The 57671-nt window shown below is 42.3% G+C and carries 50 protein-coding genes (1 of these 50 running past the window's edge); 22 read left to right on the top strand and 28 right to left on the bottom strand.

Annotated features, from left to right (window positions below):
- Positions 1-83 carry the end of a PAS-domain containing protein gene (locus tag NFU46_RS14690; protein ID WP_251602791.1) on the top strand. Its footprint begins 3367 nt before the window's first position, so the window shows 83 of its 3450 coding nt (coding positions 3368-3450); its start codon lies beyond the left edge, outside the window; it ends in the stop codon at positions 81-83.
- Here the strand turns inward: NFU46_RS14690 and NFU46_RS14685 are convergent.
- Complete coding sequence (locus tag NFU46_RS14685; RefSeq protein ID WP_251602789.1) at positions 80-3052, bottom strand: DUF3857 domain-containing transglutaminase family protein; 2973 nt, start codon at positions 3050-3052, stop codon at positions 80-82. The two genes, NFU46_RS14690 and NFU46_RS14685, sit on opposite strands and share 4 nt — an antisense overlap.
- Before the next feature lie 207 nt (positions 3053-3259).
- On the opposite strand from NFU46_RS14685, the gene NFU46_RS14680 reads away from it, so the two are divergent.
- On the top strand, positions 3260-3784 hold the full coding sequence (locus NFU46_RS14680) for a DUF2569 domain-containing protein (RefSeq protein ID WP_063529420.1): 525 nt from the start codon (positions 3260-3262) through the stop codon (positions 3782-3784).
- A 1-nt stretch (position 3785) separates the two neighbouring features.
- Here the strand turns inward: NFU46_RS14680 and NFU46_RS14675 are convergent, their stop codons facing one another.
- From NFU46_RS14675 to NFU46_RS14645, 7 genes are all read right to left on the bottom strand, one after another.
- The gene (locus NFU46_RS14675) at positions 3786-5066 is read right to left on the bottom strand and encodes a PAS domain-containing sensor histidine kinase (protein ID WP_251602787.1); all 1281 of its coding nucleotides are present in this window, start codon (positions 5064-5066) and stop codon (positions 3786-3788) included.
- On the bottom strand, positions 5067-6443 hold the full coding sequence (locus NFU46_RS14670) for a sigma-54 dependent transcriptional regulator (RefSeq protein ID WP_251602785.1): 1377 nt from the start codon (positions 6441-6443) through the stop codon (positions 5067-5069).
- A gap of 63 nt (positions 6444-6506) precedes the next feature.
- On the bottom strand, positions 6507-8957 hold the full coding sequence (locus NFU46_RS14665; protein WP_251602783.1) for an ABC transporter permease: 2451 nt from the start codon (positions 8955-8957) through the stop codon (positions 6507-6509).
- A complete protein-coding gene (locus tag NFU46_RS14660; RefSeq protein ID WP_130050224.1) occupies positions 8957-9709 on the bottom strand; it encodes an ABC transporter ATP-binding protein in 753 nt (250 codons plus the stop codon). The genes NFU46_RS14665 and NFU46_RS14660 overlap by 1 nt, the downstream gene beginning before the upstream one ends.
- Entirely contained in the window at positions 9706-10983 is a 1278-nt protein-coding gene (locus NFU46_RS14655; RefSeq protein ID WP_251602781.1) for an efflux RND transporter periplasmic adaptor subunit, read from the bottom strand. The genes NFU46_RS14660 and NFU46_RS14655 overlap by 4 nt, the downstream gene beginning before the upstream one ends.
- Positions 10984-11137: 154 nt before the next feature.
- Positions 11138-11800 carry a response regulator transcription factor gene (locus tag NFU46_RS14650; protein ID WP_054562939.1) on the bottom strand — a complete coding sequence of 221 codons (663 nt, stop codon included), beginning with the start codon at positions 11798-11800 and terminating at the stop codon, positions 11138-11140.
- 112 nt (positions 11801-11912) lie between these two features.
- On the bottom strand, positions 11913-14204 hold the full coding sequence (locus NFU46_RS14645; protein ID WP_251602779.1) for a TonB-dependent receptor: 2292 nt from the start codon (positions 14202-14204) through the stop codon (positions 11913-11915).
- Positions 14205-14499: 295 nt separating this feature from the next.
- Between NFU46_RS14645 and NFU46_RS14640 the strand changes: the two genes are divergently transcribed.
- The 13 genes from NFU46_RS14640 (at position 14500) to NFU46_RS14580 (ending at position 29149) form a co-directional block, all read left to right on the top strand.
- Positions 14500-15801 (top strand): GntP family permease, encoded by a 1302-nt coding sequence (locus tag NFU46_RS14640; protein WP_054562937.1) that lies wholly within the window; start codon positions 14500-14502, stop codon positions 15799-15801.
- A 9-nt stretch (positions 15802-15810) separates the two neighbouring features.
- Positions 15811-16998, top strand: a complete 1188-nt coding sequence (locus tag NFU46_RS14635) for a homoserine O-acetyltransferase (RefSeq protein ID WP_251602777.1) — start codon at positions 15811-15813, stop codon at positions 16996-16998.
- Positions 16999-17002: 4 nt separating this feature from the next.
- Positions 17003-17764 (top strand): 3-hydroxybutyrate dehydrogenase, encoded by a 762-nt coding sequence (locus NFU46_RS14630; protein ID WP_054552326.1) that lies wholly within the window; start codon positions 17003-17005, stop codon positions 17762-17764.
- A gap of 9 nt (positions 17765-17773) precedes the next feature.
- Positions 17774-18481, top strand: a complete 708-nt coding sequence (locus tag NFU46_RS14625; protein WP_063527828.1) for a CoA transferase subunit A — start codon at positions 17774-17776, stop codon at positions 18479-18481.
- Between the two features lie 11 nt (positions 18482-18492).
- Positions 18493-19152: a 3-oxoacid CoA-transferase subunit B gene (locus tag NFU46_RS14620; RefSeq protein ID WP_054562936.1), complete on the top strand. Its 660-nt coding sequence runs from the start codon at positions 18493-18495 to the stop codon at positions 19150-19152.
- 227 nt (positions 19153-19379) lie between these two features.
- Positions 19380-20621 (top strand): OprO/OprP family phosphate-selective porin, encoded by a 1242-nt coding sequence (locus NFU46_RS14615; RefSeq protein WP_175079423.1) that lies wholly within the window; start codon positions 19380-19382, stop codon positions 20619-20621.
- A gap of 12 nt (positions 20622-20633) precedes the next feature.
- Positions 20634-21599 carry a tripartite tricarboxylate transporter substrate binding protein gene (locus tag NFU46_RS14610; RefSeq protein ID WP_370316435.1) on the top strand — a complete coding sequence of 322 codons (966 nt, stop codon included), beginning with the start codon at positions 20634-20636 and terminating at the stop codon, positions 21597-21599.
- 9 nt (positions 21600-21608) lie between these two features.
- On the top strand, positions 21609-22073 hold the full coding sequence (locus tag NFU46_RS14605) for a tripartite tricarboxylate transporter TctB family protein (protein ID WP_054562934.1): 465 nt from the start codon (positions 21609-21611) through the stop codon (positions 22071-22073).
- 3 nt (positions 22074-22076) lie between these two features.
- Positions 22077-23615 (top strand): tripartite tricarboxylate transporter permease, encoded by a 1539-nt coding sequence (locus tag NFU46_RS14600; RefSeq protein WP_054552331.1) that lies wholly within the window; start codon positions 22077-22079, stop codon positions 23613-23615.
- A gap of 14 nt (positions 23616-23629) precedes the next feature.
- Positions 23630-25252 carry a sensor histidine kinase gene (locus tag NFU46_RS14595; protein WP_251602775.1) on the top strand — a complete coding sequence of 541 codons (1623 nt, stop codon included), beginning with the start codon at positions 23630-23632 and terminating at the stop codon, positions 25250-25252.
- 37 nt (positions 25253-25289) lie between these two features.
- Positions 25290-26018: a response regulator gene (locus tag NFU46_RS14590; RefSeq protein WP_166341214.1), complete on the top strand. Its 729-nt coding sequence runs from the start codon at positions 25290-25292 to the stop codon at positions 26016-26018.
- Positions 26019-26227: 209 nt separating this feature from the next.
- Positions 26228-28315, top strand: coding sequence for an elongation factor G (gene fusA, locus NFU46_RS14585; protein ID WP_251602773.1), 2088 nt, complete (start codon positions 26228-26230; stop codon positions 28313-28315).
- 432 nt (positions 28316-28747) lie between these two features.
- Positions 28748-29149: a hypothetical protein gene (locus NFU46_RS14580; protein ID WP_251602771.1), complete on the top strand. Its 402-nt coding sequence runs from the start codon at positions 28748-28750 to the stop codon at positions 29147-29149.
- Between the two features lie 259 nt (positions 29150-29408).
- On the opposite strand, the gene NFU46_RS20545 is transcribed toward NFU46_RS14580, so the two are convergent.
- A complete protein-coding gene (locus NFU46_RS20545; protein WP_405030679.1) occupies positions 29409-29510 on the bottom strand; it encodes a GlyGly-CTERM sorting domain-containing protein in 102 nt (33 codons plus the stop codon).
- Between the two features lie 341 nt (positions 29511-29851).
- On the opposite strand from NFU46_RS20545, the gene NFU46_RS14575 reads away from it, so the two are divergent.
- Positions 29852-30637, top strand: coding sequence for a hypothetical protein (locus NFU46_RS14575; RefSeq protein WP_251602769.1), 786 nt, complete (start codon positions 29852-29854; stop codon positions 30635-30637).
- A gap of 52 nt (positions 30638-30689) precedes the next feature.
- On the opposite strand, the gene NFU46_RS14570 is transcribed toward NFU46_RS14575, so the two are convergent.
- The 12 genes from NFU46_RS14570 to NFU46_RS14515 form a co-directional block, all read right to left on the bottom strand.
- Complete coding sequence (locus NFU46_RS14570) at positions 30690-33467, bottom strand: ExeM/NucH family extracellular endonuclease (RefSeq protein WP_251602767.1); 2778 nt, start codon at positions 33465-33467, stop codon at positions 30690-30692.
- Positions 33468-33599: 132 nt separating this feature from the next.
- A complete protein-coding gene (gene hemB / locus NFU46_RS14565; protein ID WP_062566302.1) occupies positions 33600-34610 on the bottom strand; it encodes a porphobilinogen synthase in 1011 nt (336 codons plus the stop codon).
- Positions 34611-34623: 13 nt separating this feature from the next.
- Positions 34624-36480, bottom strand: a complete 1857-nt coding sequence (locus NFU46_RS14560; RefSeq protein WP_251602764.1) for a diguanylate cyclase — start codon at positions 36478-36480, stop codon at positions 34624-34626.
- 1 nt (position 36481) lies between these two features.
- Positions 36482-37264: a TatD family hydrolase gene (locus NFU46_RS14555; RefSeq protein ID WP_251602762.1), complete on the bottom strand. Its 783-nt coding sequence runs from the start codon at positions 37262-37264 to the stop codon at positions 36482-36484.
- A complete protein-coding gene (locus tag NFU46_RS14550; RefSeq protein WP_251602760.1) occupies positions 37264-37800 on the bottom strand; it encodes a hypothetical protein in 537 nt (178 codons plus the stop codon). Before NFU46_RS14550 ends, NFU46_RS14555 begins: the two co-directional genes overlap by 1 nt.
- Positions 37801-38541: a twin-arginine translocase subunit TatC gene (gene tatC / locus NFU46_RS14545; RefSeq protein WP_251602758.1), complete on the bottom strand. Its 741-nt coding sequence runs from the start codon at positions 38539-38541 to the stop codon at positions 37801-37803.
- A 50-nt stretch (positions 38542-38591) separates the two neighbouring features.
- Positions 38592-38924 (bottom strand): Sec-independent protein translocase protein TatB, encoded by a 333-nt coding sequence (gene tatB, locus NFU46_RS14540; protein ID WP_054562925.1) that lies wholly within the window; start codon positions 38922-38924, stop codon positions 38592-38594.
- Positions 38925-38929: 5 nt separating this feature from the next.
- On the bottom strand, positions 38930-39169 hold the full coding sequence (gene tatA, locus NFU46_RS14535) for a Sec-independent protein translocase subunit TatA (protein ID WP_054562924.1): 240 nt from the start codon (positions 39167-39169) through the stop codon (positions 38930-38932).
- Between the two features lie 76 nt (positions 39170-39245).
- Positions 39246-40847: a ubiquinone biosynthesis regulatory protein kinase UbiB gene (ubiB, locus tag NFU46_RS14530; protein ID WP_251602756.1), complete on the bottom strand. Its 1602-nt coding sequence runs from the start codon at positions 40845-40847 to the stop codon at positions 39246-39248.
- Between the two features lie 17 nt (positions 40848-40864).
- Positions 40865-41470 carry an SCP2 domain-containing protein gene (locus NFU46_RS14525; protein ID WP_251602754.1) on the bottom strand — a complete coding sequence of 202 codons (606 nt, stop codon included), beginning with the start codon at positions 41468-41470 and terminating at the stop codon, positions 40865-40867.
- Between the two features lie 28 nt (positions 41471-41498).
- Positions 41499-42254, bottom strand: a complete 756-nt coding sequence (ubiE, locus tag NFU46_RS14520; RefSeq protein ID WP_055020565.1) for a bifunctional demethylmenaquinone methyltransferase/2-methoxy-6-polyprenyl-1,4-benzoquinol methylase UbiE — start codon at positions 42252-42254, stop codon at positions 41499-41501.
- Positions 42255-42375: 121 nt separating this feature from the next.
- Complete coding sequence (locus tag NFU46_RS14515) at positions 42376-43362, bottom strand: GGDEF domain-containing protein (protein WP_055020636.1); 987 nt, start codon at positions 43360-43362, stop codon at positions 42376-42378.
- Between the two features lie 359 nt (positions 43363-43721).
- Between NFU46_RS14515 and NFU46_RS14510 the strand changes: the two genes are divergently transcribed.
- Complete coding sequence (locus NFU46_RS14510; protein ID WP_251602752.1) at positions 43722-45500, top strand: DUF885 family protein; 1779 nt, start codon at positions 43722-43724, stop codon at positions 45498-45500.
- A gap of 112 nt (positions 45501-45612) precedes the next feature.
- A complete protein-coding gene (locus NFU46_RS14505) occupies positions 45613-47097 on the top strand; it encodes an FMN-binding glutamate synthase family protein (protein ID WP_055020563.1) in 1485 nt (494 codons plus the stop codon).
- A 51-nt stretch (positions 47098-47148) separates the two neighbouring features.
- Here NFU46_RS14505 and mtnK read toward each other — a convergent pair whose 3' ends face one another.
- Positions 47149-48366, bottom strand: coding sequence for an S-methyl-5-thioribose kinase (mtnK, locus tag NFU46_RS14500; protein WP_251602750.1), 1218 nt, complete (start codon positions 48364-48366; stop codon positions 47149-47151).
- Positions 48367-48511: 145 nt separating this feature from the next.
- On the opposite strand from mtnK, the gene mtnA reads away from it, so the two are divergent.
- Positions 48512-49540 (top strand): S-methyl-5-thioribose-1-phosphate isomerase, encoded by a 1029-nt coding sequence (gene mtnA, locus NFU46_RS14495; RefSeq protein ID WP_251602748.1) that lies wholly within the window; start codon positions 48512-48514, stop codon positions 49538-49540.
- A 1-nt stretch (position 49541) separates the two neighbouring features.
- Here the strand turns inward: mtnA and NFU46_RS14490 are convergent, their stop codons facing one another.
- The 5 genes from NFU46_RS14490 to NFU46_RS14470 all read right to left on the bottom strand — a co-directional run bounded on the left by NFU46_RS14490 (position 49542) and on the right by NFU46_RS14470 (position 53994).
- The gene (locus NFU46_RS14490; RefSeq protein WP_251602746.1) at positions 49542-51704 is read right to left on the bottom strand and encodes a winged helix-turn-helix domain-containing protein; all 2163 of its coding nucleotides are present in this window, start codon (positions 51702-51704) and stop codon (positions 49542-49544) included.
- A 95-nt stretch (positions 51705-51799) separates the two neighbouring features.
- Positions 51800-52141: a gamma-glutamylcyclotransferase family protein gene (locus tag NFU46_RS14485; RefSeq protein WP_055020559.1), complete on the bottom strand. Its 342-nt coding sequence runs from the start codon at positions 52139-52141 to the stop codon at positions 51800-51802.
- A gap of 1 nt (position 52142) precedes the next feature.
- Positions 52143-52685, bottom strand: coding sequence for an acireductone dioxygenase (locus NFU46_RS14480; protein WP_251602744.1), 543 nt, complete (start codon positions 52683-52685; stop codon positions 52143-52145).
- Complete coding sequence (gene mtnC, locus NFU46_RS14475; RefSeq protein ID WP_251602742.1) at positions 52682-53368, bottom strand: acireductone synthase; 687 nt, start codon at positions 53366-53368, stop codon at positions 52682-52684. Before mtnC ends, NFU46_RS14480 begins: the two co-directional genes overlap by 4 nt.
- Positions 53365-53994, bottom strand: coding sequence for a methylthioribulose 1-phosphate dehydratase (locus NFU46_RS14470; protein WP_251602740.1), 630 nt, complete (start codon positions 53992-53994; stop codon positions 53365-53367). The genes mtnC and NFU46_RS14470 overlap by 4 nt, the downstream gene beginning before the upstream one ends.
- Positions 53995-54093: 99 nt before the next feature.
- Here NFU46_RS14470 and NFU46_RS14465 point away from each other — a divergent pair, with 99 nt between their 5' ends.
- The 3 genes from NFU46_RS14465 (at position 54094) to NFU46_RS14455 (ending at position 57478) form a co-directional block, all read left to right on the top strand.
- Positions 54094-55236 (top strand): methionine aminotransferase, encoded by a 1143-nt coding sequence (locus NFU46_RS14465; RefSeq protein ID WP_285835544.1) that lies wholly within the window; start codon positions 54094-54096, stop codon positions 55234-55236.
- Positions 55224-55997, top strand: a complete 774-nt coding sequence (locus NFU46_RS14460) for an amidohydrolase (RefSeq protein WP_251602738.1) — start codon at positions 55224-55226, stop codon at positions 55995-55997. The genes NFU46_RS14465 and NFU46_RS14460 overlap by 13 nt, the downstream gene beginning before the upstream one ends.
- 65 nt (positions 55998-56062) lie before the next feature.
- Positions 56063-57478, top strand: coding sequence for a mannose-1-phosphate guanylyltransferase/mannose-6-phosphate isomerase (locus tag NFU46_RS14455; RefSeq protein WP_251602736.1), 1416 nt, complete (start codon positions 56063-56065; stop codon positions 57476-57478).
- 101 nt (positions 57479-57579) lie between these two features.
- On the opposite strand, the gene NFU46_RS20540 is transcribed toward NFU46_RS14455, so the two are convergent.
- Entirely contained in the window at positions 57580-57660 is an 81-nt protein-coding gene (locus tag NFU46_RS20540) for an IS3 family transposase (RefSeq protein ID WP_366035313.1), read from the bottom strand.
- Between the last annotated feature and the right edge of the window lie 11 nt (positions 57661-57671).

Raw genomic sequence — 57671 nt, 5'->3', positions numbered from 1 at the left:
TAGTGCTCGATGCGGGCTACCCATTACTTTATAAGCCTCTGAAAGCGCCTGCCTTAAAGCGCATGATTAAGCGACTGACTTAATCTGCGTTTTGCTCAGTTGTTGGGGTATTGGCTTTAATTAAGCGCTCTACCTCAGCGACAAACTTCTTATCTAAGTCATCTTCATGGCTCAAAAATAACAGCATTTCATCACCATTGTGGTCAATGACAGTTACCGTGGTGGTTAGTAGGGCGCTTTTAGCATAATCAACGTTGATCTCTTTAATGTCACTAAAGCGGCGTTGATCTTTTTCGAGCACACCTTGCTCATTTTCCCAGTAACTAAAAATGGTGTTTTCTGTGATGCCGTTTCCATCAGTTTTAAAATCGAAAAATGCGTCACTATAAAAATAGTGCACATTCTCGTTGGCAGGAATAATTTCTTTTCTTTTTAGAAAGTTAACTTGATATGACCAAAGCTTATCGCCGGTTACTATGGTTGAGCTTGGCAACAAATATAGCTCATAAATTAAGCCATAAAATAACCAAGGCAACATGAATATCGAAATGATAACCTGCCTCGCTCGCCACTGAGAGTGGTACTCAAGAGCCTGTTCTGGTTGCTTGAGGTTTTGAATGTAATTAACCAGTGGCAACCATAGAATAGGTATAACTAAAAACAGCCAACTACCATATTCCCAGTTATAGCTTACGACTTCAGAAATGATAATCGCCAGCCATAACACGAACCCAACCGCGACGGGCATGATCTTATTTTTGCCAAAGGTTTGTTCGCTGTGCTTGCAAAGTTCAAGTAACAACGGAATAAAAAACAGTGGTGCGAATATCCCTCGAGCAATCGGCATAATATGGCTTTGTTGCTGCTCTTTTATCGCTTTCCAGTTGCGATAGCTCCAGTAGTGAATGAATATTCCTAAGCTCAATAAGCTGTAAATAACAAACTTACTGTTACTGACAGGGTAGAACTGTTGCTCAGCAAAAACCGGGCGGTTACTTGCTTCTATACGCCAAGCCGCGATGAAAAAGATGATTGCCGCCAAGTAACTTAAAATAAAAACGCTATACCAGTTGGTTTCGTCATCCGCTGGTGTGGTTGTTGAGCTATTTGTGCCGTATTTAATGATGCCGAAATGGGTCGCGTTATTGAGTTTTTTACGCTCGCTTAGGTAAAGGTCTATTTGATCGGCTGGAATATGATCCTGCTTAGCACTGTAATCAAAGTATAAGGTCAACACCGAGTCTTTAAATGTCACGCGTTTCTCGAGATGAAAAAATGGGTTGTCGACTGTGACCTGCTCATCATCAAACTGCCAATTAGTATCCGTAAACGTAACCTTTATGGTTGTTTCGATATTATTTGGGTAACGAAACCACATTGGTGCATTGTTACGCTCTCGCTGTTCTGGCTTATAAACTGAATTTTGAATTTCACTGGCGTAAAAGTCGTTTTGAAAATCATTACCCTCAGGTCGCCAAAAGTCATCAATAATATAATACTCATTGGTAATTAGTTGACCGGTGTCCTTTGGAGATTCAACCAGCATAGGTTTGGCTGTTTGTAAGCCTTTGTAGGTATCTTGATAATATTCGCGGTAATCATCTTCTACGCTTTTTAAGCTGTTTTTAGCGATTGAACTGCGGCGGCTAATTGCTTCAAAGTCGCCGTATTTATATTGAGTTGAGAAATTAACTGGCTCATCAATACCTTCTGGGATCTGATAATTATCAAAAACCTGTATGCGTTTTAGGGCAGGCTCTGTGAACATATCTGTAAAGCCTGTTTCACCTTGCTTTATGATTAACGCTACATCGTAGTTCGGTTGAGCTAAATGTTCTAAATCGCCGCGCTGGTAAGAAATGGTCGGATCAAGCCAATAGCGCTTACCTTGGTGCTCTAAGGTGACAATCACATGGTCAAACAAGCTAGGAGAGACCGGTAAGCTGGCAGTACGTTTTCTGTCTTCAGTGTTAACTAAAGCTGGATGAGCCTCTACGCCGAGCGCTTTAAGTAAAGAAATGAGCAAGACGGTTTTGTCTTTACAGTCGCCATAGCGCAGTGCCAAGGTTTCTGATGCAGGAGTAGGCTGGTGCGAGTTGGTGCCCATTTCTAGGCCCAAATAACGTACTTCGTCTTGGCTAAAGCGCAGGGCAGCCACAATTTGAGACTCTAAATCGGCATGTTGAAACTTAATTTGACGAGCAATTGTGTCAATAGCTGGGCTCACTTCGATGGCTGATTGGTACAAAGGTAACGACCAATTGACTACCTCTTGCCAATTATTTACTTCAGAAAAATACACCTCTTTGTAAGGCGAATACCAATGCGGTACTTCGCTTGCAGAGCTAAGGGTCGGCTCATTGTGTTGGCTAATTTGGTAGTCAAAACCCGTATCGAGCTTGGTTTTAGTAACTGGCGACTCACCATTCATAAAGTTGATATATAAGGGCGAAGGCTTTTGCCACTTTACCCGCATAAATTGCTGCACTATCGGCACCGACCAGTTTAGTGTGCGCATGGTGCTGAAGTGTTGATAAACCGGATTACTCCCCGAAACCGTATAGCTGTAATCTAAAATATCCATGACCCGCATATCATCAATAATGACATTTAGGCTTAAGGTACCATTGTATATACGACTTGCTAAGTCGGTCTCGCGCTGTAACACCTGAAGCTCGGCACTATTTAGTTTATCTATATATTGGCCGTCACGAATAATGCCTAAACTATTGAGCGTAAGAGATTGATAATTTGGGTCAAAATCAATATTCAGCTGGCTTATATAATCAACCCCAGACTGATTGACCGCTTGCATTACGGTGCGATTAAAGCGTTGCTGTGGGGCTTGCTCAGATACCTGAAGCTGAGTGTCGAGCATCAGGTAGAAAGTCCCGTCTCGTATTTGGTCTCGAGGTATCTCAGGGGTAAGTAACTCATGGTGTTTTACCCAGTTAGCTGCGGGTGCAACCTGATACTCTTCAGCGGCTGCAAAAGAGCTCACAAAGAATAAAAAAACAGCCAGTAGCTTAAGTTGTAAGTGCATCCATTTCATTGTTATTTTCTAATTACGTTTAGTTTTATATGACAAATTACTGAATTTCACGGCTTGAGCCAAATAAAATTCACTATTTAGGGCTTTTTTAATTTGGTTCATATAAATGCCTAGAAAATGGCACTGAAGTTTTGTTTTTTATTTAGGTTTATCTGGAAGTGAAAAATAAGCGTATAGTAGAAGAAATAAAAATAATAAGGACAACTCATGGAAGAAGCAAAACAACAAAATCAAATCGAAACACCAGAAGCTAAAAGCCCCGAAAATGATGACTTAGTTGGCATAAAAGGTTGGCTTATTCTAGTGGCGATAGGTGTGGTACTCAGCCCTTTTAGAGTATTTATCGAATCAATTAATACCTTTAAACCCATTTTCACGACCGAGATGTGGCAACGCTTAACATCGCAATTTGGTGATATGTATCATCCGCTTTGGGAGCCTTTACTGATCATTGAAATGGTGTTTAATGCAGCACTATTTTTAGCTTCGCTTTATTTAATTGTGTTGTTTTTTAAGCATAAGAAAGCATTTGTAAGTTGGTACTTAGCGATATTATTTGGTGGATTAGCGTTTATTGCTCTCGATGCCTATGCGGTTAGTTTAATTGTGCCCGATGTCGACGTGTTCGACGATGAAGTTAGAACTATGATTATCAGAGGGCTTATTCAAGCTGTGATCTGGGGACCTTACATGCTGTTATCTAAGCGTGTGAAAGCCACATTTGTAAAATAAGCTATCTGGGCACCGTAATTGTAGCTTCTGTGCCTTGCTGGGGTTTTGAGTTTATTGATAATTCAAAGCCTTGGTTGCGCACAAGTTCTCGGGTGATCACAAGTCCTATACCTGTGCCATTTGCTTTGGTTGAGTAAAATGGCACGAACAAGTTATCGGGGTTTTGAATGCCACAACCTTGGTCGCTAATTGCAATATTTAAGCTATCACCCTGCCTTGACCAAGTGAGGTTAGGGGCAGAATTGCTGCCTGCTTCAAAGGCATTTTTTATCAGGTTGATCAACGCTTGTTCTAGCTGGCCTAAGTCGGCATTAACATGTAATTCTTCGCTGCTATTTATTACTAGTTCAGGAAAAATAGCACTTAAACGTGTGTTTAATTGCTCGCTACTGATTGCCTGCTTTTGTGCGGGTGGTAGCTTTGCAAACGCACTGTAACTGGCTACAAAATCAAGCAAGTGTTGAGCGCGCTTTTCTATAACTTGCAGCATATCTTGGGCGAGATCATCGTGACTGCTAATTTGCCCTTGGCGCTTAAGGGTTTGCAATGATTGACTCATTGAATAAATCGGCGTGAGTGAGTTACGTACTTCATGATTTAACACTCGAATTAACCGTTGCCAAACAAGTTGTTCATTATCGCGAAGCTGTTGCTCAATTGAAAAGAAGGTGAGTAATTCAAAGTTTCTGCCGGTCCGCCAAAAAGTCTGCGATGAGATTTGAAAGCGTTGTTTAAACAGTGAGTCACTGTTTTGTTGCCATTCGCCATCATGCAGAGCAATGCCTAAGTCGCTGGCCGACTTACCTTCAATTTGGCGATGACTAATACTGTTTATAAACGCCTTATTACTAAAGTAAATTAAGCCATGGGGGTCTAGTATAACGATGGGTAAGTCCAGCATGCTGGCAAACTCAAAAACAAACTCTTCTGTTTGCATATAATGGCGTTTGTTCTTGGCTATTTTATTGCTGAGCTTGGCAAAATCTTGCTTAAGCGCTGCGACTCGTCCACTTTGATAAGACGCTAAATGCCAACTATTACTTTCGTCATTTGCCAATGCATCTAGTTGCAGGCCAAAGCGTTCAACCACATCGGTGATCGCACGGTAGCTTTTAATTAAAGCAAAAGCGCTTATCCCGATAAACGGCAATAATAGGCTGATACTAGCAAACCAATCTAGTTTTAAGCTGAGCGAAAGGGCAATACCAAGCGTTAATAGCACCGCTATAAGCATATAAAAATAGCGTCGAATACGCTGCTCTAACGACAACTTGTTACTCATTTAGCGTTCTACTTCTTTTAAATCGAGCTGATGTTTATCAATGCGACGATAAATCGCCGATTTGCTTAACCCTAAAAATTCTCCTGCGGCGATAACATTGCCATTAAATTGCAGCAGTGCTTTTTGAATCATCTGTTTTTCAAGCTCTTCAAGGGGCAATAGTGGCAAAGCCTGTTCGGCATTGCTATTTGTTTGCTCGCAACTTGGTTGATCTAAAATGAGGTCATTGGCTTGAATATTGTTGTTATCGCTCATGATCACCGCGCGTTCAATACAATGGCTTAGCTCACGAATATTACCAGGCCAACTGTAATTTTTTAGCGCCCTTAGAGCGTCATCACTGAGCGCCATATTCGCGCGTTGATATTTTTTACCATGCACCAACAATAAGTGTTCTGCCAAGGGAGCGATGTCGTCTTTTCTGTCACGAAGCGGTGGAATGTGCAGTTCAATGGTATTGAGTCTAAATAATAAATCACGGCGGAACTCACCCTGCTCAATAGCTGTAGCTAATTCGCTATTGGTGGCAGAAATAATGCGAACATTGGCGGTTTTGGTTTGGCTTGAGCCTAGCACTTCAAATTCTTTGCTTTCTAGCACACGGAGCATTTTACTTTGTAGCTCAAGGCTTAAAGTCGCAATTTCATCTAAAAATAAGGTGCCGCCTTCGGCAATTTCAAAACGTCCTAGGCGGTCTTCTTTGGCATCAGTAAAAGAGCCTTTCTTATGGCCAAATAATTCACTTTCGAATAGCGTCGGGGCAATGGCGCCAACATTCACGCTTACATAGCGTTTATCAGCTCTGAGCGAGTGCTGGTGGATATAATGTGCCAATAAGCTTTTGCCAGTGCCATTTTCGCCGGTAATTAAAATGCTGGCATCGGTTTTAGCTGCGCGCTCAGCTTTGGCAAGCAACAGCTGCATGATTTCTGATTGAGCTATGTAATGTGCTTGTGTGTCACTGGTAAGCGCCTTTAAGCACGCGTTGTCGTGATTACTTTGCTTGAGCTTGAGTTGTTGTTGTACAACGGCGGTTAAGCGCAAGTTATTCCATGGCTTTTCAACAAAGTCGACTGCCCCTAATTGCATGGCTTTAACGGCAACATCAATGCTGGCCCATGCGGTCATCACAATGACAGGTATGGTCGAACCTAATTGATTTAGTTGCTTTAAAAAGCGTAACCCTTCTTCACCTGAGGTCGTGTCGAGCTTGTAGTTCATATCAAGCAAAATCAGGCTAATGTGCTCCGATTTTAATAATTCAAGGGCATGTTCAGGGCCTTCGGCCTCAAGGCAGTGTAAGCCTAATTGTTGTAATGCAACAGTAGCAGCCAGACGTACATCAGCTTGATCGTCTATGACTAATATTTTGTCCATGATGTTTTCTTATTATCCTGTTGAGGCAGCTTAAGCTAAAACTTAAGCCACCATTTTGTGCTGTTAATCGTTACGTAGTGCGGCCATAGGTTTTGCTTTAAGCAGTAAAACCAAAGGTCTAAAGCAAGCGAATAGCGCAATACATAAGGTAATACTCCAAGCGAGTAATTGCAGTCTTACATCAAGTATAAGCCAAGACATTAGCTGTCCTTGTAACATGTAAAAAACCACTATTACCGCGGCGAGAGCAACCGCAAAACCAATGAGCACAGGGATAATAGCTTCAACACTCATCAGCTTGAATAAGCGTGCTTTTTTCGCACCTAATGCCATACGAATACCAAACTCATAACGGCGCAGGCCCAGATTGTAGCTCAGTACCCCAAAAATACCGATTGCTGCTAATAATAGAGTAAATAGCGCTAAGGTACTACACAGAACCACGGTCAGTCGGCTCATATACAGTAAATTGTCGTACTCTTGTTGCAGGTCATTAAACTGCCACATGGTTAAGTCGCTGTTCTTTTCTTTTAGCGTATTAAGTATTTGTTTATTAGTCAGCTTAACGCCATCAGAAGCTTTGATAGTAAACATGTAGCTATACGGTGTTGCTGGCCACCAAATGTGACGACCAAACGACTCATCGTAGTATTTAGGGTGATTAAAGTCTTCGGTTACACCCACCACTTCATACATCTTTTCTTCTAAGCCTTGGTAGCTCTTGCCAATGATATTTCGATAGTCTTGGCCTGGTAATAAGTTCTCTGCCACGCTGACTGACACCAGTATCTCGTTGGTTTCACCACGTATAGCTTGTTCACTAAAAGTGCGGCCAGCGAGAATTTTGGTGTTAACTAAAGCAAAGTAATCAGGCCCTACCCACTGACTAGGGAAGAAAACTGAGCTTTTACCGTTTACATCAGTCAGGGTGTTGGCGTTTTGCCTTTGCGAAACAGGGCTGTGACCTAGGGCAACATCATCAATGCCTTGGCTATCAAGCAAAACCTGCTTGTATTGCAGCATATGTTCGTAGCGCTCCGCCAATGACATCTGATTATTTGGCTGGAACAGGTTGGCAAAATACAGGTTTTCGGTATCACTGCCGAGTGGGCGGTTAATCGTGCCCATGGCTTTACTCACTACCATCACCGAAAAACTCACAAGCAGTGCGGCAACAAACATTTGTGAGCCAATTAAAATGCGCACTGTACGGCCAGATACCTGCGAAACCCCGCCTTTTCCACTGTTCTGCATTTGCGTATTTAGGGTTTTGTAATTCACCAAACGCGCTGTAATTACAGAGAAAATATAAGCAAGAGCAATACACAGTATGATGGCAACAATGACCAACGTGCTATCAACCGCCAAGCTGTTAACCAGTGGTAATCGTCCTTCTGCCAATACTTTAAATAAACGTATGCCCCATACCGATAAAAACAGCGCAATGCTTACCGATAAGGTCATTAAAATTAGTGACTGTAAAAAGATACTTTTAAATAACGTGCTGCGTTTTGCACCTAATACCGCCTGTAAGGCGAGAGTTTTATGTTGAGCAAGAGCGCGTGAGAAAAACAAAGTGCTTACATTAAGTACCGCAATAATCAGTAGTCCTACTGCACCGGCTAACATCATTAAGCTTAAGTCATCGTTATTACCCAGCTCAACGTCACGATACGGGGTTACTTCAGGTTTTACATCGGTGATACCACCATTGTTTAGCCACTCTGATTTAACCGTATCAATTTGCTGTTTTAAATCGACTTTAACTTGATCTATGGTGACCCCAGGCTTTAAAACTGCAATCAGTTTTAGGTTTTTAAAAGTGTTTGTCCATGGGCTTTGCCAATCATCATTGTGAAAGAAACGGCGGTCAGCACTTGATGGAAACCATACTTCAACATCGCTTGCTTTAAACATGTAAGGTGGGCTGAATGAATCATCAACAACACCGACGATACGGTGAACATAATCGGTTTCACCCGCCATGACTGAAAGTGTTTTACCAATGATGTTCGGGTCGCTGTTGTAATGCTTGCGCCAAAAATTGGCAGATATAACGACCCGATCATCAGGAGTTTCCAGCGTTTCTCCAAGGTCAAAACCCTGTCCCATTAAAAATGGTGTGTTTAATAAGTCAAAATAGTTGCCGCCAACATACAGCACTGGTTCTTTCGGTTCGCCATCTAGGTTTGCAAAGATTTGCTCACCTGCATTGATCATCATACTTTGTTCAAAGCTTTGATTATGCTTAAGCCAATGCACCATCGATTGATAGCTTTGAAAGCCGGTGGCATCGTAGTCATCATAAGTAAGTGATTGCTCAACCACCACCATGCGGCTTTCATCGTACACATCAAGGGGCTTTAAAAAGTAGCTGTTAACAAGGCTAAGCACCACAAACAAGGTGGCTAATGTTAAAGCAAGCGTTGCGATAACCGCAGTGACAAAGCCCGGAGCATTCATTAATGATGCCCACGCTAAGCTTAATTGGGCGCGTGTTTTGGTTAATTTCATTACATCACCTCGGCGCTTTCGAGTACTTGCTCAGCAGTGTCGCTGCTAGGTGCTTGGCGTGCTTCAGAGTAGGAAACAATTTCACCATCTAGCAATTTAAGTTGCGTCTTTGCACGTCCGGCATAACGTAAATCATGGGTTACCATACAAATCGTGGTGCCTTTTTTATTCAGCTCATCAAGCAAGTCCATGACGGCATCACCATTTTTTGAATCTAAGTTACCAGTTGGCTCATCCACCAATAAAATGCTTGGCTTGCCAGCCAGTGCGCGGGCAATAGCAATACGCTGTTGCTGACCACCAGATAATTGATTTGGTTTATGCTGAGCACGGTGGCCCATCTCAACTTCATCAAGGGCTTGCTTTACAGCAAGCTCAATTTCGCTTGGGCTCATGGCTGGCTCTCGATAAGTGAGCGGCAGTGCCACGTTGTCAAATACCGATAATTCATCAATTAGGTTAAACGACTGAAATATAAAACCAATATGAAGGTTTCTAAGTTCAGCTTGCTGATCCATATCGAGTGTTTTTGTATCGACTTCTTTAATGAAATAGTCGCCAGCAGTTGGGCTATCGAGTAAGCCTAATAATGACAGTAGCGTCGATTTACCACAGCCAGATGGGCCGCTAATGCAGATATAGTCACCTTGGTTAATATTCAGGCTGATGTCTTTTAATGCATAGGTTTCAACATTTTGGCCGCGATAAACTTTGGCGATTTTGTTTAATGAGATAAGCGTGTTGGTTTTCATAAACTGTCCTGTTCGATTTTTATTGTTGCCAAATGCTGCCATTTAGAAAGGTCTGAAATGATCAGCTGTTCGCCCACGGTGGCACCGCTCAAAAGTTGAATTTGATTGTCACTGAGTGTACCAAATTCGATATTGGTTGGCGTTGCTAACTGGGTATTTGGATTAAGTTTAAACAGCGTGGCTTCGCTGTGAGCTTGTGCTTTTTGTGGCACGTTAATGGTTAATGCATCGGGAATAATGTTGCTAACGACATAGCCTTCAATGCTTAAATCGGGTCGAGCATTAGCAGGCAGTGTGCCTTGTAAATCAAGTTCGATAATAACTCGACCATCGGTAACAATAGGGTCAATTCGGGTGACTTTGGCATCAACTTCACTGTGGTCTGCTTGGCTAAAGGTGTTTACTTTCGCTGCCATATTGAGTGCCACTTTTTCGGCATCTGCTTGCTTAACGCTTAGCTCTGCTTTGAGTGCTTTATTTGAGCCAACCACCGCAAGGCGGGTACCCGGCACGAGGTTTTGGCCAAGTTCAACATTCAATTCTTGCAGCATGCCATCGATACCTGCCGTTATTTGCAGCTGATCAAAAGCCTGTTGCTCAACTTGATAATTAAGCTCAAATTGGCTTAATAGTTCTTGCTGTATTTTGCTACGTTGTAAGTGCATTTCTTTAAGCTGTGCAAGGCGTTGCTGCTCGATACTTACGCGCTCTGTAAGCTGTGCAACGTTTAGCATGCTTCGTTTGTAATCGAGACTTGAAACAATCCCTTGCTCGATCAGTTTGCTTTCGGCATCGACTCTAAGCTCTGCGCTTTGCAGCTCACTTTTTAATATGGCGAGATTTGCTTGGCGCTCAAGTAGCTCACTCTGCTGATTAATTCTTTGCTCATTAACACTGGCTTTTTGGCGGGCAAGTTCTAGCCGAGCGACCGATAAACGCTGCGCTTGCTGTGGGTTGACGAGGCTTAAAATCACCGTGTCTTTTTTAACGATAGTGCCGGGGTAAACATGGATAGCTTCGACCATTGCGGTGTCGGTATTGGTTAAATAACGTTGATACTTTGGCTTTAAACGACCAAAGCCACGAATTTTTACCACAAAATCGGCTTGTTCTACGGTTGCTATTTGCAGTTGGCTTGCAGCAACCACAGTGGGTGTAGCCCATTGATACACCATTAAAGCGCCAAGAGCCGACACGCCCATGGCTGCAGCCATAAGCCATTTTTTAGCTTTTGATTGCTGAGGTTTGCGTTTTAGTGTGCTGTCTAAATCCATGATACTGAGAAATATAAATAATCATGGATTAGCTAAGGCGAGTTTTGTGCCAAAAATTAAGATATTGAAAAGTAATAACTTTTTGTTTTTTTTGAACGTGAGCTTTTCCCACTACTGGGAAAGCGAGTTTTAAAACTGGGAGTGAATGCTTAAATTAGCTTTCTTCGATTTTGCCAACCTGTGAAAGCTGGTTGAACAAAATGCCCGCTTGAGTACGGTTATAAACATTGAGTTTGCGTAAAATCGCTGACACATGTTGTTTGATTGTGGTTTCTTGAATCGACATTTCAAAGGCGATTTGTTTATTCAATAAACCGTCGGCAATCATCGCTAGTACGCGGTATTGCTGGGGGGTTAGTTTTTCGAGGTTACGAGCAAATTCGCTTTGTTCGTCGTTGATCACCACATCAGTTAAATCTACTTCAGGTGGTAACCAAGTGTCGCCATTGAGTACATGGCTAATTGCTTCACTGATGACATCTAAAGAAGATGACTTAGGAATATAGCCAGCAGCGCCAAGGCTCATCGCTTGTTTGATTATGGCGGGTGTCTCATTGGCAGAGACCATGATCACTAAGATATCAGGGTAGTGGTTACGCAGTTGCGAAAGGGCTTGTAGGCCATTTGCACCTGGGATCGTAAGGTCTAAAAATATTAGTTCAATCTCAGGGTGAGCGCTTAACAGTGTAAACAAACCATCAATGTCACTGGTCTCTTTAATATGTTCTTCAGGCACTGATGTCGCGGCAGCTTGACGCAGCGCACTTCTAAATAACGGGTGATCATCGGCGATTATGGTGTTCACAGCTAAAGACATTCCCTCGATTCTCCAATGCGTTATGTTATAAGTGATTTTGCCTTTTGAAACAAGGTTTGCCTGAGGGGAAGTTTCAGACAAACCTTTCTCACACAAGGATTTAGATTCTATTTTAGAAACGGTAACCAACAGTGAAGGCTACAGTGCGAGGGTCGCCGTAGTAACCAATCAGGGTATTATCACCACCTAAACCTGGAGTGTATTTGCTGATATCTGTTGGGTCTGTTGGATCAGGTGCCACGAATTGGTAACCACCAATCATGTACTCTTCATCCGTTAAGTTTTTACCGTAAAGACCTGCAGTCCAGTGACCATCTGTGCTGTACCAAGTGATACCCATATTAAAGATACCGTAAGCATCTTGCGTTAATAGGCTATCTTCTTCGAATAGCGCGTAGTCGCCTCTGTGGTAGTAGTTACCATTGATGACGAAGTCACCCATTTCTGTGTACATACGGTACGTTGCACCCAGATTAAAGGTTAAATCAGGTGTGTTTGATACCGTAAAGCGGTCTGATTTATCGAATGCTTCACCGGTTTCTGGGTCGTAATCAATTACGTTATCGAAGTTACTATCGATGTAACCTACTGATGCATCAAAGCTGAGTGATTCTGTTGCAACATAGTTAAGCTCAAGCTCAATACCATCTGATGTTGACTCACCAATGTTACCTAAACGCTGGTTTAGATCTGCATCTGTTTCACCAGGTAAGACGGAAATATATTGGCGATCTTTATGGTCAAGTGAGAATAAGGTGACGTTTGCACGTAAGTTGTTGTTCCACTCACTCTTCATACCGATTTCGAATGAATCAACGATTTCTGGCTTTGCAGCAGGCTCAGCCGTGCTTGCTCGTGGGTTGAAAGTACCTGATTTAAAGCCTTGCGCATAACTTGCAAAGAACATGATGTCGTTCGAATACTGATATTCAACACCTGCGCGCGGTGTGAAACGTGACCATTCTTCTTCATCATCGAGTACCGTTGGTACAAGTTGACCTTCTGAGCGAGTGTAACCAGGGATCCAATCTGATTCAGGGTAGACTGTATCAAAAATTAAACCGTTATAAACATTCGCCTCTTTTTTGTCCTTAGTGTAACGTGCGCCGAGTGTCATTGACCATTTATCGGTTAAGTCAATCGAGCTTTGGATATACGCTGCTTTACTGTTTGAATTACTACAGCCACCTGTTTCACGAGTTAAGCTTGGGCCACCTAGTGCCTGACCTAATACTTTTAAGATAGCTTGGAATTGACCGCAAGATTCACCATCATAGTAGTAAAGGCCCGAAACCAGTTTATAGTTATCGCCTTGATGATTTAGCTGTAACTCATGAGTGGTTTGCTCATCATCGTAAATAGCAGGTACATCGAAAATTTGAATTGACGTGTTATCAAAGTCGATATTCGTTGGTGAGTAGCTCTCACGGCTTGAACCAATATATTTAATGCTAGTACGGTCAGTCATATCCCAACGAGCAGTTAGGCTATAGCCTTCTAGTTCAACCTTGTTCCATGTTGGTAAGCTGGTGTAAGAGTCATACACGCTGTCTGGAACTGGCGCATCAGTAAGAATACTTGGTAGTAAACGGTAACCACCTTTTGCGTTTGATTTGTCTTCTGTTTTATCCCACGCGAAACGGAAGAATAAGTCGTCAGTCGGAGTGTATTCGAGTGTAACGCGAGCTGCGGTTACGTCTTTGTTGTAGTTTTCGCGGTCTTGGTTATCAAGAGAAGACGTTAAAAACTCGCCAAAGCCATCACGGTTAAGCGTTGCAAAACCAAAGCCCACGTAAAGCTTTTCGTCAACAATTGGTAATTGGCCAGTAATTTTTAAATCTTTTTGGTTATAGCTACCTACAGTGCCTTGAATATTTAAGGTTGCATCACCGCTCATTTCTTTGGTGACGTATTTAATGGCACCACCGATGGTATTTTTACCGTAAAGCGTCCCTTGTGGACCACGTAATACTTCGATTTGTTGCACATCAAGAAGGTCAAGCACGGCACCCTGTGGACGAGCAAGGTAGACATCATCTATATAAATACCTACGCCTGGCTCATACCCCCAAAGAGGATCTTGCTGACCTACACCACGAATAAACGCGGTAATTGTAGAGTTAGTACCACGGCTTGCTTGCAGGGTGGTATTTGGCGAGAACTGTTGAACTTCGGTCATAACGACGATGCCATTTTCAGCCAGTTCTTCAGCACCCACTGAGGTTACAGCAACAGGAACTTCTTGCAGGTTTTCAACAGTTTTACGTGCTGTTACCTGAATACGTTCAAGTTCACCTTTTTTTGCTGCAGGTTCGGCTTGTTCTGCCGCTTGAGCACTGACACCTGCCAAAGCAAGTGATACAGCCAGAGTAAGTGGCGCGACTTTTGGGTTAAGCTTTATCATGTTGTATTCCTTGTTATTGTTGTCATTAGTCTTATGGCCACTCACATTGATGTTGCCGAAGACTTAATAAGGTTTGCCCGTGTCACCTGTCAATTAATGTAGAAGATAGTTGCAGAAATTGAATTAGTACCATAGTGCTATACCCGCCACAGCCCTTTATTTATCAAGCAATTAAGCTATTTTTAAAGCAGATAGTACCTTAGTGTTATGTATTTTTTGAACGCTTAGGGTAAGACTGAAAGCATTATTCCGATGTCACCTCATCTGTGTAATAACAATAATTATAGGAATGTCTATGCTGAGCATGATAGGACTGTTAGGCGGTTTAATACTGCTGATCATTTTAACGCTGCGTGGGGTAAATTTATTTATCGCTGCGCCAATCTGTGCACTGTTAGTTGCACTTAGTAGTGGCATGGCCATTTTCCCTGTATCGGCAGATACAAACTTTATTAACGCCTATATGGATGGCTTTGCAGGCTTCTTAAGCGCATGGTTCTTTATGTTCTTACTGGGTTCTTTATTCGGTAAGTTCATGGAAGACACCGGTGCTGCAGACAGTGTTGCGAGCTACATTGTGGGTAAACTAGGTATGAAGCACGCCGTTCTTGCGGTTGTGATTGCCTGCGCAGTTTTAACCTACGGTGGCGTGAGCGTCTTTATTGTTGCGTTTTCTGTCTATCCAATGGCATTAAGTCTGTTTAAAGATGCAAACTTACCGCGCCGCTTTATTCCAGCAACACTGGCATTTGGTTCGGTGACCTTTACCATGACCTCGGCAGGCTCGCCAGAAATTCAAAACTGGATCCCGGTTAAACACCTTGGTACGTCACCCTATGCGGCTTGGGAAGTGAGCTTAGTGGTGGCTATATTCATGGCGACAGCAGGTTACTTTTGGTTAAACAAGATGATCAAAAAGGCCGTTGCTAACGGCGAAACCTTTGAAGCGCGCGATGATGATCCTGTCATTATTGAGCGTCGTCGTCCGCATCCAATTACGGGTGTGATCCCGCTGATCGTGGTGCTACTTTTATCATTTACGCTACATGATGTACTACAGCAAACAGCGCTTATTGTTGCCTTACTTGGTGGTGTACTGAGTATTGTGATTATTAACTTCAAGCATTTTCACGATATGGGTAACGCCATTAATGTTGGTACAACTGGCGCTTTAGTGGCAATCGGTAATACTGCTGCTGTGGTTGGCTTTGGCGCTGTGGCGAAAGTATCACCAGCATTTACCGCCGCTGTCGATGTGATGACCCATATGCCGGGGAATGAGTTGGTTGGTGCTGCGGTTGCGGTCAGTGTAATTGCCGGCTTAACAGGATCTGCTTCTGGCGGGCAAGCTATTGCATTACCTCTTGTCGCACCGGGTTATTTAGACATGGGTGTAAACCCTGAACAACTGCACCGAGTAGTGGCAATTAGCTCTGGAGCCCTCGATACCTTGCCGCATAATGGTTATGTGGTCACAACAATACGCGCTATCTGTAAAGAAACGCATCAACGAGCGTATTGGTCAATGGCAGCACTCACTGCGGTTATTCCGCTTATCGGTGTCGCATTGGCACTTGGACTCTTTATTATCTTTTAAGGAACAGCAATGAAAACCAAATTAATAATTTTGCTATGGCTGGTTGTATTTAGTAGCACTGCGTTTGGCGCTGCAAATAAAGCCGACACCATGCTGGTGGAAAAACAGCATTTTACGACAAAAGATTTTACCACCGTGTCTGGTGTGACGTTAGAGCAAGTGGATATTGGCTGGGAAAGCTACGGAAAACTAAACGCCAATAAAGATAACGTGATTTTAATCACTCATTATTTCTCTGGTACTTCTCATGCTGCAGGTAAATATAAAGCGGATGATGCCCTACCGGGTTATTGGGATGCGATTATCGGCCCAGGTAAAGCTATCGATACGAATAAATATTATGTGATTAGCTCAGATACTTTAGTGAATGCCAACTGGCATGATGAAAATGTAATCACCACTGGCCCTGCATCAACTAATCCAAAAACAGGCAAACCTTATGGCTTAGATTTTCCTGTGGTTACGATTACTGACTTTGTGAATGTGCAAAAGCGTTTACTCGACAGCCTAGGTATCACTAAATTACATGCTGTGATGGGCGCATCAATGGGCTCGTTTCAAGCACTTGAGTGGGCAACACGTTACCCAGATAAAGTAGAGCGTTTAATTCATGTGATTGGCGCTGCAACGATGGATGCATGGACAGTCGCTGCACTTGAAAAATGGGCGTTACCAATTCGTTTAGATAAAAATTGGCAGCAAGGTAATTACTACGGCAAACAGCGCCCGCTAGATGGCTTAGCGGCAACCATGCTTAATATTACGCAAGATGCGATGCATCCTATTATTTATAACGCGAGCTTCCCTGACTTTAATGTATTGGATGAAGGTGCATTAAAAGATATTCGTACCTTGCCTAAGTTAAACCAAGTACTCGCTCAGCGCGCAATGGCACGAGCGAAAACGCAAGATGCCAACCATGTACTTTATTTGGTCCGGGCATCACAGTTATTTACCGCTGGCATGCAAAGTGATTTAACAACGGCACTTAAAAATGTCTCTGCCAAAACATTATTACTACCCGCAACGAATGACTTACTGCTTCGCCCTGAAAACATGCGTACAGTGTTTGACACCATGAAAGCGGCAGGTAAAGACGTTGAGATTTCAGAAATTGAAGGGGGCTGGGGACACCTTGATGGTATTTTCTCAATCACCCCTAAAGCGCAGCTTATCAGTGAGTTTTTAGAGGAGTAGCCCGATGAGCAAAACAGTTTTAATTACCGGTGCAGCCAGTGGTATTGGTCTATATGTTGCCCAGCAACTGGCGATGCAAGGTCACACTATTATTGTGACTGATTTAAATCAGCAAGCAGCACAACAAGCGGCAGCAGGCATTGTTGAGCAAGGTGGTAGCGCCGAAGGGTATGCACTCAATGTGGCTGATAGTGATGCAATAGAGCAGTTTTTCACTGAGCTTAATCAGCCAATTGATGTACTTATTAATAATGCAGGTATTCAGCATGTTGCAAAGCTTGAAGATTTTCCGGCTGATAAATGGCAGTTCTTACAGCAAGTTATGCTCGTTGGCCCGGCGATGATGACCAAGGCGGTACTCCCTCGCATGCGTGAGCAAGATTTTGGTCGCATCATTAATATTGGCTCAATTCATGCCATGGTGGCGTCTAAATATAAGTCGGCTTATATCGCTGCAAAACATGGCTTAATCGGCTTTGCTAAAACCATGGCACTTGAAACTGGCGATGCCAACATCACGATTAATACCGTGTGCCCAGCGTATGTAAAAACACCGCTTGTGGAGCAACAAATTGCCTCGCAAGCTAAAGAACATGGCATTTCGGAGCAACAAGTGATCGACACAATTATGCTAGCACCGATGCCGAAAAAAGCATTTATCGGCTTAGATGAGATCCTGCATACCGTTAGCTTTTTAATGGCCGATGCAGCACGCAATATTACCGCCCAAGCAATCGCCATTGATGGCGGTTGGACTGCACAGTAGGAGGAGCCAATGGCAGGTTTTGATAAAGTAGTTACAAGTTACAGCGAAGCGATGGCTGGTCTTGAAGATGGCATGACAGTGATAGCCGGTGGTTTTGGCTTATGCGGTATTCCTGAAGGACTGATTGCGCAAATTAAACGTCAAGGCACCCGTGATTTAACAGTGGTATCGAATAACTGTGGCGTTGATGGTTTTGGTTTAGGAGTGCTACTTGAAGACAAGCAAATCAGTAAGATGGTTGCCTCTTACGTTGGTGAAAACGCGCTATTTGAGCAGCAACTATTAAATGGTGAACTTGAAGTTGAGCTCACACCGCAAGGCACTTTAGCTGAAAAAATGCGAGCGGGCGGTGCGGGTATTCCTGCATTTTATACCGCAACGGGTGTCGGTACTCCGGTGGCTGACGGTAAAGAAACTCGCAATATTAATGGTCGCGATTATTTATTAGAGCCAAGCATTACTGGCGACTTTGCGATAGTTAAAGCGTGGAAAGCAGATCGCTACGGTAACTGCATTTATCGTCATACGGCGATGAACTTTAATCCGATGGCAGCAACCGCTGGCAAAATTACGGTTCTTGAAGTTGAAGAAATTGTTGAGCCTGGGGAGTTAGAGCCAAGCCAAATTCACACGCCGGGTATCTATATTGACCGAGTGATTAAAGGTGAATTTGAAAAACGCATCGAGAAAGTTACCACTAAGCAAGAGAATCAATAAGGAGCACGCTGATGGCATTATCACGAGAACAAATCGCTAAACGCGTGGCGATGGAACTACAGGATGGTTACTACGTTAACTTAGGCATAGGTATTCCAACCTTGGTTGCTAATTATGTCCCTGATGGCATCGAAGTGATGCTGCAATCTGAAAATGGTTTACTCGGTATGGGGCCATACCCAAGTGCAGACCAAGTTGATGCCGATATGATCAACGCAGGTAAAGAAACGGTCACTGCTGCAACGGGGGCGGCTATATTTAGCTCCGCAGAAAGCTTTGCCATGATCCGCGGCGGCCACGTTGATTTAACCGTGCTGGGTGCGTTTGAAGTGGACCAAAACGGCAACATAGCCAGTTGGATGATCCCGAAAAAGCTGGTTAAAGGAATGGGCGGTGCGATGGACTTGGTGGCTGGTGCTAAAAACATTATTTGTACCATGACCCATGCCAACAAGCATGGTGAATCAAAACTGCTGACCGAATGTAGTTTACCGTTAACGGGCGTTGGTTGTATCAATAAAGTGATCACCGATTTGGCTCTTTTAGAAATTAAAGACGGTGCATTTCATTTATTAGAGCGTGCCCCAGGTGTCTCGGTTGATGAGATTATTGCTAAGACACAGGGCAAACTTATTGTCTCTGGTGACGTTCCTGAGATGACTTTTAGCTAGTTTTGCGACTTTTAAGCAGCTAATTTGCCTAGATTTTATACTAACCCCCAGTAATGTGCTTTTTGTTCATGAGTTTTATGAACAAAAAGCCATTTATCACCATCAATGCAACTTACCCCCTAAACATTTCGTTAATCTATCGTTAACACTATGCTCCAAACCAGATCGCCATTTGCAGTAGGCCGATCAACGACAACAAATAACTATAATCTGGTGTGGAGTAATTCATGAAAGCAAGTAACACACAGCTCGCTTTAGCCGTTGCAGCGGCGTTAGCAAGTACATCAGCATTCGCACAAAGCGACACTGAACAACTACAGCAACAACTCGATGCACTTCAAAAAGAAGTGGATTCATTAAAAACATCTAGCGGCTTCAACCTAGAATTTGGTGGTCGCGTGCAACTTGATTACAACTATTTCGACGGTGCTTACAATGCCGACAATGATGGCGCTGGAGGCAGCGACTTCTTCCCACGTCGTATCCGTACTTATGTTGAAAGTGAACATGGCAACTGGGATCACAAATTACTACTCGAATTTTCTGAAGGCACGGCTGAAATCGTGTTAGCGCGGGTACGTTATGCATTCGACAACGGCTTAAAAGTAAAAGCCGGTAAAATCCGTGAAGACATGTCGCTCAATGCGCTAACCAGTTCTAAACACATTAATACTATTGAGCGTAGCACCCTTGCTAACACCTTCTCGCCTTTCTTCCGCTGGGGTATCTCGGCTTATCAATACTTTAAAGATTCAGGCTTACGTTACGCCGTGGGTGTTTACAAAAATGATGCGTTTGGAGCATCGGGCCATGACGAAGATGACAAACTAACATTGGCTGTAACAGGTCGCTTAACCTGGTCAAGTGCAGCGCCGGGTGATGTGATTCATTTAGGTGCTTGGCACTCTTATCGTGATATGGGCGACAATGATTTGAGCGCTCGTTTTGCCCGTGGTGAAGTGCGTGAAACCAATGTTCGCTTAGTGGATTACGCAGTCGGTGGTGAAGCCGCTGCGCTAAATAGCATGTCGCAAAGCGGTCTTGAGTTTGCCTACCAAGCTAATGCATTCACTCTAGAGGCTGAATATGCCAGCCGCTACCTCGATACGGTTGATAGTAGCAACGAACTTGATGGTGAACGTTTTGATGGCTTTCATGTATCGGCAAGTTACTTCTTAGGTGGTGAGCAGCGCCGTTACAAAGCAGGCTCAGCATTATTTGTACAACCGAAAGGGATTAAAGATGCATGGGAGCTTGTTGCCCGTGTGTCACAAATGAACGCTAGCAGCAAACAGCAAGGTACCGACGTAACCACTTATACGTTAGGCACATCATATTACCTAAGCAGCGATATCAAATTTATGGGCAACCTGATTTACAGCGATGTTGATGGTGCCGGTGCTTCTACGCTGGTAGGTGATGAAGATTCAGGTATGGGCATCAGTGCTCGTATGCAGTACTTATTTTAGGAGTCGTGCATTATGACTATGTTTAAATCATTAAAAAGATCTGTTTTAGCAGCTTCATTATTAGTAGCCAGCCCACTGGCTTTAGCAAACTTACACTTTTTGGTACCGGGTGGCCCAGGCGGCGGTTGGGATACCACCGCGCGTGGTGTCGGTGAAGCAATGGTAAAAGCGGGCATTGAAGACAATGCATCGTTTCAGAATATGTCGGGCGGCGGCGGTGGCCGTGCAATTGCTTACTTGATTGAATCGGGCACTAAAAAAGGCGATATGTTGATGGTTAACTCAACGCCTATCGTACTGCGCGCATTATCAGGCAAAATTCCTTACAGCTATCGCGATTTAACACCCGTTGCCAGCATGATTGCTGATTATGGTGCATTTGTGGTGCGTAATGACTCGCCATTTAAAACATGGCAAGACGTTATTGATGCAATGAAAAAAGACCCAGGCTCTGTAAAAGTAGCAGGTGGCTCTGCGCGAGGCAGCATGGATCACTTAGTGGCTGCACAAGCGGTTAAAGCGGCGGGTCTTGATGGTCGTCGATTACGTTACATTCCTTACGATGCCGGTGGTAAAGCGAAAGCTGGTTTATTGTCGGGTGAGGTCAACTTACTTTCAACAGGCTTAAGTGAAGCACTCGAAGTCGCTAATGGTGGTCAGGCACGTATTTTAGCGGTGACTTCTGCAGATAAACTGCCAGATTACCCAGCAATTCCAACCTTAAAGTCGCTAGGTTACGACATGGAGTTCGTAAACTGGCGCGGCTTTTTTGCAACCCCAGATTTACCAGCAGACAAACTTGCCGAGTACACAGAAAAGCTACGTAAGTTGCAACAAACCCCTGAATGGGAAGCGGTTCGTGCCCGCAATGGTTGGCTAAATCTATTTCAAGAAAAAGAAGCGTTTATTAAATCGCTTGAGCAGCAAGAAGCGCAATTACGCGTTGTAATGAAAGAACTTGGTTTTATCCGAGGCTAAGGTTAGACGATGTTAAACCGTGAACTAATTGGACCAAGTTTATTCTTGGTCCTCTTTACCCTCTACGCCCTTGTGGCTTGGCAAATTCCACTTATGCCATTTGAAGAGTACGAAAGCGTTACTTCTGCAACCTTACCAAAAGTGTATGCAGTATTTGGTATCGTGGTGTGTGTACTATCGATTGGTGCCAACTTATTAAAGCAAGCGCCTGCAGAAAAAGCAGAGCTACTCAGTAAGGGCAACTTACTACGTACCTTTGCATTGTTGGTTTTAATGGTTGCTTATAGCGCCATGCTTGAACCGTTCGGTTTTTTAATTGCCACCAGTGCATTTTTAATTACGGGCTTTTTTATCATGGGCGAACGCCGTAAGGCAGTGTTGTTGTTTGCTTCTGTGCCTGTGGCCGTGGTTTTTTGGTTTTTAATGACACAAGTACTGGGCATTTACTTAGTACCTGGCAATCTGTGGAGTTAAGTTATGCTTGATGGAATTATGTTAGGTTTGTCGACCGTACTCGACTGGAACAACTTGTTATATGTGATTGTTGGCTGCTTTGTTGGCACGTTTATCGGTATGCTACCTGGCCTTGGCCCAATTACCGCGATTGCGTTGATGATCCCGATCACTTACAGCATCGGTGCTGATTCGGGCATGATTTTAATGGCCGGTGTTTACTACGGGGCTATATTCGGTGGCTCTACTTCTTCTATTTTGATTAATGCGCCGGGTGTGGCGGGTACGGTAGCGTCATCGTTTGATGGCTACCCGCTAGCAAAGCAGGGTAAGGCAGGTAAAGCCCTTGCGATTGCAGCTTATTCATCCTTTATAGGCGGGACGATTGGCGCCATTTTATTGATGGTGGCTGCGCCATTATTAGCGAAAGTGTCATTAAGTTTTCAGTCGCCTGATTATGTTGTACTGATGTTTTTAGGCTTAACGGCCATTGCCGCGTTCTCTAATAAAGGGCAATTTTTAAAAGCTATGATGATGACGGTATTTGGTTTGATGCTGGCAACTGTAGGTATTGATCCCTCTTCAGGTACCGAGCGCTTTACTTTTGGCCAAGCTGATTTATTAGATGGTATTAGCTTTTTATTAGTAGCAATGGCAACGTTTGCGTTGGCTGAGGCGCTGATTAATGTGGCACGCCCTGAAGCTGAACCAGATAAAAAAATTGATGATCCAGATACGCCAAAAATTGGCTCAACAAAACTGACTAAAGAAGAAGTAAAAGACATGGCTCCTGTAGTTGGGCGCTCATCTTTACTTGGCTTTATTGTCGGTGTTTTACCGGGCGCAGGGGCAACCATTGCCAGCTTTATGGCCTATGCGACTGAGCGTAACCTTGCTCCAAAGGCGCTGAAAGATAAATTTGGTAAGGGCTCAATGCGTGGCTTAGCGGCACCTGAGTCAGCTAATAATGCAGCCTGTACTGGCTCATTTGTACCATTACTGACATTAGGTATTCCGGGCTCTGGTACAACAGCGATCATGCTAGGTGCATTAATTGCCTACGGTATTCAGCCGGGCCCTATGTTAATGCAAGAAAACCCAAGCGTGTTTTGGGCAGTTATTGTTAGTATGTACTTTGGCAATATTGTACTGCTGATTTTGAATCTGCCGTTGATCCCATATTTCGCTAAAGTGTTGGCAATGCCTAAATCTGTGCTGACAGTAATGATTTTATTCTTCAGCCTTATTGGTGTGTACTTAGTGTCATTTAACACCTTTGATTTATTTATGATGGTGGGCTTTGCGTTGGTGGCTTTAGTGCTTCGATTATTAGCTTTCCCGATGGCGCCTTTATTACTGGGCTTTATCCTCGGTGATATGATTGAGCGAAACTTCCGCCGTGCCATGATGATTTCAGATGGCTCGCTGAGCTTTTTATGGGACCGCCCATTAACACTGAGTATTTTTGTGATTTCGATCTTAGTGTTGTTGTTCCCGCTGAAAGACTATATTGTCCAACGTCGTAAAGAAAAAGCAGCTACGCAAGCAGAGCAACATGCGTAGAACAAGGCACTGATATGAGATACACCAATAAGCTAAACCCATTTCAGCATGTGGTTAAAAAACCTAAGCGCTTAGAAACGCGGCTCATCATTTGGGTTACCGGTCTATGTGTTTTACAGGCTGTATTGTTTGGCGCTTTGGTGTATCAGATCACTGCAGAAAGCTTACATAACCACATGGGTGATAAAGCGCTTGCGCTCGCAACCAGTATTGCCTCACGGGATGACGTGCAAAACGCATTGCAAACCAAGCAAGGGCTTGATGAGTTAAATACGCAAATAGAGCATATTCGTGAACTCACCGCAGCCAGCTTTATCGTGATTGGCGATAACAATACCCGCCGCATTGTTCACCCAGACCCCGACAAGCTAGGTAAGCCGATGGTGGGTGGTGACAGTAAAGCGGCACTGCGTGGTGAGCGTTATGTGTCGATTGCAAAAGGAAGTTTGGGCGAGTCTATTCGTGGCAAAGTCCCCGTGCTCTCAGAGCGAGGCGAAGTCATCGGCTTGGTATCGGTTGGCTTTTTAGTGCAATCAATTGAACCGCTTATTCGTGCTCGCAGTGCTGAAATTATGCTTTGGGGTTTGTTGTTAGTCGGTTTAAGTATTTTGGCCGCGGTGTATATTGGTCAACGGGTTCGTAATGCTATTTTTGGGTTACAGCCTGACGAAATAGCACGGTTGTTCTCTGAGCAAGATGCTATTTTGAATACTGTTCGTAGCGGCATTATCGCCCTCGATCCTGAGGGTAATGTACGTAACTTAAACCAGCGTGCCTGCGAAATCCTCGGTAAACCGACCAGCTGTATTCATCAGCCACTTAAGCTTGCAGATTTGCTTCCTGAACATAGCGAGTTTTTAATGCATAACCAACAGCGTCCGATTGTTGGTTTTGAATTATTTGCCGCCGATAAACGCATTGTGTTGTCGCGATATGCATTGCAAGTGCAAGGTCAGGCTGATGGCATTTTGCTGAGTATGCGCCCTGCGGATGAACTTGAATATTTATCGCAGCAATTAACCAAAGTGCAAGCCTTTGCTGAGTTATTACGAGTGCAAACGCATGATTACTCGAACAAGCTAAACTTAATTGGTGCGTTAATTCAGATGGGGCAAACGGATCAGGCGATTGAGCTAATTGGTCAAGAAAGTAAAGGCTCGCAAGCGCAGATCCATCATTTGCTCGAAAGGATCCAAGATCCGGTACTAGCAGGTTTATTGGTTGGTAAATACCATAAAGCCCGTGAATTAAACGTGATACTTGAGCTTAATCCAGATAGCTTATTAGGACCGATCACTCGTAAAGATATGCTTGAACGGGTTGTCTCGATACTTGGCAATTTGATTGATAACGCAATTGAAGCCGCTATTCGAGCTAGCGATACACGTACCCCTAAGGTTCGTGTTACGGTTGATGAAACCAGTAAAACATTATTGTTTGATGTTGAAGACAGCGGTTTTGGTTTAGGCGATGACAAGGATGTGATATTTACACCACAATACAGTTCTAAGTCAGGGGCTGAGCATGGTATCGGCCTTTATTTAGTTAAAACCAACTTAGATTCGTGTCGTGGTAGTTTAGAAATAGGTGAGTCTGATCTGATGGGGGCACGCTTAAGTGTCTACATTCCAAAATAATAAAAAATGATCAGCCTATAAATAAAAGGTAAAGAACATGACTTACTCAGTTGTCATTGTTGAAGACGAAGTAGAAGTTGCTCAATTATTGGCGCAATACTTATTACTTCCTCATGGCGTTGCTGGCCAACAAGGGGCGCGGCAAACATTGCGTCAGGGGCAATATCAGGTTGTGGGTATTGCCGGCAATCTTGCCACCGCGAAAGCGTTATTATCGGCGATTAATGCTGATTTAATTTTGCTCGATATTCATTTACCCGATGGTAATGGTCTTGATTTACTTAATGAATTACGCCGCGAAGAAATGAAAAGCGAAGTAATGCTGTTAACCGCTGCAAAAGAAGTAGAAACACTGGAAAAAGCCATGCAGCTTGGTGCCTGTGATTTCTTAGTTAAACCATTAATGCTAAATCGCTTAGATCAAGCGCTAGCGCGATTTGAAGCAAGGCAGCAATGTTTGTCAGATGCCGATGAAGTAACCCAATCTATGGTCGATACTTTATTTGGATCGCAAGAGCAGTTAAAAACCCCTGTCAGGCTGCCAAAAGGGGTGGATCAGCTTACTTTGCAAAAGATCTTAAAAGCTTTTAAAGCGAATATTGGCACGGCTTTTACTGCTCAACAAATGGGTGATTTAGTCGGCGTAAGCCGCTCAACAGCCCGTCGTTACCTCGAATACTTGCTTGAAGCTGAGCAAGTCAGTGCTGATCAGAGCTACGGAAGTATCGGGCGACCCGAGCGTTGTTATAAAATGACTAGCAGCTAATCACATCATTTAATTGCCAAATCAGCGCTAAATTAGCGATTTTAGTAGCATAAACTCACTGTTCGGCACGTTAAAAAGTGCCGCTTATCCTGAGCATAGAAAAATTTTATAAAATTGATTGCATTTTAAGCGACTTCGATGGTGATGTTCGCTTTAAGTAATGCTATACTCCCGCCGAATAATTTTTCGACTTTATTAAGAGTAAAATAATGGCAGATTTATCGAAGTACAGAAATATAGGTATTTTCGCCCACGTTGACGCGGGTAAAACTACTACCACCGAGCGTATCCTTAAGCTTACGGGTAAAATTCACAAAAGTGGTGAAACGCATGACGGTGAGTCTACTACTGACTTCATGGAACAAGAAGCTGAGCGCGGTATTACAATCCAATCAGCAGCTGTAACTTGTGAATGGAAAGGCCACCGCTTAAACGTTATCGATACTCCGGGACACGTTGACTTCACAGTAGAAGTATACCGTTCACTTAAAGTACTAGATGGCGGTGTTGGTGTATTCTGTGGTTCTGGTGGTGTTGAGCCGCAGTCAGAAACTAACTGGCGTTATGCGAACGAATCAGAAGTTGCACGTGTAATCTTCGTAAACAAACTAGACCGTATGGGTGCTGACTTCTACCGTGTAGTTGATCAAGTTAAAAAAGTACTAGGTGCTAACCCACTAGTTATGACTTTACCAATCGGTATCGAAGACCAATTCATTGGTGTTGTAGACGTACTTGAGAAAAAAGCATACGTTTGGGATGAGACAGGCCTTCCTGAAAACTACGAAGTACAAGACGTTCCAGCTGATATGGTAGACAAAGTTGATGAATACCATGAAATGCTTGTTGAGTCTGCTGTTGAGCAAGACGAAGACCTAATGATGGCTTACATGGAAGGTGAAGAGCCTTCTTTAGAAGACATCAAACGTTGTATCCGTAAAGGTACTCGTGACCTTGCGTTCTTCCCGACATACTGTGGTTCTGCATTCAAAAACAAAGGTATGCAGTTAGTACTAGACGCGGTTGTAGATTACCTACCTTCGCCTACAGAAGTTGATCCACAACCTCTAACTGATCCTGAAACTGGTGAGCCTACTGGTGAAGTTGCTACAGTTTCTGCAGATGAGCCACTTAAAGCGCTTGCGTTCAAAATCATGGACGACCGTTTCGGTGCACTTACGTTCATCCGTATCTACGCTGGTCGCATGAAAAAAGGTGACACAGTACTTAACTCAGCAACAGGTAAAACAGAGCGTATCGGCCGTATGGTTGAGATGCAAGCTGACGACCGCAACGAGATCTCTGAAGCGCAAGCAGGCGACATCATCGCTGTTGTTGGTATGAAGAACGTTCAAACTGGTCACACTCTTTGTGATCCTAAGCATGAATGTACACTTGAAGCGATGATCTTCCCTGATCCAGTAATCTCAATCGCTGTTGCACCTAAAGATAAAGGTGGTAACGAGAAGATGGGTATTGCGATCGGTAAGATGGTTGCAGAAGATCCTTCATTCCAAGTTGAAACAGATGAAGATTCAGGCGAAACCATCCTTAAAGGTATGGGTGAGCTTCACTTAGATATCAAAGTAGATATCCTTAAGCGTACTTACGGTGTTGAGCTAGTTGTTGGTCAACCTCAGGTTGCTTACCGTGAAACTATCACGAAAGAAATCGAAGATAGCTACACGCATAAGAAACAATCTGGTGGTTCTGGTCAATTCGGTAAGATTGATTACCGCATCAAGCCAGGTGAGCCTAACTCAGGTTTCACATTCACATCTTCAGTTGTTGGTGGTAACGTACCTAAGGAATTCTGGCCTGCAGTTGAGAAAGGCTTCGCATCAATGATGCAAGAAGGTGTTCTAGCTGGCTTCCCAGTATTAGACGTTGAAGTTGAACTTTTCGACGGTGCTTTCCACGCAGTTGACTCATCAGCAATCGCGTTCGAAATCGCTGCTAAAGGCGCTTTCCGTCAGTCTATCCCTAAAGCGGGTGCACAACTTCTTGAGCCAATCATGAAAGTTGACGTATTCACTCCGGAAGACAACGTAGGTGACGTAATCGGTGACCTTAACCGTCGTCGTGGTATGATCAAAGACCAAGAAGCTGGCGCAATGGGCGTTCGCATCAAGGGTGATGTACCACTTTCTGAAATGTTCGGTTACATCGGCCACTTACGTACTATAACTTCTGGTCGTGGTCAGTTCTCTATGGAGTTCTCACACTACGCACCATGTCCTGCAAACGTTGCTGAAACAGTAATCGCTGCAGAAAAAGAGAAAAAAGCTGCTAAGTAATTAGTCTTTTAACTTCTTTAAAAAAACCCGCACTTGTTGCGGGTTTTTTATTGCCTAAACATCGTAAATGTATTGTCGTAATTTTTTCGATTACAAAATAATCACTTCTTATCTTTATAGATTAACCCATCATTCAGTCTTAAATGATTAATGTATCGGTACAAGTATCGAAATTTTAAAGTGCTTTTAACTAATGATTAGTCATTAATATTGCTGATTATTGACTTGTACGATTTTAATACAAAGTTCATTTTCCAAAAATATATAAGGTTATTAGTAAGTTGTAAGTTGGTTATTTTATCCTAGTATAAAAGTGCTTTTTCGTGCCTTGTGTACCTTTTTTGCACCATGTAAAATGGCGACCGAATGATTTTTTAATCATTTTGTATTAAACGTCTGCTTATTAAATATTACAACTAAAGAAACATTTTCATGAAAACGATTAAGTTAAGTCCTAATTGGACTCTACAGGGAAGCAAGATAGCATTAGCAATTCTTGTTGCATTAAGCGTTATACTGCTAGGTGCATCATTTATGATGATACTGTTACCTATTTTGCTACTTTTTATCTTATTAAATTTCTTACAAATACGCTTTTTATACTGTTACAAGGCGGGTGTTTGCCATTCGAGTGGGTTTGGTAAGCGTTACATTAACGCTGAAGATATAGTGGCCGTTGAATTTAACCAAGTGGCATTTGTTACTGTTTTTAAAGTTACCCTAGTTAATGGTAGCACTAAACAGTTTTTTAATTGGCAAATTGATGATCAGCAACAGATAGAAATAATAAAACTTTACCAGCGAGTTGGTGATGCCGAAAATGCAACACTGTAGTGTAATACCAATCCGCAATAATACTTAATCATTTTGAGGGATTAAACCTGTCGCTAACGGCGTTAAAAATTTCTGATTTAGAACAACTAAATAACGAAATTTTTGCCTTGTTATCAACGAGGTTTTATTGCCTCAAAATAGACCACTTAATTAAGCTAATTGGTATAAAGCCTAATACTAGCAAGTCTCAATAATGCTAAATTAGCTGAGTTGAAATAAAAAGGCCGCTAAAAGCGGCCTTATTCATATGCAGAGTCGTTTATTTTTTCATACGACGACGAAGTGAAAATGGTAAAGCAAGTAAGCTTAACCAAGCAAATGAACCAGAATCATCGTCTTTTGACTCTTCTTCCGCACTGATTTAAAACATATCTGTGTGCCACTAACAATATTAGAGCCTATTTAAGGCGTATTATAAATTTAAAGACTTATTTTATAATCTTTGAATTTTATTGTTGACTTTTTTTGGGGTTTTACTATTTATTAGAAAGTAGTCAGTTATAAATAATGGCTGCCATTATTAATGGATTTAATATGATAATAAAAAATATTTTATGTTCTAATTAGGAGGGAGCATGAGTAATACATTAAGAATAATCTTTTATATTGTACTTTTTTTGCACTTATTCTTCATATGGAATCACCCTTATAAAGTCTTGTAATAATTGCAGTGAAGTTCAATATAAATATAAAGCCAAAGAAGTGTCTATTAATGGTGCTTACGTTATTGTAATCGACTCTGAAAATTCTAGTGTAGTGGCATTTAGAATTATTAGATCTAAAGTTGATGACGACATTGATATATCGATACCTAAACCAGTTTCTGTACCTGATGAAATCAAATCAACTTTCTCTGAAGCTATTTTATCAAGGAATGATTATTTAGATGACTTACAGAGAGAGTTTGGCTCAACATCAATTAACTTTTCAATAATAGAGTCAGACATTTATGGTGCAGGATTCTATGCTATTCAATCAACAGAATCAGACCAATCATCTGATTCAATCAATGCATTTGATTTTATGTCAAACTCTTCTTTGCGAAGGCAAACATTTGATCGTTTAACTACTCAGTATCCAAGTTATATGAAATTTAATGGTCTATGGAATAAAACGGTAAATATCATAGGTACTTCATTTGGAGGGCAAGCTGTGAGTATATCCGCAGACTTGAGTGTTTTGGCTTTTATGCCTACCTTAACCTTTGAAGATGGGTCTTATGTTATCGCTGAATATAACATGGATACAAAGACTTTTGCTGTGAAGGAAGGGGTTGATGAAGGAGGTAATGATATACCTAATAACGCAAGCTATAGTATTGGTGGTGTTTATAAAATAAATAGCTCAAAGCACTATAGGGATCTACAAGAATATATGAGTTACTTTTGGTTAATTAAATTTATATCAAGGGGTACAGGGCAATCATGTACAATGAGTTGTAGAGTCATAACTTCTGAGCGTTATGAATGTACTTATCATTGTAAGTAACATTTGTGATGAAAAGGCCGCGAAATGCGGCCTTATTCATATGCAGAGTCGTTTATTTTTTCAAACGACGACGAAGTGCAAATGGTAAAGCAAGTAAGCTTAACCAAGCAAATGAACCAGAATCATCATCTTTTGATTCTTCTTCTGTTTCATCTTCTTCAACTTCTTCAGTTGCATCATCTGCTTCATCGTTAGTAATGTTGATGTATAGCAGTTGTGCTTCTGATAGGTTACCTGCGCTATCTTCTGCACGGATCATCAGTGTAAGTTTGTCTTCTTCTTCGAAGTCTAGCTCTTTAGCCACTGTGATTTGACCTGCAGCACTGATTGCAATCGCATCAGCATGCTCACCTTCAATGCTAAAGCTTACTACTGGGGTGTAATCAGCATCACCATCAGAGAAAACTAGTTGGCCAATCACAGCGCCAATTTCACTATTTTCTACGATTTCGAATGATTGACTCGCTTCGATTACTGGCGCCTGCTCTGCAGGAATAGGCTCTGCAGATTGAATATCAACAATTACTGGGTCGTGATCAGATGCGCGGTATGCATTGTCAGCGTATAGGCTAGCTTGTTGTGTCGATGACTTATACTCAAGGTTGTAGTCTAGGCTGATTGGCTCATCGGCATTGATATGCCAATCCGTAGCAGCGACAACTTTAGCAAGCATAGATTCAGAGACTAGTGCGTGGTCAAGGCTACCAATGCGGCCAGAGAAGCTATAAGAGTAACCTAATGTGTCGCCGTCTAGTTCAGCAACCGCACTCTTGAGACCTTTATCTGCGAATGCACGGATAGGATCTTCCATCGCATAAGAGTTCATATCACCGACTAGGATGATATCTTCATCTTCAACTTCAGTTGGGTAAGTTGCTAACCAATCAGCATATGCATTTGCACCCGCAACACGGATTTCATTCCAACATGCTTGACCATCGCCTAAGTCAGCATTATTACCTTCAGCGCTACCACAGCCGCCTTTAGATTTTAGGTGGGCAACGGCAACAGTGAAGATTTCTTCGCTTTCAAGAGATTGGAAGCTTTGTGCAATTGGCGGGCGATTACTGTAATCGAAAGGTTCTACTGTAGTATGAGCAGCCTTACCAACTTCAGATACTTTATTTGAGCGATAAATCAGTGCTGTTGTGATTGCATCAGTACCAATTTGGTCAACACCGAAATCAACAAATGCGTAGGTATTTTCTGCATCTTCATCATTAAGTGCAGATACTAGGCTAGCAATAGCGCTATTTTCACCGAAACCGTCATTTTCGATTTCCATTAAGCCAATAACATCAGCGTTAATAGCTGTAATTGCACTAACTAATTTAGCTTCTTGGCGAATCAGCTCTTCTTCGCTATCTGCACCACGGCTAGTAGGGAAGCCTGCGCCTTGGCCATCACCATTGAAATAGTTTAATACGTTGAAGCTTGCTACACGTAGGTCTGCATCTTCGTTAAGCTCTGGTGCATCTGTACGAGGGTTAGTCGCAGTGAACTCAGGCTGTACTGTAGGGTGAATACGGTAACGGTCGAAGCTGTAACCCATTACACCCGTAATCGTATTAACAGTATCACCTAAACGTAACGTGTTATAGGCATCAAGACCCGTACCTGGGTAGGCAATAGGATCAAGGTTTTGCTTTGTTGAACCATCGTCGATTAAGATTTGTTTTTTCAGGTTTTCAGCTTCAACAGCATTTGCTGCATCACCTGGTAGCGCAACTTGAGTACCTTGGTATAAACGCTCAGTACCTAAGTCAACTTCACCATAGCGACCAAGACCGTAGTTGTTATTAACGACTAAAGGTTGATCTATGGTCACTAACATACCTTCGTAAGCTTCAAGGTCTGCAACGTCAGCAACTGGTAAAGTGATAGCAGTTGCGTCAGTAGATAAACCTGTCGCACAGATCTCAACTTGGCTAACATCGCCTAGTTGTGTTGCGCTGTAGTATTCAGCCACGCTACCTTTAACGCGCACATGGTCACCAACAGCAACGTCGGTATCTGCGAAATAAACGAATACACCTTCAGAAGTAAGTGGGTTTTCATCAATATCAGCAGCAAGTGAGCTAATGAAGAAACCTTTTAGTTGGTCATCACCTTGGAAGTCAGCTGTAACAACACCTTCAACTTCTACTTCAGTGTCTATAAGCGGGCTGTCGCCGCCTTCACCTTGAATTGCGCTGATTAAGGTTTTTTCTGCACCACACTCAAGAGGAGTAACTGGCTCTGGTTCAGGTGTTGGCTCAGTGCTCTCACCATATTGACCTATATTGCTGAAATCGTCTTGGTCGAATTGCTCCCACTCATCGCTTGGGTTAAACGCTGAGGTTGCATCAGTACGGCCTGAAGTGATTGTAGCTTTACGGCGAAGTGTTTTATTTTGTGTTGATACGCCGCCTTCGTCCCATGCTGAACCTGGATCTACGCCCAGTTGACCAAAGCTATCAACAATTGCACCGTCTTTAGTTAGCACTAATGCGTCATCACCGTTGAAATAAGTGATTGTTGATTCAGTGTCCGCGTTGGCTTTTAACTCATCTGCAGAGCCTGCATTAACAATAACGTAAGTTGCATTTGCTGCAAGAGTACCGGTTAAAGCTAAGCTGTTATTAGGGTCTGCTAGGTCGCCGTTACCATTTGAGTATAAAGAGATGGTGTAACCGTCAAGTGATAGCTCAGCACTAGAAGTGTTGTAAAGCTCTACCGCTTTATTGTTAGAGCTTCCTTCAACGTATTCAGAGATGATTAGGTTGGCAGAAGCAGGTGCGCTCAGGCTTGCAATCACAAGCGCGAGCGGCGTTAATTTTGTATTTATCATTATTTTTCCCGTGTATGTATTATTAAAGTCCCAATATGGGACACAGTACTTTAAGAAAAATCTATGACAAATTAAATACAAAATGTTAATAAAATAGGAATAATTACCAATTTTTAGAACATTTACTTTAGATTAGTTATTTTTTAACCAAATAGCTGCTTGTTTTGCAAAATAAGTCAGGATGCCATCGGCGCCAGCACGTTTAAATGCTAGTAATGATTCCATGATTATTGCTTCTTCTGCAAGCCAGCCGTTATCAATGGCTGCTTTATGCATGGCATATTCACCACTTACTTGGTAAGCAAAAGTGGGTACACCAAACTCATCTTTTACGCGACGTACTACATCTAAATAAGGCATACCTGGTTTTACCATCACCATGTCTGCACCTTCTTGCAGATCGAGGGCTACTTCACGAATTGCTTCATCAGAGTTCGCAGGGTCCATTTGATAGGTCTTTTTGTCGGCACCTTTTAAGTTGCCTGCAGAACCTACCGCATCACGGAATGGGCCATAATAGCTAGAGGCGTATTTAGCAGAGTAAGCCATGATACGAGTGTGGATATGGCCTTCGGCTTCGAGTGCTTCACGAATTGCACCAATACGTCCATCCATCATGTCTGATGGTGCAACTACATCCGCACCCGCTTCGGCATGCGATAGCGCTTGTTTAACTAAAATTTCAGTTGTTACATCGTTAATCACATAACCGTCTTCATCGATAATGCCGTCTTGACCATGAACGGTGAATGGGTCAAGTGCAACATCTGTGATCACACCTAATGTAGGAAAAGCTTCTTTAAGCGCGCGGACAGTGCGTTGTGCTAATGCATCTGGGTTATAGGCTTCTTCAGCAAGTAGAGATTTTTTATCGCTCGGTGTTACCGGGAAAATAGCCACTGCAGGAACACCTAATTCAACAAGCTCTTTTGCTTCTTCAAGTAGTAAATCGATAGAAAGACGCTCAATGCCAGGCATAGACTCAATAGCTTCGCGGCGGTTTTTACCTTCTAACACAAATACAGGAAAAATAAGGTCATTAACAGTTAGTTGGTTTTCAGCCATTAGGCGACGAGAGAAGTCATCACGACGCATGCGGCGCATACGTGTATAAGGGAAAAGGTCGAGTCCTGATTGGGCCATGCTTTGTATACTCCTAGTCTGGTAGAGGATAACTCACTACGCGATTTCGACCTGTTTGCTTGGCATGATATAAGGCTTTGTCGGCATAGTCAGTGAATAAACTTGGGTTATTAATGTCTTCAGCAATTGCGCTGTAAACACCTGCACTCAAAGTAAATTTAATCGTTGTTCCGGCAACTATTATATCAGTATTTTGGGCTGCTTTGCGTATTTGTTCGGCAATTTCTAATGCACCTGTCAGTGGCGTATTAGGCAACAGCACGACAAATTCTTCGCCGCCGTAGCGCGCCACTTCATCGAGAGGTCGTTTCAGGTGCTGCTTGATGACATCGGCAGCTGATTGAATAGTTTGATCACCGGTTAAATGACCGTAGGTGTCATTAATTGCTTTGAAATGGTCAATATCTAACATGATGATGGCTAAAGGTGTTTGTTCACGTCGCGAGCGACGAATATCCATCAGTAGCTTTTTATCGAAGTAACGGCGGTTCTTGGTTTTTGTCAGCGCGTCTTCCATATTGAGTTGTTCAAGCTCTCGGTTTTTCTCTTCAAGCTCGCGTAATGTCACTTGTAACTCAAAGGTACGCTCCTCGATATTCGCTTCAAGGTCTTGGCGAGCTTGTTCTTGCAGTTCAAGGCGCTCGCGCATTAAGGTATCTTTAGCTTTGCTTTCAGCTAAGGCATTTTGTTGTGCTGCAACTTCAGCATCGCGCTGCATCAAAAACAGTTTTATAACTGCATAGCTTAAACTTAAGCTACAAACCAAAAAGCAAATAAAGGTAAGTGAAAGTACCCCGATATTTAAATTAAACGGGTTAAATACCCCAAGTGCGCTGTAAATAATAGCGCAGAAGAAAGCAAATAGGGCGATTAGAAAAGCGCTACAAGGCTGTTTATACTCACGGTTAAACTGCTTTAGAGCAATACTTGCAAAGATGATAAGCACCACAGGTAAACTTAATAAGCAAAGTGTAATTGCAATATGAATTGGTAAGAACCACATTATTAGGGTGACAAGCACTACGACCCACGCTAGCCAATACTGAAAGCGATTTAAGCGAGATTTGGTAAAGCCAAATATATACCCTTGCAATGGCACAAATAACGCACCACAGATAAAAAATAGAGTCGGTATGGTGAGTTGTTGAAACGATGAACCGCTCGGTTGTAAGTATCGATAACCAAAGCCATAAAGGTAGGCTAACGACAACCAAAGTAAGGTAAGTAATAACCCTGTGTAGGCGAAATAGCGGCGTCTAGAAAAGCCATAAAGTACTAAATTAGTGAGTGCGAGAGATAAAATAAAACCGACTAATAAGCCGTACAATAAATTGAACTTACTTTTATGTTTTAGATATTCAGAGGGGCTCCAAAGGCTTAGAGGCACTCTTAAACCGCCGTTGTTTTTAACTTTAAGGAAGATTTCGGAATGACTGGCTTTTGGAATGGTTAACGAGACTAACAGCGATTCATTTTTAATTTGCCGATTGGCTAAAGGAACTGCGTCACCTATTTTTGTGTTAAATAACACATGCCCACCTTGCAGGTGAAAGACTCTTACTTCATCAAGCAAAGGGTTATCTATCGATAATATAAGTGGCACATCATTTAATGAGGTGTTTTTTATCGATAGCTTGAGCCACAGAGGCTTTAAAGTCATGCCTAGATTTAAGGTTTCACCTCTGTTTTTCAGCCATTTTACATTAGCATTGCTAAAAGCTTGTTGTTGAGTAATAGGATCAAGGGTGTACTCAACATTTAGCGTGTGTTGAGATTTAAATTGTGAGCTAACAATAAGTGGGTTAGCCAATAAATAAGGAGTAAATAAAAAAACGAAGAGTACGCCACAAAGTGACCATAGGCGCTTCATCTTAACCCTTTATGGAAAATAATTGCTGAAAGTTTAGTGTAGTTTGTTTTGCCACTTCAGTAAATTCACAGCCTTTTAAATCAGCAATTTGCTGACACACATAAGGAAGGTTCTGAGGTTCATTGCGACGAGATTTCGGTCTTGGTCTAATATTTCTTGGCATTAAAAAAGGCGCATCAGTCTCGATTAACAAGCGACTTAAAGGGATTGATGGCACTAAGGCTTGTAGTTGCTCCCCGCGGCGTTCATCGCAGACCCAGCCCGTAACACCGATATAAAGCCCCATTGCTAGGTAACTTTGGAGCGCTTTTTCATCCCCCGTGAAACAGTGCAATACGCCTCGGACCTTGAAGTCACTTAAAATTGTGAGCATATCTTCACTAGCATCTCGCTCATGCAAGTACACCGGCATGTTCAGCTGCTCAGCAAGCTGTAACTGGCGTCTAAAAACGCTGCGCTGTACATCACGAGGAGAAAAGTCACGATTGTAATCGAGGCCACATTCACCAATAGCAACTACTTCCTGGTTTTGGCTAAGCGTTGTTAAGTGTTCTTCGAGGTGTTCGTCGGCGGTTTTTGCATCATGAGGGTGAACCCCCGCAGTGCAAAATTGCTTAAACTGTTTGGCGAGGTTAAGAGAGGCTTGGCTACTTTGCAGATCGCAGCCAATCAGCAGTAGCTGTGCTACGTTAGCCTCAGCGGCGCGTTGTAACACAGCGTCATGAATATCATCAAATTGATGATTGCTTAAGTTGACGCCAGCATCAACTAGCGAAATGGTCATTAGTTAGTGCGCTTTACACGAATCATACGATTTTGGCCTTCAATCTTTAAAAGGAAAGAATTGAAGATTCCACGTTCAATAATCACAGTGTCATCAACTTTTAGCTTTAGTCTATCAGAGCCAACTTGGCGCCATTGCTGACCATTTTCAAGCTCAATGATGAGCTCACCGTATGGTGCTTTTCTCACGCTTTTTACACTAGCGCTAATCTGGTCATCGTTTACTTTGGCAACTTCTTTATGCTCTAAACCAAAGTCTTCATTTTTTGTTTTTACAATTTGTTCATTTGTTGCGGATGCAGCGGCAACGGGTGCTGCCGTAGCTGCTGCAGAGCTTGCTACAGGTTGTTCTATTTGTTTTTTTATAGCAGGTTTTGATAGTGATTTACCCGCCATTACGTTGTCGTAACAAAGTAAGCGGTTAAAATCATTTTCAACAAAAGTACATGCTTGTAGTGCTTGTAAGTTAACTTCGTTTGCTTGTGCAGTGCCAGTAATCGTTAACAGTGCAACTAATGGAATGAGTTGTTTTTTCATTTATTCCTCTGATTCCTGTTGAGGTTTGGCGGTATAAAATGCAGCCAAAATTAAACCTAATTCAAATAATAACAGCATGGGTAATGCTAGTAATGTTTGTGACAGTACATCAGGAGGTGTTAAGAACATAGCAATTACAAATACACCTACCACGATATAAGGCCGTTTTTCTTTTAAACTTTTCGTTGTTGTTGCGCCACTCCAGCATAACAGCATGATGGCAACAGGTATTTCAAACGCAATACCAAAAGCAAAAAACAGTTTTAAAGCAAAACTCAAATAGCTACTAATATCAGGCGCTAATGTAATCATATCAGGGCCAGTGCTAGTGAAAAACCCTAAAATAATGGGTAACACCACAAAGTAGCAAAATGCGATACCACTATAAAATAGCAAGATGCTAGAGGCCAAAATTGGCATTAGCATACGCTTTTCATGTTGATACAAGCCAGGTGCTATAAAACTCCAAACTTGGTGCAGTATCATAGGAATAGCAGCAAATAACGCCACAAATAAGGTGAGTTTAAACGGTGCAATAAAGGGGGATGTAACATCCGTTGCGATCATGGTGGCAGTGCTAGGCAAGTTTGCAATAAGTGGTGCTGCAATAAAATCATAAATTTCGTTGGCAAAGTACACCAAGCTAATAAATATAATCAAAATGCTTAACAAAGCTTTCATGAGTCGATTTCGTAACTCAATTAAGTGGCCAACAAAGCCTGTGTGAGCTTGCTCGGTCATAGTTTACTATTCATCATCATTGTTATTGACCACAAAAGCAGAGATTAAATTCACTTTTTTTCGTCATTATTGTTACTTTCTGCTTTTTCAGGCGTGTCTTTTTTGTAACTGTGGGTGACTGACTGAGCAGCCTTTTGAAGTTCGTTTACAGAGTCTTGCAGATCTGGAGATAGTTCTTGCAAGTTTTGTTGCTCTGCTTTTTTTAAGTTTTCGTGAAGCTCATGGATACGGAGTTCTTCGTTCACTTCTGCTTTCACTGAGTTGGCGACTGACTTTAAGGTTTTTACCCAGCGGCTAACCGTGCGAATTGCCACAGGCAAGCGCTCTGGGCCTAATACAATTAGACCCACGATCAGTACGACAACAAGTTCCCACATCCCCATATTGATTAAGCCTTATGGTCGTCTTTGCTTTTCTCTACGGTTTCTTTGTTTTGCGTGTTAGAAGCTTGTTCTATTTGCTCGCTTTTAGCGCTAGCTTGGTCATCATCAGACACGGCTTTTTTAAAACCTTTTACTGCGCTACCTAAATCACCGCCGATGCCACGAAGTTTTTTTGTGCCAAATAACAACACGATGATTGCCAAAATAATGATTAATTGCCAAATACTGATACCACCAAAACCCATGGGTTACTCCGTTTTTTCAAATTTATCGAATAGACTTGTCTCGATTATACTCACCAAAACATAAATAGCACTTAGTTTATGCACTACGCCACGCTGCAATAAAGCCTGCTATAGCAAAGCCGGCGGTAATTGCACTGGCAACTAAGTCATGCTGCAAATAACATAAGCCTGAAACAATCAAGCAGTTGCCAGCAAAGATGCTCAGTAACAAAGGTTTAGCAGATTGCGGCGCTGGCAATTGTACAGGTTGTTGTTGACGCTTTAAGTTTTGATAAATTAAATCAGGTAATTCAGGCATTTTTTCTGCCCAAAATGGCAAGTTCGCATACATTTTTTTCATTACTGCAAGCGGACCAACTTGTTCTTTGACCCAATCTTCTAGAAAAGGTTTAGCGGTTTTCCATAAATCAAGCTGCGGATACAGTTGTCTGCCAAGGCCTTCAACATACAACAGCGTCTTTTGCAGTAACACTAATTGCGGTTGAACTTGCATATTAAAGCGACGAGCCGTATTAAACAGGTTGACTAACACATGGCCAAACGAGATTTCGGCCAGTGGTTTATTGAAAATAGGCTCACACACAGTACGAATCGCAAACTCAAACTCTTCAATGCTGGTATCGGCGGGTACCCAGCCAGAATCAACGTGTAGTTGTGCTACTTGGCGGTAATCACGGTTGAAAAAGGCAATAAAGTTTTCTGCTAAATAGCGCTTATCTTCACGATTAAGGGTGCCAACAATACCGCAATCAATACCGATATATTTTGGATTATGAGGGTTTTCACGAGAAACGAAGATATTACCTGGGTGCATATCAGCGTGGAAGAAACTATCACGGAATACTTGTGTGAAAAATACTTCGACACCGCGCTCAGCTAGTAGCTGCATATTGGTATTTTGTGCCAGCAATGCTTCGGTATCAGATACTGGAATACCGTAAATGCGCTCCATTACTAATACGTTACTGCGGCTGTAGTCACTGTAAACAAAAGGAATGTAGAGTGAATCTGAGTCTTCAAAGTTACGGCGTAGCTGAATCGCATTCGCCCCTTCACGCATTAGGTCGAGCTCATCGAGCAAGGTTTTTTTGTACTCGTTTACTACCTCAATAGGGCGTAAACGCTTGGCTTCTTTTAATAACTTAGCCACTAAGCGTGCGACTTTTTGCATTAGCATTAAGTCGGCATCAATTTGCTCTTTAATGTTAGGGCGAATGACCTTAATCACTACATCTTGTGGTGCGCCATGCTCATCAATTAAGGTTGCCGTGTGAACTTGTGCAATCGAGGCTGATGCTAAAGGTGTTTGCGAAAAATCACTAAACAATTCACTAATATCATTAATACCCAGCGCCTTTTCAATAAGCTGCTGGGCAAGTTCACCTTCAAAAGGTTCAACCTGATCTTGTAGTAGTGCAAGCTCTAAAGCGACATCATGAGGGAGTAAATCACGGCGTGTTGAAAGCATTTGGCCAAACTTGATCCATACAGGGCCAAGCTCTTGCAGAGCAAGTCGTAAGCGCATACCTGCAGGTTTATCTTTATGTTGGTTACGTAACCAAAATAAGCTGCCACGGGCGAGTTTGGCAAACCAAGGCACTCGTTTACGTGGAATTAATTCGTCTAAGCCATAGCTCAGTAGGGTTTTAGTGATGTAATAAAGACGAGCAGACGACACACAAGTTCCTTAGCGCATTAGCGAGACTGTAACAGCGCGTTAATTCGCATCTCTAATTGAGATACTTGGCTTTTTAATTGGCGGTTTTGCTGTTTAAATTCAGCAAGCTCAAGAGGGTGTATGGTCACTGCTAACTCATCTTGGCAAAGTGTTGTTAAGGTGTTTTCTAACTTGCTTTTCGTTTGTGAGCCACGACGTTTTAAAGCTTGAATAGAGAGCCACAACTGTTGCGCTGGGGCATCGCCAATGTACCGAGAAAAATGTTCTGGCCAATCAATATCAAGCTCAGCAAAGGCATTACTGAAACCTTGTGCAAGATTTAAGTCGCCTTGTAAGTCGAGCTTATCTTGGCGAATGAGTTGCGTGAGCATTGATGGATCTTTAAGCGCCAACAAGGTGTCGATATCGGCGCTGATCATGCAATCAAAACTACGCTCTTGCGTACTGTATAAGTGAATTTGCTCGTCGCTGTAAACACACAAAATTGACTGTTGCCAATCACGTATCTCAATCAACAGCTGTTTATCAGCAATTGCTGCAAGCTTACCCTTTAACTGAGGGTCTAACTGCAGCAGGTGATTAATGATTCGTTCGACTAGTGATAACAGAGCGTTTGCTAACATCGCGTTACCTACTTAATTTACAGAATTTTTAGTATTTAAAACCACGGTGAAGGGCAACAATACCGCCAGTAAGGTTTTGATAACTGGTTTGTTCAAAACCAGCATCTTCCATCATGCCTTTTAATGTTTCTTGATCTGGATGCATACGGATTGATTCAGCAAGATATTGATAAGACTCGCCATCATTCGCAACCAGCTCACCCATCTTAGGTAAGATATTAAATGAGTAGAAATCGTAGGCTTTACTTAATATTTCTTGTTCTGGTTTTGAGAACTCAAGCACGAGTAAACGGCCACCAGGCTTAAGAATACGATACATTGAGCGTAGAGCTTTATCTTTATCGGTCACGTTACGAAGACCAAAGGCAATCGTAATTAAGTCAAAGCTGTTATCAGGAAATGGTAATGCTTCGGCATTCATTTGAACATATTCGATATTGCCAACACGACCAAGGTTACGCAGTTTCTCACGGCCAACTTTCAGCATTGAAGAGTTAATATCGCCTAAGATAACCTGACCGGTTTCACCCACTAGCTGACTAAATTTAGCGGTTAAATCACCTGTACCGCCGGCAAGATCTAATACATAGTGACCTTTGCGAACACCTGAACTTGCAATAGTTTGGCGTTTCCATAAACGATGAATACCGAACGACATAAGATCATTCATTACGTCATACTTTGCAGCGACTGAGTGGAATACATCTGCAACCATTGATGCTTTGTCGTTTTCAGCAACGGTTTTATAGCCAAAATGCGTGGTCTTTTCTTGATTCTCGTTCATGATTAATCTCTATCGTGGCAATAAAGACTAGTGTACTTGATTGTAGCTGTGGGGTGCAATTTGATTATAACTAAATCATCAGATTAGCGTGGCTTTTCATGACTTAGCGCAGTTTTGAACTTTATTGGCCAGCAATAAAACTACTTTGTCCAAGTGACTTGGCTTTAGCGGCTGCTAAAGAGGCTTTACGAGCTAAACTGTTAAAGTCGCCATCGCCTTCATGTTTAGCGATCCCTAAAGCAAGAGTGATAGCAGGAAGTTTGGTGCCATTTTTTGAGCTGACAAAGCGCAGCTTTTCTACGCCATTTCGTACTTTTTCGGCAATTAAGTTTGCAGTTTCAGGCTCTATATCAGCAAGTAAGATGGTAAATTCATCTTTACTTGTGCGCCCAGGTAAACCGCTTTCTTGTACGTACTTTTGCACTTGCTTGGCGACTTTACTCAAAATGACTTCACCAATGACATCGCCATAATTTTCAATAAAATGATTTAAGTTCTCAATGTGAATAGAGATAGCACAAACCGCTTTATTTTGGCCGACCCAGAGTTGGGTTTGTTGATTCAAGTAGTGGCGCTTATATAAGCCAGTTTGTTGGTCGGTAATGTGTTGTTTGCGTAATTGAGTGAGTTGTTTTTGAGTTTTTTCTTGCAGTGATTTGGCTTTTGCTATTTCTTGCTTAAATTGACGATGCTGGTTGAGCAGTACTTCTGATTGTTTACTGAGCATTTTTAATGCGTGACGCGTTTGCTCAATATTGTTTTCATCGATTGAATGCACACAGTCACTAACTTGATCAGCAAAGCGCACAATATTTTGTTCGTTATTGCTAGCATTACGTGAAAGGGTGTTAATTACTGAGTCAACGTTGCGAACAATGGCGGTTTTCATTTTATGGCCTTGCTCTATAAAATCGAAATAAAGCTGTTCTACATAGACACAATCGATGGTTTTTCTTTGTGCGATGGCACGGTCAATAGCGGCGTTAAGTTTTGGGTTAGACTGGCTGACGTAGGTGTAAACAACTTGGTAGTTAAGTGGTGACGGCGGTAATGCATGATGTTCTAAAAAGATACATACCTTTGTCATTTTTTCTTGAGCAATAGCCATGGGATCATGGAACATCATTTTTCAATACCACTAAATACGCATATCAACCAATTAATCATCTCTTCCGTAAAGTTTATTTGCTTCCAAGCATAAATACTGAGTCTACAGTAATCTGTAATCATTCTATTTAAAAGCAAAATCGCTAATTTTGGAACTTAAATTTGTTTCGTTTGCGTCTATTAGCTGATTTTCTCAACAACTTTAACAAGTGTAATTAAAAATTGCTTAAACCTTGCTCATTCTTATCTACACTGCGCTGTTAATTTGAGCGTATTTAACCTGAGCTTGGTCGCATTTGCTTGGGTTTTAGCCAGTGCTGCGCTACTTTAGCGATACTGATTAAAACTAAAAAGAATGCTATGAAACAAACACTGTCGCGAACTTTAAACCGTTCTGTTATTGCGGTTGCTTTAGCTTGTACTTTAAGCGCTTGCCAAGTAACAAATATTGATGCTGATCAGCAATTTACTCAAGTAGCCGAAAATATTGTTAATTACCGCCAAAGCATCAGCCCTTATGGTAAAGAAAATGGCGTTGATGGTTATTTATTAGAAAATCTATCGGCTGAATTTTTAGAACAAAAATACAAGAAGAATACTGAGCTACTTGCCGAGCTAGACGCTATCGACCGTGATAAGTTATCGGAAGAAAACCGCATTAACCTGACTATTTTGCGTGGCCAAGTGCAAAATAGTGTCGATGAATATGTGTTTAATGCGCACTATATGCCGCTGACATCTGAGTATGGTTTCCACTCTAGTCTATCATTTATGATATCAAGCTCAGATTACACAAAACCACAAGATTACCAGCTATATCTTGCTAAATTACAGCAAATTCCCCGCTATTTTTCGCAAAATATCGGCTGGATGCGTAAAGGTCTTGAAGTAGGTTTAACTCAACCAAAGGCTGTTTTAGAAGGCTATCAAGACTCAATCACGGCTTATATTGTTGATGATGCGACACAGTCTGAATTTTACAAACCATTTTTAAATAACACGGCAGGTGTAAGTGATAGCGAGTTTGCAGCGCTACAAAAGCAAGCGCAAACTATTATCACAGAACAAGTTATTCCGGCATATCAAGGTTACTTAACCTTCTTTAACAATGAGTATCAACCGGGTGCACGTACAGATATTGGTATTTCAAGTACGCCGAATGGCAAAGCGTTTTATGAAAACCGTGCTAAGTACTACACCACCACAGATATGACGCCAAAAGAAATCCATGAGCTAGGTTTACAAGAAGTCGCGCGTATTCGCGCAGAAATGGAAAAAATTATTGAGAAAGTAGGCTTTGAAGGCTCGTTTGCTGATTTTGTGCACTTTTTACGTACTGATCCGCAATTTTACGCAAAAACACCAAAAGATTTGCTAAAAGAAGCGTCTTACATCGCCAAGAAAATGGATGCGCAGTTACCTAAGTTATTCCACACCTTGCCAAGAATGCCGTATGGTGTTGCGCCAGTGCCAGAGAGTATTGCCCCTAAATATACAACCGGCCGTTACTCAGGTTCTCGCCGTGATGACCAAGCAGGTTATTACTGGGTTAATACCTATGCGCTAGATAAGCGCCCGTTGTATGTTCTTGAAGCATTAACTTTGCACGAAGCTGTACCAGGGCATCATTTACAAATTTCACTTAATGCAGAACTTGAGTCATTACCAAGTTATCGCCGTAATGCATATTTGTCGGCATTTGGTGAAGGTTGGGGCTTATATTCGGAGTTTTTAGGTATCGAAGCGGGCTTTTATCAAGACCCATACAGTGATTTTGGTCGTTTAACCTATGAAATGTGGCGTGCAGCACGTTTAGTAGTTGATACAGGTATGCATATGTATGGCTGGAGCCGCGAACGCGCAATGAAATTTATGAGCGAAAATACCGCGCTATCATTACATAACGTGAAGACCGAAACTGACCGTTATATTTCATGGCCTGCACAAGCGTTGTCATACAAAATTGGTGAGCTAACAATTAAACGTTTACGCCACAAAGCTGAGCAAGCACTCGGTCAAGATTTCGATATTCGCGAATTCCACCATCAAATATTACGTCATGGCTCAGTGCCAATGTCAGTGCTTGAAGAGCAAATTCAACTTTATATTAAAGCTGAATTAGCCAAACGAGCAGCATAGCGGCATAAAAGAAACGAAAAGGCGTGACTTACATCACGCCTTTTTTGTTTATTGCACGTAATATAAACACCTTATATGCTTTGAAGGATGTCATTTCACAAAGGGGCCTTGGATGAGTGATTTTATAATTTTTAGTATCGATGTTTTTGCCAGCTTGTTTATTTTTGCACTCGGCATAGGTTTGCTGGTGATTGTGTGCTTTTACATTAGTGATGTGACGCAATCTAAGCAGGCGATTCGCCGTAATTACCCGGTGATCGGCCGCTTTCGTTATTTTTTTGAACGCCAAGGTGAATTCTTCAGACAATACTTTTTTGCCATGGATAGGGAAGAGCTACCATTTAATCGTGCTGAGCGAAGCTGGGTTTACCGCGCTGCGAAAAATGTTGACCGTACTACGGCCTTTGGTTCAACCCAAAGTCTTGAAGCAACGGGAACGGTGATGTTTATGAACTGTGCGTTCCCAACTTTAGATGAAGATGCACTCGATCCGAGCGAAGTTACGTTAGGGCCTTATTGCCAAGCTCCTTATACAACAAACTCGTTATTTAATATTTCTGGCATGAGCTTTGGTGCCTTATCTAAGCCCGCTGTTCGCGCACTATCGCGAGGTGCAAAGTTAGCGGGTTGTTGGATGAATACCGGTGAAGGAGGGCTCAGCCCTTACCATCTTGAAGGTGGCGCTGATATTGTGTTTCAGATTGGCACGGCAAAATATGGTGTACGAGATGAGCACGGTAAATTAAGCACCGAAAAACTCAAAGCGATTGCTGAGCACGAACAAGTTAAAATGTTCGAAATTAAAATGAGTCAAGGTGCTAAACCCGGTAAAGGGGGTATGTTACCAGGGCGCAAAGTGACTGCTGAAATTGCAAAAATTCGGGGTATTCCTGAAGGGCATGACTCTATTAGTCCAAATGGTCATCCAGAGATTAAATGCCCAGCAGATTTACTCGACATGATTGAAACGGTACGCAGTACCACAGGTAAACCAACCGGTTTTAAAGCGGTGATTGGTGAATACACTTGGCTCGAAACCTTGTTCAGCGAAATTAATAATCGAGGCATTGAATCTGCCCCTGACTTTATCACTATTGATAGTGCCGACGGCGGTACGGGCGCAGCTCCTCAACCCTTGATGGATTCAGTTGGTTTACCGCTACGAGAGAGCCTGCCTTTGGTTGTTGATCTGCTAAAAAAACATGGTCTCAGAGAACGAGTGAAAGTGATTGCATCGGGTAAACTAATCGTACCGTCAAAAGTGGCTTGGGCACTCGCTCTGGGCGCTGATTTTATTGTGTCGGCACGTGGTCATATGTTTTCGCTAGGTTGTATTCAGGCTCTGCAGTGTAATAAAGATACCTGCCCGACCGGTATTACGACTCATAATGAACGCTTACAGCGAGGCCTCGATGTGACCGATAAGGCACAACGTGTCGCCAATTATAATAAGTTTATTCACTATGGTGCTGGGTTGATTGCTCATTCATGTGGTGTATCAAGTGCCCGCGAGTTAGCTCGCCAGCATGTGCGAGTGGTACAAGAAAATGGTTTATCAGAGCCGCTCGATAAAATGTATGAGCACTACAATAAATAATCTAGTTGAATAATTAAAAGGCGCGTTGAGCGCCTTTTTACTTTTTGCTAGTTAATTTAATAAACTGATTAACAACGAAAAGAACTCGTCTTTATTGTTACAGCTTGTGGCATTAAGCATCAGTTGCTCGCCAAGTACGAGTGTTTGCTGTTGTACTGCTAAACGAGCTTGTGCATCTTCAATACCGTCTATATCTGCAACATGGGCTAAACCAATAGTACGGCGAATAAGTTCAGCGCCACAGTAGCCAATCGCATCACGCAATACGTGTTGTAAGTAATCTTCGCTAAAGGTGCGGTTTGCAAAGCTAATATCAGTTGCTTCGCTGCTTGCTAGGTTTAACCAATGTTGCTCAAATTGGCTATAACAGTCTTGTAAGCAGGTTAATAAATGAGTTTGATACTGACGGCGCTTTGCTTGCTCTGTAATACGGGCGTTTTGGGCACAGTAATTTAGAAGCAAGTTACCCATAAATGAGCCGATATCAAAGCCAACAGGGCCAAAAAAGCCGAACTCTGGGTCGATCATTTTAGTGGTTTTGCTATCAACAAAAATGCTGCCACTATGCATATCGCCATGCAATAAAGTTTGTGGGCAAGATAAAAATTTAGCTTTTAATTTCGCTGCGACCAGTTTTAAAGCATCATTATTACGAATACTTTCGACGTGCTCATTAAGCTCAGTTGGGAAATTATTGCGCTCATGCTCAATGTACGGATCAGTAAAGAATAAGTCTTCTGTGATCTTACATAAATCAGGATTAATAAATTGACTGACTTTGGCTTTTTTATCTTCAGCAGATAAGTAAAAGTCTGAGTTATAAAAGCCTGTACGGCTTAAGTAGAGCGCAACATGGCTGGCCAATAATGGAAATTGCTCTGCATTGATTTGTGCACCACGTAAAATTTGTAACTCACCTAAATCTTCTAATACGGTTAATGCCAGCCCTACATTGTGATGCAATATCGCCACGGTATGCTCTGGGCATAACTTACCATGATTAATCAATACTTCGGCTTCGATTCTGGAGCGGTCTAATGATAATGGCCATGACTCACCTACGCAGCGGGCATAAGGCAGTGCTTGCTTTAGAATTACACTGTTGTTGTGCTGATCAGCAACCCGAAAAACTAAGTTTAAGTTTCCGTCACCAAACTCGTATGCAGTCAGTGCTGCATCAGCAGGGAAGACTGAAATTAGTTCACTTTTAACAAGTTCTTTAATGTAATCAACAGCATGCTCTGCATTAAAGGCAGTGTATTTAGCCATGGCTCTATCTCGTAATACAATTAACTTTGAGCATTCTATACCTGTAACCGTTTAGATGTCCATACATCCAGCTTGTTAGTTGTCAAAACTGATGTAAAATAACTATTCACATAAATTAGTTATTCATTAGTTATTCGGATTCAGTATGCAAGATCTCATCGCCAGCAGTATTAAATATCAGCAAGGTACGCTAACCGTGCTTGATCAGTATTTGTTGCCACATCAACAGCATTGGCATGTATGTAACGATGTTGAAACGATGAAAGATTTGATTCTGACTTTGAAAATCCGGGGAGCGCCTTTAATCGGCTTAGGTGCGAGCTTATTGGTTGCACACCTAGCTGAGCAAGGCATGAGTCAATCAGCACTTGCGGTTGCTATAGATGAGCTTGAAGCAACACGCCCAACAGCGGTAAACCTTATGCACTGCATGGCCAAGTTACGCGTAGCGCTAACAGAGACTGATTATGTTGCAGCTGTTGTCTCTACTGCTGAGCAGTTATTTAAAGAAGATATTGCCCTTTGCGATAGCATGGCAGAACGCGGTGCTGCTTTGGTTGATAAAGGCGATAACATTTTAACCCACTGTAATACCGGTGCGTTAGCGACTGCGGGTGTCGGCACTGCATTAGGGGTTATTTATAAAGCTCAGCAACGCCATGGTGACATTCATGTTTGGGTTGATGAAACAAGGCCGTTACTGCAAGGCGGCCGCTTAACGGCTTTTGAGCTTGAGCGCTGGCAAATTCCTTATACCTTGATTTGCGATAACATGGCGGCGAGTTTAATGGCTGCGGGCAAAGTAGATAAAATATTTGTAGGGGCAGACCGTATTGCTGCAAACGGTGATTTTGCCAATAAAGTCGGCACTTATAATCTCGCTGTGTTAGCGGATTTCCATAACATTCCATTTTATGTCGTTGCACCACTTACGACACTTGATACACAAACGTTGTGTGGTGCAGATATCGAAATTGAGCAACGCAGTCCTAATGAAGTGCGCGGTGTTAGTGGTAGTTTTGGTGAAGCGATGTGGGCACCGACTAACGCGAAGGTTTATAACCCGGCATTTGATGTGACACCGGCGAGCCTAGTCACAGGCTGGGTGCTCGATAGCGGCGTTTATAACCAGTCCGATATCGAGCAAGGTATTCTAAAACAGTTAAAGTCGTAAATTACTCTGCGCTTTTTTTAGTGTAGAGCTCAATGCTATTTTGATTGTTGGCAGTTAAGAAGGTCACTGCCAGCTTGTCGTTTTTAGCATTAAGGCGCGATATATAGTGAGAAGGCTTCATTTGAAGTACTGACTCAACGCCCTGCATTTTGGCTAAATTAATGCTGAAAACTTCAGTATCAGTGGCGATATACAAGCTATGTAGGTTACTTGCCATCGACACAATAGAAGGCTTTAACTCAGTTAGTTTGTCTGGTGTAGTCAGCTCACTGTAGATATTGTTATCGCTGTCTAAAAGCAGGTATTTATCGTATTTAGAATGCACAATCAGCTGTGTATTGTCATACCATGCAATAGCTAGGGGTGTATCTATAGTGCTTTTAATCACTTCATCGCTGTTGGTGTGAAGAATCATTATTTGATTTAGCTGATTGCTAAGATCGGTATATAGCACGGCAATCTTGTTACCCCTTATAGCTGCCAGCTTGGTACTACCAGGAAGTGTCCAGTGCTTAATTTCTGAGAAATCAGCAGCATTTAATAATGTTAATTGCTGATCGGCTTTATTAAAGCTAACAAGTCGGCTACTGTCACTATTTGCTGCAATTACTGAACTATCTTCACCAATTTTGCCAGTGATATTGATGTATTGGTTTGCTTTTCTGAGCCAGTGTTGTCGTTCTGAAAACTCAAAGTCAGAGAAGTAAACATCATTATTGGCTAATGCGACTAAGTCGTCTTCATGCTTATTCGCTGTGGCGATGTAACTCATTGTTTTTGAATTAAGGTCAAAGACTGCGGCATCTTTATCGTGAAGGTCAGTACTGATCAACACACTTTCTTTGCTTAAAGGGTAAGCATAATTTGCTCGTTTTACTGGCGCTGTTATAGCGGGTTGTCGACTCATACTATCAAAAGAGAATGATTCAATAGTTGAGGTGCCGCGGCTATACCAAATTAGTGAGTTGGTCTGCTCATCATATGTGGCTACCCATGCACGGTAATCGTTGGTAGTTAAAAGCTTTAACGAGCTGCCATCTAAATTGGCCATGTATATCTCTACTTGGCCAACATTATGGCGCTCAAAGATGATGCGGCTCGGGTTTTTTATAGTTGTTAAAATAAAGTCCCCAGTGCCAGTGATATTGGGTGTGCTAATGCGAATTTCTTCACCGGTTTTTAAATCTTGTGCATATAAAGCATATAAATGAGTTAAGCCACGGTAATTATTACGCCTTGAAATTGCGACATCACCCACTTCAATGTACTGACTTGGCTGAGAATTAAGTAAAGATTGGTTGATACGTGGCTTTATTAACGCTTCACTTGATAACAGGTTGCTTGCTTGCCAAGTGATGCAATCGCTGTAGTCTTTGTTTTCACAAGAGCCGTAAAATAATCGCTCTCCATCCTCAGACCAACCCTGTAAAAAGATATTGCCAGAGGCAATCACGTATTCTTTTTTAGTGGTTAGGTCGACGACAAAAAGACGTTGACCATCATTTTCTAGAATATAAGCAAGCTTAGTTTTGTCATGGCTTAGCATTAAACGATAGTGAGAGCCTTTATGCCATGAAATGGTTTCAGCTTGCAGGTCTAAAAATGGCGCTTCGTTTTGTACTTCATCATTTGCTTTAGGCTGTTGTGAAAATAACCAAATAGCAGTAATCAATAAACCAAGCACTAACGCTGCAAAAGGCCATGGCCAGCGTGAAGAATGCGCTTTTTGTTCATTAATGGCCGTAGGTTTAACTTGAGTATCAGCGTCTTTATCTACTGTTATTATATTTTCTGTTTTTAGCGGCTCTGTACTCACAGTGTGATCAAGAGGCTTAACTTCAATAAATAGGCTATAACCTTTACGATAATGGGTTTTAATGGTTTGCCCGGGCTGTTTTTCTGATTTAAGAGTTTTTCTTAGTTCAGAGATGGCACGGTTAATGGCATTGTCATCAACAAAGCTTTGTTGCCAAATATTTTCAACCAGCTCTTGGCGAGTGATAATGCGATCATTATGCTCAATAAAGAAACACAGTAATTTAAATAATAAAGGTTCTAGTTCACGCTTATGAGTGCCATCGCTGATGGTTTGCTGCTGAGTGTTAAGTTGCCACTCACCCACATAAATAACGGTATCGCGTAAGGGTGAAAATGCCGACCCCATGTTTAGTCCTTTAGCAAATAATTAGTACTTATTAATGGGGAGGATAATAGCAGCTTTTGTTCTTAATTTGGGTCTTTTTGTTTTATATTTGTAAATTAAAGGCTGTTTTTTGCAACATATAGCCAAGCTTGGTTGTTACATTGGAATGTTTCTGCAATTCGCTGATAATCATCTACTTCGTAAGTATCTGCCTGAGCAAGCTCTTGTTCGGTGATTAAATAAATAGTGCCATTAACAATATCAGTTTGTTTGCCTGTTTTGATTAAAGCCGGGTGAAAGCGTTGACCACTACTTTTAAGTACGGCTTCGTCGGTGATCTCGACTTCACCAATGACATACCCAGTTAGCGTAGCAGGTTGACCTTCGAGCAAACGCCCGAAGGTATCAAGCTGAACCTGCGGGTACTGTAAAGTACCGTAAGAGAATAGCTTTTCCATGTTAGTCCAGCAGTGGGAAGTTGGTAGCAATAGTTGACTCAGTGCTTTTAGCGACCCAACCTTCGGTATTATTGAATAAGCGAATTGCTGTGAATTCAGGGTCGTTGCCCATATCAAACCAATGTGGTGTGAGTTCTGGTACTGAAATTAGGTCGCCCTGTTGGCACAGCACTTGATACACTTTATCGCCTAAGTGTAAACAAAATAAACCTTGGCCTTTCACAAAAAAACGAACTTCATCTTCGCTATGTGTATGTTCAAATAAGAACTTGCTGCGTAATTCGCTTGCATTTGGATTCCCTTTAGCAAGCGAAATAACGTCCACTGTTTGATAGCCCCCTTCAGCCTTAAGGCGCTCTATATCGCTAGCATAGGCAGTTAAAATAGCGTCATGGCTGGTATCTTGGTCAATCTGTGCCGTTGCTTGCCACTGCTCAAAGCGAACGCCAACCGCATTCAGCTCGCTCGCAATCGCGCTTAAGTCTTCACTGTGAAACAGTATGTTGTTTGCGTTGTTATCGTTATAAATAGTTAATTGGCTCATGCTAAAAGCTCCGCACTAAATGCTGTGAAATCGTTAATGTATGGGTGAGCGTCGCTTACTGCTTGGCCATCGCGAACAAGGTGCAAAGTACCAAGACCAGCAGCTTTGGCAGCATCAAGCTCTGCCACCACATCGCTTAAAAACAATACTTCGGCAGCGTCAAATGGCAGCTCGGCGATAATATTCTCATAAGAGCTTTGCTGTTGTTTTGCACCGACTTTGGTGTCGAAGTAATCACTAAATAAAGGTCTAACATCACCGTAGTCAGAAAATTCAAAAATCAGGTGTTGGGCTTTTACTGAGCCTGATGAGTAGACATATAAACTTTTACCAGCTTGTTTTTGGAGTTGTAAAAAGTCATAAGCATCTGGGTAAAGGTGGCCAGTAAAATCACCACTTTCGTAGCCTGTTTGCCAAATTAGCCCTTGCAACTGCTTGAGTGGGGTAATTTTTTGATCTGTTTCAATCCAATGAATTAAATGGCTAATGACCGTGTCGATATCGGCTTCTGGTTGTTCAATATGTGCTTTCACGGCCTCAATTTGGGCTGCTACTTCTGGGTCACTTTGATGTGACTTCACAAACTCAGGTAATTGCCCTGCCGCGTAAGGAAATAATACGTCTTTAACAAAAGAAATGCGGGTAATTGTGCCTTCAATATCGGTTAAAATCGCTTTGATCATGGCTGAACTCCAGCTTGAATACCTTCTAGTTTTAGGCGCTCAAGCTCACAGCTAAATAGGAACTCTAAGCCTTCTAAATGACGCTGTACTTCTTTGATATCTCGGCCAACGACATATAAACCATGGCCACGAATTAATACGGCATGCTCAATAGGGGTGTGAAGGTGATGATCACTGACCAGTAAGCTTAAGCGGTCAATGTCTTGGTCATTATCAAAAATTGGAATACTTAGCGTATCTAAATGCGATTTAACACCACTTAAAGATTTTTGCATTTCGTAGCCATGTAAATTGATAGCGTGGCCTTTGATCACACGCGATAACACGGTTGCTGCAACAGAATGGGTATGCAAAACAAATTTAGCTGATGGGATCAGCTTATACATATTCAAATGTAGCTCAGTTTCAGCTGATGGATTGCCAGAGCCTTTAGTACGATTGCCTTCATGATCAAATTCAATAAATGCATGAGTGCCGAGTTGACCTTTATCGAAGCCACTTGCTGTGACGACATAACCGCTTGCAGTGCGGGCTGAAAAGTTACCACCAGTAGCAGGGACCCAGCCACGTTGGCTTACCCATTTACCAGCTTCAATTAGTTCTGAAATAGCGGTATTGTTATGCATATATTCCTCGACATTCTAAAAGTTATTTAGACGGCTATACATCTGTTTTAAGCAATGATAGCATCGCTTCGGGCGCAAAACCATCTTTAAGGAACCTCTGTGTTTGAAAGTAAATTGCCGAATTTAGGCACCAGTATTTTTAGTCAAATGACCGCTCTAGCAAATAAGCACCAAGCGCTTAATTTATCTCAGGGTTTTCCTGAATTTGATGCACCAGAATTACTAAAAAAACAGCTCAATCATTATGTACTTGAGGGGGTAAATCAATATGCGCCTTCAAGTGGGGTTACAAAGCTACAACAGCAAATAGCGGCTTTGATTGCTAGAAAATACCATAACAACATAAATTACGAGCAACAAGTTACCGTCACCTCTGGGGCAACAGAGGCATTATTCGTAGCAATTCAAGCGCTTGTTAAAGAGGGTGATGAAGTTGTGGTATTTGACCCCGCGTATGACTCGTATCAACCGGCAATTGAGCTTGCTGGCGGTCGCTCAGTTCATGTTGCTTTGCATGCGCCAGACTACAAAATCGATTGGCAAGCTGTAGCTGATGTTATAACAGACAAAACACGTCTCATCATAATCAACACGCCACATAACCCAAGCGGTAAAATCTTTAAAACAGAAGATATTAATGCCCTTAAAGCGCTTGTTACTAAGCATGATTTATATGTAATTAGCGATGAAGTGTATGAGCACATTACCTTTGATGGCGCTTTGCATTTAAGTGCGCTGACCGACCCTGAGTTATTTGCACGCAGTTTTGTGATCTCAAGCTTTGGCAAAACTTTTCATAGCACCGGCTGGAAGATGGGTTATTGTGTTGCACCTGCCCAATTAATGGGGGAGTTTCGTAAAATTCACCAATATGTGACTTTTTCAAGCTTTACGCCTGCCCAGCATGCACTAGCCGATATGCTCGAGTTAGAGCCAGAACATGTTGATGAACTTAGTTGTTTTTATCAACAAAAACGCGACTTGCTCAGCGAAGCATTAGCACAAAGCCGCTTTAAAATATTACCAAGTGAAGGCACCTACTTTTTATTACTCGATTACAGTGATGTGTCTGATCTTGATGATGTTGAGTTTTGCCAATGGTTGGTTGAGCAAGCGGGTGTTGCAGCTGTACCACTCAGTGTGTTTTATAACAGTGCAAGCAGCGACAAAGTGATTCGTTTATGTTTTGCTAAAAATGATGACACATTAAAATGTGCCGCGGAGATTTTATGCCAACTTTAACCTTAGCTTTAGTGCAGTCATCACTGCATTGGCTTGATAAAAGCGCCAACCTTGCGCACTTTACAGAGCAGCTTAACAGTTTAAACGAGCAAGTTGATATAATTGTCTTGCCAGAAACATTTGCCACGGGTTTTGCGATTAATCTAGATTGCAGCGAACCAGAACAAGGCGAGGTACTTAGCTGGTTAAAAGCCACAGCTAAGCAAAAAAATGCTGTGGTTGCAGGCTCTGTTTTAGTTGCAAAAGGCGACAAAAAGGCTAATCGCTTTTATTGGGTTTGGCCAAATGGTGAAGTGAAGTATTACGACAAACGCCATTTATTCTGTTTAGGTAACGAAGGCAATTTCGTTGCAGCAGGCGAGCAGCGCGAGATATTCGCTATCAATGATTTTCGCATTTTGCCGCAAGTTTGTTACGACTTACGCTTTCCTGTGTTTCAGCGTAATTGCAACGACTACGATGTGATGATCAACGTAGCTAATTGGCCAGCAGCTCGTCGCCATGTCTGGGATACTCTTCTAAAAGCACGCGCGATGGAAAACCTGTGTTATGTCGTGGGTGTGAATCGCATTGGTGCTGATGGTAATGATGTTGCCCACAGTGGTGGTACTGCCGTTTATGATTTTAAAGGCGACACCTTGGCGAAGCTTGAAGATGACCAATCGGGCATCATTATTCAGCGCTTAGAAAAATCACCGCTTGATGACTTTCGAAGAGTGTTTCCTGCTCACTTAGATGCTGATCAATTTCAGTTACTGTAATTGCTCGAAGCCGCATACTCAAAAATTTGTTAAACTCATGATTGGATTATTTACTATAAGCAATCATGAGTCGCAAAATCACCCCCGTTATTCTTGCTGGTGGCATAGGTTCTCGTTTATGGCCTTTGTCGCGTAAAGCGATGCCTAAGCAGTTTTTATCTTTACTAAGCGAAAAATCACTCTTACAGAGCACGCTTTTACGAGTAGCTGACTCACGATTTAATGCGCCAATTTTAGTGTGTAATGAAGAGCATCGTTTTATTGCTAAAACGCAAATTGCAGAAATCACAGATAACTATACTTTATTGCTTGAGCCTGAAGGTAAAAATACCGCGCCAGCGATTGCCTTGGCCGCTGAATTTGCATTGCAAAATGGTCTAACCGACCCCTTACTAGTCATGCCTGCTGATCACCATCTCAGTGATTTTGATAAGCTTATTGCCTGCTTAGATAATGCGATAGCGCTTTGTCAGCAACAACAATTAGTAACCTTTGCCATTACTCCCACTGAGCCACATACCGGTTATGGTTATATTCGCCAAGGCGAGCAGTTAGCTCATGAAGGTTGTTTTAAGGTGGCTGAATTCAAAGAAAAACCAGCCCTACAATTAGCCGAAAAATACCTTGCCAGTGGTGAGTATGGCTGGAATAGCGGCATGTTTTTATTTTTGCCAGATGTGTATTTAAGCGAGCTTAATCGTTTTGCGCCAAAGATTGCTGACAGTGTCGCAAAAGCGGCAAGCTTCACTGCAGATTTAGGTTTTCAACGGCCTGTTGCGGCTGAGCTCACAGCATGTCCTAGTGATTCTATTGATTATGCTATTTTGGAGCGTAGCGCTAACGTTGCTGTTATTCCTGTTGATTTAAATTGGAGCGATGTTGGCAGCTTTTCTGCACTGTCGAAAATCGCAGAAAAAGACCAGCATGGCAATTATTTAGCCTCACAAGGGGTGAGTTTAGATAGCGAGAATAATCTACTTATCAGCGAAGCCGACCATACTATTGCGGCGCTCGGCGTGAGTAATCAGGCAATTATACATACTCACGATGCCACCTTAGTGGCAGACAAAAGTGCGCTCGATAAGCTCCCAGATTTACTTAAACAGCTTGCTATTGTCGATAACGAAAAACTAACCCACCATCAAGCCGTATTTAGACCTTGGGGCAACTATCGAACTTTAATTGAAAGTACAGGCTTTAAAGTAAAGAAAATAATCGTAAACAGCGGCGCAAAGCTCTCAACTCAACGCCATCAGCACCGTGCAGAGCATTGGGTCGTCGTATCTGGCGTGGCAAGCGTGCGAGTAGGCGATGACGAATTTGAATTAACAGCCGACCAATCTTGTTATATTGCGGCTAAACAATTGCACAGCCTCGCTAATCAACAAAACACGCCACTGATCGTTATCGAAGTACAAACCGGAGCGACACTTGATGAAACTGACATCGAGCGATTTGATGATAGGTATGGGAGGGAGTAGGTTGGTTTGAGCGGAGCGAAACCCAACGTAAGCGGAGCTATCAGCTATCAGCTTTCAGGCGTCAGTTGAGTGATCTGACCCCGATAAAGTAGACACGGGGTTTAATTAACTTGTTCGTACTGCATGGGACTTTTATACCCTAGGGTGCCATGCCTTCTTACTGAGTTGTAGTATTTTTCAATATAAAAATACG

Source organism: Pseudoalteromonas sp. NCCP-2140 (genome assembly GCF_023708065.1).
Taxonomy (GTDB): Bacteria; Pseudomonadota; Gammaproteobacteria; order Enterobacterales; family Alteromonadaceae; genus Pseudoalteromonas.
The sequence above is the reverse complement of the archived record's forward strand: the minus strand, read 5'-3'. Positions and strand labels throughout refer to the sequence as shown.

Excerpts from the sequence above, each read along its gene's own strand:
- tatC (WP_251602758.1), bottom strand. The coding sequence starts at position 38,541 with ATGACCGAGCAAGCTCACACAGGCTTTGTTGGCCACTTAATTGAGTTA.
- NFU46_RS14630 (WP_054552326.1), top strand. The coding sequence starts at position 17,003 with ATGAGCAAAACAGTTTTAATTACCGGTGCAGCCAGTGGTATTGGTCTA.
- NFU46_RS14550 (WP_251602760.1), bottom strand. The coding sequence starts at position 37,800 with ATGAAAAAACAACTCATTCCATTAGTTGCACTGTTAACGATTACTGGC.
- mtnC (WP_251602742.1), bottom strand. The coding sequence starts at position 53,368 with ATGATCAAAGCGATTTTAACCGATATTGAAGGCACAATTACCCGCATT.
- tatA (WP_054562924.1), bottom strand. The coding sequence starts at position 39,169 with ATGGGTTTTGGTGGTATCAGTATTTGGCAATTAATCATTATTTTGGCA.
- NFU46_RS14510 (WP_251602752.1), top strand. The coding sequence starts at position 43,722 with ATGAAACAAACACTGTCGCGAACTTTAAACCGTTCTGTTATTGCGGTT.
- NFU46_RS14455 (WP_251602736.1), top strand. The coding sequence starts at position 56,063 with ATGAGTCGCAAAATCACCCCCGTTATTCTTGCTGGTGGCATAGGTTCT.
- NFU46_RS14635 (WP_251602777.1), top strand. The coding sequence starts at position 15,811 with ATGAAAACCAAATTAATAATTTTGCTATGGCTGGTTGTATTTAGTAGC.
- NFU46_RS14470 (WP_251602740.1), bottom strand. The coding sequence starts at position 53,994 with ATGCATAACAATACCGCTATTTCAGAACTAATTGAAGCTGGTAAATGG.
- NFU46_RS14645 (WP_251602779.1), bottom strand. The coding sequence starts at position 14,204 with ATGATAAAGCTTAACCCAAAAGTCGCGCCACTTACTCTGGCTGTATCA.
- NFU46_RS14620 (WP_054562936.1), top strand. The coding sequence starts at position 18,493 with ATGGCATTATCACGAGAACAAATCGCTAAACGCGTGGCGATGGAACTA.
- NFU46_RS14525 (WP_251602754.1), bottom strand. The coding sequence starts at position 41,470 with ATGTTAGCAAACGCTCTGTTATCACTAGTCGAACGAATCATTAATCAC.
- NFU46_RS14505 (WP_055020563.1), top strand. The coding sequence starts at position 45,613 with ATGAGTGATTTTATAATTTTTAGTATCGATGTTTTTGCCAGCTTGTTT.
- mtnK (WP_251602750.1), bottom strand. The coding sequence starts at position 48,366 with ATGGCTAAATACACTGCCTTTAATGCAGAGCATGCTGTTGATTACATT.
- NFU46_RS14490 (WP_251602746.1), bottom strand. The coding sequence starts at position 51,704 with ATGGGGTCGGCATTTTCACCCTTACGCGATACCGTTATTTATGTGGGT.
- NFU46_RS14665 (WP_251602783.1), bottom strand. The coding sequence starts at position 8,957 with ATGAAATTAACCAAAACACGCGCCCAATTAAGCTTAGCGTGGGCATCA.
- NFU46_RS14570 (WP_251602767.1), bottom strand. The coding sequence starts at position 33,467 with ATGATAAATACAAAATTAACGCCGCTCGCGCTTGTGATTGCAAGCCTG.
- mtnA (WP_251602748.1), top strand. The coding sequence starts at position 48,512 with ATGCAAGATCTCATCGCCAGCAGTATTAAATATCAGCAAGGTACGCTA.
- hemB (WP_062566302.1), bottom strand. The coding sequence starts at position 34,610 with ATGGCCCAATCAGGACTCGACCTTTTCCCTTATACACGTATGCGCCGC.
- NFU46_RS14655 (WP_251602781.1), bottom strand. The coding sequence starts at position 10,983 with ATGGATTTAGACAGCACACTAAAACGCAAACCTCAGCAATCAAAAGCT.
- NFU46_RS14625 (WP_063527828.1), top strand. The coding sequence starts at position 17,774 with ATGGCAGGTTTTGATAAAGTAGTTACAAGTTACAGCGAAGCGATGGCT.
- NFU46_RS14555 (WP_251602762.1), bottom strand. The coding sequence starts at position 37,264 with ATGACCATTTCGCTAGTTGATGCTGGCGTCAACTTAAGCAATCATCAA.
- NFU46_RS14460 (WP_251602738.1), top strand. The coding sequence starts at position 55,224 with ATGCCAACTTTAACCTTAGCTTTAGTGCAGTCATCACTGCATTGGCTT.
- NFU46_RS14615 (WP_175079423.1), top strand. The coding sequence starts at position 19,380 with ATGAAAGCAAGTAACACACAGCTCGCTTTAGCCGTTGCAGCGGCGTTA.
- NFU46_RS14560 (WP_251602764.1), bottom strand. The coding sequence starts at position 36,480 with ATGAAGCGCCTATGGTCACTTTGTGGCGTACTCTTCGTTTTTTTATTT.
- NFU46_RS14515 (WP_055020636.1), bottom strand. The coding sequence starts at position 43,362 with ATGGCTATTGCTCAAGAAAAAATGACAAAGGTATGTATCTTTTTAGAA.
- NFU46_RS14600 (WP_054552331.1), top strand. The coding sequence starts at position 22,077 with ATGCTTGATGGAATTATGTTAGGTTTGTCGACCGTACTCGACTGGAAC.
- NFU46_RS14670 (WP_251602785.1), bottom strand. The coding sequence starts at position 6,443 with ATGGACAAAATATTAGTCATAGACGATCAAGCTGATGTACGTCTGGCT.
- fusA (WP_251602773.1), top strand. The coding sequence starts at position 26,228 with ATGGCAGATTTATCGAAGTACAGAAATATAGGTATTTTCGCCCACGTT.
- ubiE (WP_055020565.1), bottom strand. The coding sequence starts at position 42,254 with ATGAACGAGAATCAAGAAAAGACCACGCATTTTGGCTATAAAACCGTT.
- NFU46_RS14610 (WP_370316435.1), top strand. The coding sequence starts at position 20,634 with ATGACTATGTTTAAATCATTAAAAAGATCTGTTTTAGCAGCTTCATTA.
- NFU46_RS14485 (WP_055020559.1), bottom strand. The coding sequence starts at position 52,141 with ATGGAAAAGCTATTCTCTTACGGTACTTTACAGTACCCGCAGGTTCAG.
- NFU46_RS14650 (WP_054562939.1), bottom strand. The coding sequence starts at position 11,800 with ATGTCTTTAGCTGTGAACACCATAATCGCCGATGATCACCCGTTATTT.
- NFU46_RS14640 (WP_054562937.1), top strand. The coding sequence starts at position 14,500 with ATGCTGAGCATGATAGGACTGTTAGGCGGTTTAATACTGCTGATCATT.
- NFU46_RS14685 (WP_251602789.1), bottom strand. The coding sequence starts at position 3,052 with ATGAAATGGATGCACTTACAACTTAAGCTACTGGCTGTTTTTTTATTC.
- NFU46_RS14595 (WP_251602775.1), top strand. The coding sequence starts at position 23,630 with ATGAGATACACCAATAAGCTAAACCCATTTCAGCATGTGGTTAAAAAA.
- NFU46_RS14605 (WP_054562934.1), top strand. The coding sequence starts at position 21,609 with ATGTTAAACCGTGAACTAATTGGACCAAGTTTATTCTTGGTCCTCTTT.
- NFU46_RS14675 (WP_251602787.1), bottom strand. The coding sequence starts at position 5,066 with ATGAGTAACAAGTTGTCGTTAGAGCAGCGTATTCGACGCTATTTTTAT.
- NFU46_RS14580 (WP_251602771.1), top strand. The coding sequence starts at position 28,748 with ATGAAAACGATTAAGTTAAGTCCTAATTGGACTCTACAGGGAAGCAAG.
- tatB (WP_054562925.1), bottom strand. The coding sequence starts at position 38,924 with ATGGGGATGTGGGAACTTGTTGTCGTACTGATCGTGGGTCTAATTGTA.
- NFU46_RS14680 (WP_063529420.1), top strand. The coding sequence starts at position 3,260 with ATGGAAGAAGCAAAACAACAAAATCAAATCGAAACACCAGAAGCTAAA.
- NFU46_RS14480 (WP_251602744.1), bottom strand. The coding sequence starts at position 52,685 with ATGAGCCAATTAACTATTTATAACGATAACAACGCAAACAACATACTG.
- NFU46_RS14660 (WP_130050224.1), bottom strand. The coding sequence starts at position 9,709 with ATGAAAACCAACACGCTTATCTCATTAAACAAAATCGCCAAAGTTTAT.
- NFU46_RS14590 (WP_166341214.1), top strand. The coding sequence starts at position 25,290 with ATGACTTACTCAGTTGTCATTGTTGAAGACGAAGTAGAAGTTGCTCAA.